Source organism: Oceanimonas pelagia (genome assembly GCF_030849025.1).
GTDB classification, from domain to species: Bacteria; Pseudomonadota; Gammaproteobacteria; order Enterobacterales; family Aeromonadaceae; genus Oceanimonas; species Oceanimonas pelagia.
The window spans coordinates 2,446,795-2,503,894 of sequence record NZ_CP118224.1 but is presented as its reverse complement, the minus strand read 5'-3'; the positions used below and the strand labels follow the sequence as shown (position 1 = coordinate 2,503,894).

The window sequence follows — 57,100 nt, the reverse complement described above, 5'->3', positions numbered from 1 at the left end:
GCGGGTCAGTTGTTCGGCCATGGTGTTAAAGGCCCGGCTGGTAATGGCCAGCTCGCCGTTGCCACTGACCGCGATGGGCGCGGGATCCTCCCCCCGGCTGATGGCTTCGGCGGCCTGAGTGAGCCGGCTCAGGCCCCGGGTGAGGCAGGCGCCCAGCGCCAGGGAGAACAGTGCCACCAGTATCATTCCGCCGGCGGCCAGCAACAGCAGGTGGTGCCGGGCACCGGCAATCACGCCTTCTGCCCGCTCGGTGCGAAGGCCCAGCTCCACCCGGCCGTAGCGCCGGTCATTCACCAGTACATCGGCTCCGGCGTGAACCATAGTCCCGCGCGCGGCGGTATCGCCGGCTTCCACCAGCCATTGCTCGTTGTCCATAATGCGCACATAGGCCATGTCGGAGGCCGCCAGCGCCTGGCTGGCCAGGCTTTCCAGCCGGGCCAGATCGGACGCCAGCACCGCCTCCCGCACCAGTTCTGCAAACAGGCTTGAGGTGGTTTCGGCACGCAGAACGGCCTCCTGGTGGCTGGCGTCCTGCAGATAGCGAAGGCTGCTCCATATCAGCAGCAACAACAGGCTGCCCACGATCAGGGCCACACCGAGCATGGTTTTCAGGCGAAAGGACATGCTGCCCTCCTCTTCCGTGATGCCAGGGGCAAGCCGAATATCGAGCCCGCGCTCGTCGTTCCGGTGTTCCAAGGAGGGAATGTCGGGGCGGGGCCAAACACGAGGCGGGCACCGGCTTCCCGCTCCGGCTGGCTCGGCACCGACGGGCCGGGCAGATACAGTAAAAACAATGTTTTTATGATGACTTTCATGACGATGTCCCTTCATCACGACACTCCAGATATACCACACTGAGTGCCGTTTGTGCCCGCTCTTTTCCCGTGCCTTTCAATTCAGTGCACATAATCGAACAGCACAAAGTCGTCGTGATAAATGGCTTTCACACTGGCGAGGGCCTTTTGGTCGAGCAGCTCGTTGTGTGCCACCGGCAGGGTTTTGCTGTTGGCCCGCTTGTTTTTCAGCACCAGGGCAGCAGGCAGGCGGTGATCGATGGCCGCCAGCTTGTTTACCTGCCGCTCCAGGCTCTCCATTTTGATCAGCACATCGGCATAGCATTTGCCGCGCAGATAAAACATGTCACGCTGGGGAATGCAATGCCGGTAGTCGAAGTCCCAGCCCTTCAGCGCCTGAGCTTCAAGGCCGTAACAAAACTGGTTCAGCCCCTGGCGATAGTCATCCAGCGACAGCCGGCCCTGGCTGAATTTCTGGTAGATGCGCGGGTGGCTTTCGTTGTAGGACGACACCATGCGGGTAACGGGATCCCGCACAAAGCCAAACACCCGGTAGTCAGACAACAGCGCAAAGTCGGACGGCGCGTAGCGTTTCAGCAGCGCCAGCGGCAGGTGGGCCTTGTCGATCTGACGACCGTCAAGCATGTCGAACAGCCAGTAATAATCGTTCCGGGTTTCATATTGCATCAGGCTCTGGCGCACCGTGGTGCCGGCGCACTTGGGGTTGTGAATAAACACCCAGCCGTCGTGATCGTTGATAAGCATGAAGACCTCCTGTCATTCGTGAACATAATGGTTCAGCAGAATGCACAGCAAGCCCCGTGCCAGTGACCGCCATACCGGCGGTGGCGGGGTCTTGGGCAAGATGAGCAGCAAGTGCTCTGGTGAAGTAAAAGCGGCGGTGTGCACTTGCCTGTGCAAAATGCACTGGGGCCGGCAGATTCATCAGCCCGTGTGCATTTTGCAGTGAAAGGGTGGTACGCCTCAGGAAGCGGAGGCGTCGCTGTGCTTTTTCCTGGGCCGGCGCCAGAAAAGCCAGGCCGCCAGCAGTGGCAACAGCCACCACAGCCAGTGTGGCCGTTCATGTTGAGCCGGTGAGGTGGGGGCTTTGCCTTGTGCGCTGGTGCTGCCGGCTTGCTCCCTCGGAGCGCCGGTGCTGCCGGTGTTGGCCGCCAGCAGGGCTGTGGTTTGCTTTCTGGCGGCATCTTCGCCACCGGCATCGCCATTCGTACTCAGGGCAGAGCCTGCGGCGGTGCTGCCACTGCCGGCAGTGCTGCCTGAGCCATCGCCGGCGGAATTGTCGCCCGCCGCATGGCTGCCGACATTATTACTCGTGGTGGTGTTGCCGCCGCCGGAGCCTCCACCGGTGGGATTGTTTGCTGCGGTACTGCTACCACCGCCGCTGCTCGTGCTTCCGCCCGTGGTGGCGCCGCCATTGTTGCCGTTGCTGCCGCCCGTGGTCGTGTCGCCATTGCTGCCGGTGCTGCCGCCTGTGGTAATGCCGCCATTGTTGCCGGTGTTGCCGCCCGTGGTAGCGCCGCCATTGCTGCCGTTGCTGCCGCCCGTGGTCGTGTCGCCATTGTTGCCGGAATTACTGCCTGTGCCGGAGTCACCGCCGCCGTTGCCGGCCGTGGCGGAACCACCGGCATGGCTGCCGGTGTTGTTATCGTTGCCCGGGCCGATTTGCTTCACCGCCTGGGCGAGATCCTGCACCGTGTCGCCCAGGGTATTGCCCAGACCGGCAAAGCTGGCCGCCACCATGCCTCCCACCAGGGCGCCGGCAAGGGCATACTCCACCGTGGTCAGGCCCCGTTGCCTGTTTGCCTTCCTGGCCATGGTCTTGTTTCCTTTTGTTGAAATATTAATCAGTTTAGGGTGGGTGCTGGCTCTTTGCCTCTGCGGTGAGCCCGGTACCGATTACAGCATGGGTTACCGAGCTGCACGCTGGCGGCAGGGTTATGCCTGCCAGCGTACTTCACACACACTCACCGGCAGCCCGTGGGCCCGCATGGCCTCTATCCACAGCCGCTGATGATCCTGCAGCCGGTCACCGGGCCCCTTCACCTCTATCAGCCGGTAGCTGCCGGTTTTTGTATTCAGCGCAATCAGGTCCGGCATGCCCCGGCGGTGATGGCTCAGGTCCAGCAGCAGGTGGCGAAATACCGCCTCCAGATGTGCAGCGGGGATCACCGCCAGCGCCAGCTCCACCAGTTCAAGGGGCAGGCCGGGCCAGTGCACTAAGGCACAGCTGATGCCCTGTTTTTGCCGGTGACGCTCCAGCACAAGCCGGCGGTAGTCGCCATTGGCAAGCGCAGCAAAGCCGGCGTTAATCAACTCACGGCGTGCCTCGGCAAAGCCCGGGCGGTACAAGTCCGCCGGGCCCGCCTGAAAGGGATTAAAAAAGGCACCGCGCACCGGCGCAAACAGGGCGGGCCAGAACAGCAGTGCAAACAGGCCGTTAAACAGCCGGTTCTCCACATGAAACAGTCGGGTATGCGTATTGGCAAGATGCGCCATGACTGCGGCTTCCACTCGAGCGTTTTCGGGCCTGTTCAGCATCAGCCTGGTGGTGGGCACCCGCAGGGCAGGGGCGGCGGGCACCGTTAATCCGGCCTTTCTGGCGCAGCGGCGCAGAATACGGCCAAGGCTAATGCGGGCTTCCGGCTGACTGACCTCTTCAAGGGCCTGCTGCGCCAGGGTGGCTACGCTGGCCGGATCATCGAACTTTTCCCGCAGACGCAGGGCGCGAATGCGCGCCTCCCGGTGCTGGCTTTGTTCATGCAATGTCAGGGCGAGGGCGGCATGACCCTGACGCTCTGCTTCCCGCCCCAGCCGAAACACCAGCTTGTGGCGGCGGTACTCGATCCATTCACAGTTCACCGTCTCGGGCAAGCCGCTAGCCAGCCTGGCCACCGGTTCGGTGGCCAGGCGCTCCTGCAACTTATAAAGCGCCAGCATGGCATTGAGCTCGGCCCGGCGTTGAAACGGACGAGACGCCTCGTTCAGCGGCACCGGTTCAAAACGCTGCAGACCCAGCCCGGTAAGCACAAATTCCGACCAGTCCTGATGCAGGTTGCCAAAAAACATCAGCCGCAGCCGGGTAAACAACTCGCCGCATGCCAGCTCAATCACCGTAAAGGGCGCATTCGGCCACCAGCCGGCCAGAGGCTGCGGGAGTTGCGCCGGGCCGTTTAACAGCGCTTTTTCCAGCTCCTGCTTGCGGGCGGAAGCGGCAATGGTCTGCGCCGGTAACCGATACAGGGCCAGCTGCACACATTCCTCACGCCGGGCCAGGGCACAGACCTCGCTTAAGCCAAGGCTGGGGTTTAGCTCAACAAAGCCGGCACCGGCCAGCTCGGCCAGGGCCTGCTCCAAATCCTGAATCTCGGCATACACCAGCTTGTCGGGCCTAAACAGACAGCCCTTGCGCATTACCAGCCGCACCAGCAGGCCCTGAGCCGGTTCGCTCAGGGCCAGTAACGCCTTCAGCTGCGCACGTTCTTCCGCAAGCCATAAATCGTGATAACGGGCCAGGCAGAACTGCACTACCTGTTGCATATTGCGCAGGTAATAGAAAGGGTCGTCCAGCGGGGTGGGCGTGATGGGCGCTTTGGTCATGGACGTATTGTACGGCAGAAAAACCACTGCAGATAATGCTTGTAGCGATGTTACCCATGAGTTTTGTTGTCTATACCGGCGTTGTTGATCAAATCAGAGCCGAGAGAGCCTGTCTCTATTGGGCTTGATGCCCTTAACTGACCGGCTGGCGAACAGGCATACCTAGTCCTATGACTCTGTTCATGACCTTAACCCCGGCCAGGATTTCACCGACCTGGCCGTTGTAGTTACGCAGACTAAGCTTGGGACTCACCAGCTGTTTGTAACGGGACATTGTAGTGGTCTAATGCTTCTGGACACCATTTAAGGTGGTACAGTCACCACCGTAACAAGAGGTGTTCCATGACCAGAAAACGACGTTCTTTCTCATCCGAATTCAAACTTGAAGCTGCCAGTCTGGTGCTTGACCAAGGTTACTCCATCGCCGAGGCCAGCCGCTCGCTGGATGTCGGTGAGACCATCCTCCGACGCTGGGTCCAGCAGCTTAAGCAAGAGCGCGAAGGCACCACGCCAGCCAGCAAGGCCCTGACACCGGAGCAACAGCGGATACAGGAGCTGGAAGCCCGTATCAACCGGCTGGAGCTAGAGAAAGCCATATTAAAAAAGGCCACCGCTCTCTTGATGCAGGACGAACTCGAACGTACGCGCTGATAGACCAGTTGAGAGGGCAGGAATCGGTTGAACTGGTCTGCTGCGTGTTTGGTGTCGCGCCATCCAGCTTTTATGACTACCTGAAACGCAAACGTATCGTGAATGTGCAACGCCTCAGGGAGCGGTGTGAAGTGAACCGTTTGTTTACGGCCAGCCGGTCGTCTGCGGGCAGTCGCACCTTGATGTTGATGATGCGAGAGCAAGGCCATCAGGTGGGCTGTTACCGGGTGAGAAGTCTGATGAAGGAGCTGGGGTTGATATGCAAGCAACCCGGCTCCCATGCCTATAAAACGGCCACGGTTGAACGGCCAGATATCCCCAACCGGCTGAGTCGTGAGTTCACGCCTGCCGCTTCTAATCAAAGCTGGTGCGGGGATATCACTTATATCTGGGCCGGCAGCCGCTGGTGTTATCTGGCTACCGTCATGGACCTGTACCGTCGTCGCGTGGTCGGCTGGGCGCTCTCTCATCGGCCGGATGCCGAGCTGGCGGCCAAGGCACTAGACATGGCTTACGAGCTGCGGGGACAACCATCAGGACTGCTGTTCCACTCAGACCAGGGCAGCCAATATACCAGCCGCTTGTTCAGGCAACGGACGTGGCGTTACCGCATCACACAGAGCATGAGCCGTCGGGGTAACTGCTGGGACACTTAGTTCACAATGTTATTGAGCGTTGGCCCAATCTGACCCGTGCTGGGATTGGGTGCCAGCAACCGGCTATCCATCTATGGCTGAAGCCAAGAGAGACATCAGCGATTACCTGATGAACTACTACAACCGGCAGCGTCCTCATCAACACAATGACGGATTACCACCGGTTCAGGCCGAGAATCGGTCTAATTTACTGTCCGGGATTAGTTGACCACTACACATCGCCGTTTCTGCCTTGCTGGGCAAGCGGTACTTTACGTTCACGGTCTGGGCGCGTTTGCTGATACTGCTGTAACCAAGCGAGATCAGTGGCACATCCATCAGCTGAAAAATGGAGTTGATGAACCCTTCCAGCGCCCGTAACGGCAAGCCGAAGAAAGCCTTGAGCATCAGTGCCGTTTCAATGGCACTATCACTGTAGTGGAAGCCACGCCCGCGGCGGCCATGGCTGATGGCAATTCCATTGCTTGATGGCTTGCTCATCGATCCAGAAGGTTAGTGAACCGCGATTGACCAAGGCCCGGTTGTACTGCCGCCAGTTGCTGATGTTGTGTCGTGCTTTGCCCATCGGTCTGCCTCCGATTCCGTTCGTCAGATGATCAGATCATGGGTAGGACAGATAGTTCACTGATTTAGGAAACAACGCCGTCTATACCCAACAATCTATGAAAGCAAGTTGGAGCGAAAATTAATATTAAGGTGCATAGCTTGTTTTTCACACACCTTGAGCTGGCCTCTTTTGAGTTCAATGGTTAATATTCTCTAATTGCATGATCGGCAGGATATTCCCATGAGCTCCGTTACCCTCAGAAAGGCCCTTGGGGTCTTGGCGAAATCTTCGCCGTTTTCGGTTAAAACTACGACCGAGCGGCCACGAGATATTTACGATGATCTAAAAGACTACCTCTACATCAAGCCAGACATTGAACTCGATTTTGAGCGCGTACTCAGCTCTTTGCAGCCAGGAGAGTGCGTATTTTTGTGTGGCAGTAGCGGTGATGGGAAGTCCGAAATCCTTTCACGCAGTTATGAGCGCTACAAGCAGCGTTATCATTTCCATCTGGATGCAACTCACAGTTTTGCACCACATCAGTCTGCAATTGAAGCGCTTGATGAGCTGTTTGATAAAAGAGCTGAAGATAACCGGCCCCTGGTGGTTGGCATTAACATTGGGATGTTGGCCAACTACGCCAAGGAAGGGCATGCACGGCATATCGAGCTGAGATCTGTTATCGAGCGCTTCCTAGAAGAAGGTATTCGTTCTGAAGGACAGTACCGCTTTCTGGACTTCGAAGCTTATCCCAAATTTCGTTTTAACGATGAGTCAGAGTGTTACTCCGGCTTTGTGCGGCAGCTTTGTCAACGACTGACAGAGCCTTCAGGTGAAAACCCGTTCCATGAGATTGCCACTAAGGATGAGCTGCGCGAGCAAGACGAGAGGCTAACAGCTAATTTTCGTCTGCTCGGTAATCCAAGGGTGCAAGATGCCATTATCACAACACTGTTCAAGACCCGCCTGATCAAGGATCAGTTTATTACTACCCGGGCTTTACTCGATTTCTTGCATCAGCTATTAACGGGTGAGTTTTTTTTGTACGACAACCTCTTCCTGGGAGGAAGCAATGAACTGTCCCAGAAAATGCTTGAGTTTGATCCTGCACTAATCCACACCCAATCTATTGACCAGTTTATTCTTCGTTACGAGCTGTCATTACCAGATCCTGAACTGGATGAGTTTATGGCTGGGTTGAGTAAGCTGGGTATTCGCTATGACGGCTCCAGGGATGGTCAGGCGGCATCGATGCTGCGCCTCTTTTATCTGCTTAAAAAGTGTGAGGTGGGTAACAATTACCACCATCAGTTTGGAGCTGACTTTGAAGAGCTGCTGCTTGAGCGCTACGCCAGTGTCTGGCTTATGCATGGTGAGTATGACGGTACACCAGAAAAGCAGGCTGCACTCAGAAATTTCTATATGAAGGAGCTGATCCCAGCAATTTTTACCTATGCTAACCGTCATGCAACCGAGCTTGGTAAGCGTGAGCTTTTACTTGGGCAATTTGGTCGCTGCAAGGTGGCGGCGCCACTGGATCTAAAAGTCGACTTCAAGAGTATTCATAACCTTCATGTTGAAAAACATGATAGTTTTAGTGCTTACCTTAAGGTGGGTGAGCAAGCTCTCAGGCCCATGGAGATAGGGCTAAACCTTTTTGAACTCATCACAAAAATCAACAGCGGTTATCGGCCCAACAAATACGACAAGAACGCCATTATTTTACTGGATGAGATGGTCGAGCAAATCCGCACCGTGGCTAAAGATAGTACATCCCTAAAATACTACGAGGGAGCAAAGGTTTATCGTCTTGAGCAAGATGACGGAATGATCACTGTTGAGGGAGCATTCTAAGAATGTATCAATACCCATTACCCGAAGGGCTGACCCCCACTGATAAGAATAAGCTGTCTAATTATTGGCCCATCCGTAACAAGGGAAATGATTTTGACTGGGAAACCATCACTGGCGTTGTGCTGAGCCTGGCACTGCGAAAACAGGTAAAAACCTATGAGCTGACAGACTATCAGGAAGATTGCAAGCAGCGCTTTTTTGCAAAGCTGGATGAGCCGGAGTTCTGGACTGTGCTGGAGCGAAGCTACTTTTCCAGTCAGGCACTTTATAATATTTCGCCGCTTTTCTTGCTGTTCAAGGCCAGAGGTCGCCAAAGCGGACGACTGGATGCCAGTGCCCCGGATCTCAGGTTGTGCAAACTCTTTGCCGGGCTGATGGGGAACTTTTTTCTGCAGGATGCACTCGATGATCATCTCAATTTTGTAGAGCAGGAAATGCTGTCCGTGCTACGGAAAAATTTGCAGCCAGGCACAGCAATAGAGAACGATGAACACCCGTATCTGCCATTTCTTAACAAGGTATTTCGTGAAGATATCGAGTTTTTGGCAAAGCATCCTCAGTATCTGCTACAGGCCCTGCCGAAAACGCTCAGGTTGTATGCCTTCTCCTACTGTGCCCAGCTGGCGTTGAATATTACTGACTGGCAGGAGCCCAAAAGCAGGCCGCTGTACTTTATTCTTGAGACCGAAAAAGCGAGTTCGGAGCGTACCTCGGTAAAGCGCTCAGGTTACAAGTTGTTGGCGGCAGCATGTGAGCGAGTTTTCCCGCTATTGTCCGCACTTGATGCACTGCAACTTCCGGAAAAACCGGCCCGTCCACTGTGGCAGATCTATCAAGAAGCACTCGAGTATTACGATCAACCCAAATTGCTGAATGAGCTTAACACCTATCTGCAAGCCTTTATTGAAAAAAGAGAGCTGGTGCCAAGAGCTGAAGCCCACGATGTATCGGAAGCCTTTGAACAGCTTAAAGAGCTGGCGATTGAACAGTTTCGTGATGCCAGAACCACTCGTGGTGGCGTGAACAAGAAGTACGTTAAGGAGCTGGAGCAGCAACTGCTCAGTGATTTCATTCAGGCCCGTGGTGCTGCGGGTCGCACCTTGGTACTTAACCAGGATCAGGTTTTGTTGCTGACCAACTTGACCATTGGCAAGGCCGACAAGTTGCGCTTGCATGAGCTACGCAAGGGCTTTGAACAACGGGGGTTTTATCTTGATAACCAGACCCTGCAGGCGTTAGTAGATTTTTATGAGCGCATGGGAAATGTTGAGCGAATGAGTGACAGTGGAGACGCCGTGTATGTCCGCAAGACCCTTTGAACAGTTTTTAACTCAAACCTTTATCGAATGGGTCGCCAACGATATTGAGCCTGGCTTCCGCTATCAGTTTAAGTCGCCCAGTGCCGAGAATGGTCTGGCACTGTATCGGGCTTTGCTCGCTCAGAAAGAAGGCAGCCTGCACACCCAGGATGACATTGAGCTCCCTTACGTGCTCTGCAATGGCGTGAGAATATTGCCGGTATTGCATGATGAGGGAGATGAGGGGTTTACCGAAAATTACATTTCCCGCCTGCGTGATTTGGTAGCCAGCCGTAGTGGTGACTTCTCCCAGACCGCACTGCTGGTTATTCATAACAGTATGCTCGACACCCTGATCAACAGTGCTTTTGATTTGGGGGCTGCCGGTGCCGTATGGCATCCGGATGTACTCTCGGAGCAACTTGCTGGCTTGATTGATATCAACAGTCCTCATAAAGCGCTTTCTTACTGTTTGCTAGAAGAGCAGCTTAAGGTCATTAAAGATGAAGATGCCACTGTATTTGGTTTTAAGGCCCTGTTCGATGCTATAGACAAAGACGGTGCCCTCGACTTCGACGAGCTCAATCTGCTGGACGATCCTGCCTTGCTGAACTGGAGCGGTAATAAAGCGCAAATCAGTAACCGACTGCAAAAGAACCGGGAGCTGCGCCGCGATATTGAAGAAGCGGTAGAACACTACGATGTTGACCAGCTTGAGCATGTGCTTAAAGAGTTCAGCTCAAAGTTCATTCGCAAGCACTTTCAGGATGACAGCTGGCGTAGGCTGGAGTTTGAAGCCTTCATTCAGGAAATTGACGCCAACAAAGCACAAAAATTATTGCTGGAAGAAGTTTCTGTAGATGGAAGCCTGGTTCATCAACGGGCCAGGTCTCAGAGCACAGCCGGACAGCGCGAGCTGAGTTTGATTATTGTGCAACCAGCAGGCGCTCAAGAGTGTCAGCTTTCATTGACCTTTACCGGTAACGATCTGGAAGCAAGCCAGCTTCAGGTTAAGCATCATCGCACTCTCACAAAGCAGGCTCAGATTACAGTGAGCCGTGCAGGAGGAAAGCGTTGCCGTGCTGGTGTTACTTTTCCTGTTACTGGCGAACCTGCCTTCTTCAGCCTTGAACTGAAACGGGATAATCGTGCTGAAGAATACAAGTTGCGCTGCCTGGTGGTGGAGGAAGGAGACTTCTACTTTGATGAAGTTCTTCATCGTTTTCGGGTGGAGCCAGGAAAGCGCTGGCTGACCTTGCTGCTTGAAGAAAACCGTTTACGAGTAAACCCACAGCAAGATGCCTGTAGCAGGCTGACTGATGACAACAGTGGAGTAGACTGCACTCAGTTTGGCTGGGTTGACTTTGAAATGTTGGCTGAGCATAGCGAGCAGACACTTTTTACCCTGCAAAACGGAGAGCGCTCGCTGGCGATCAACGTAGAAGGTCCGGCTGCCGATGAAGGAATAACCGTTCCTCTGCTGTTTGATCAAGCACGTTTTGGCAAGTTGCTGAATGATCAGCGTAATGCCGAATATAACCGGGCTAAAGGTAAAATCATCTTTGACAACGCAGAGAGCGCTGCTGTCGGAGTCAGGCAGAAATTGCTCAATCTCGAATCTCAGATGGTAGATGAAGAGCTTCTGTCTGTCAGCAGTGTGGGAGAGCCTATCAAACTGGGCGCAATTACCAGCTCCTATCCGGATCTTCATGCTGCTTACCGTGAACTTTTCTCTTATTTTCAGCGAGCAAAAACCTTGCCCAGCCTAGTGGCCTGGGGGCCTGATTTCTGTAGTTTGGTTCAAGGAGTGCTTGATGCCTATGAGGCAGCCCTGACCTCCATTGAGCCACATGCCGTGCTGACTTATGAACACAAAAAGTTGATGCAAATAGGCCTGTGCAGGCCGGAACATCAGCTGATGTTTTCGCCTTTCCATCCTTTGGTGCTGGCGTATCACCTGCAACTGGTGTCGGCCATTAACGCCGAGAAAAACGAAGAAGGCGTTTGCAGCTTTGGGGAACTTCCCGAGGTAACCCGTGAACGCCTGGTCGCTTCCGGTCTCTTGCCCTTTGTGTACGACAACGACTCTGGTTATGCCCACCTTCAGCCGGTGCGTGAAAACTGCTTTTGGCTGGATGTTGTACCTCAAAAGCAGGAAAGTCATGGCTACATCAAGCGCCTGGTACGTGACAAGCTGGCTGAATTTACCCAGGCCTATGCTCGTCTTTTCAGTGCTGGGACTAAAAGCAGCCTGACCGTGAATGCCATAAATCAGGGAGAAAGTGACGAGCTGTTTCTTGGTCTTATAGAGCACTTCAAGCGGCACAAGGAGCAGGCCATAGCCATTCATGTGAACTGCTACGACGAGCGGCTGCAGTTCAACGAACTTGATCGCTTTGCCGAAACCGAGGCCTATGACGAGCTGAAAGAGTGGCTGGGCCTGAATAGTGGTGCTTTGCGTGCCGAGGCCGACATGTTGATCGATGTGATCAGAAGCCGTTTAACCTACAGCAAGTTTACCCTCCCCAAGGGGCAGGAAACCTTTGCTTACGCCCATCTGGCGTTTTTCCGTAACAAGGAGCCAGTGGAATGCCGGGCCATCAAGACCGATGAGTCTCTGAGTGGTGTGCTGTGCGATGGCCTGATTGCCGGTGAAGCAGCAGAGACTCTGGGCGGGGCCTACTTCACCGCCTTTGGCTTGCGTGGCGTTGATTATGCATCGGTACAGTCATTAAGACTGGCCCGCTTGCTGGGCAACCTGTGGCAGCCTGCCACTCAGAGTAACGCCCAGTATCTGGAAACCAGTATGGGACTGGCGGTAAGTGCCAGTTTCCAGTCGTTGCTGGAGCGTTCTTACGACAGCGCGCTATGGACAACCATTATTGATCCGAAAGTGACCCTCGACTTCTTTACCCGGCAGCAGGATGTAGTGCTGATTCACTACTCGGATCAGTACACCAGTGCTGCTGGCTATGACGCCATTACAGTGACCAAGCAAATCGACTTGTTCAAACGCTTGCTGCAAAAAGACGGTCACGGGCAAGGGGAGGTGTTGCTCTCTGAGTTCAACGCCTTTAATGGAGAGTGGCTGCTGAAGATGCTCACCTCCAACCCTAAAGAGCGTAAAGAGAAAAATGGCATTATCGGTGCCTACAAGTTTGTATCGGCACTGCTGGGCAAGTCGGACATTTGCTGGGTGCCGCTGTCGGTTGCCGAGATGATTCGAGTATCGGGTAACGTGGGCCTCAAAATGAGCGACAGCGAGTTTTCCCGCCAGGTGCAGGGTTATCGTAAGGGGGCCATTTCCGATGATGTGCTGTTTGTGGGCTTTAAGGATAAGCAGCTCTACCTGATGCCCCTTGAGGTTAAAACTGGCGTGCGGCCCGACTATAAGTATGCTGGTCAGCAGGCCCTGGAGCTGAAGCGTTACTTAACAGAAGAAGTGCTGGGCCTTCAAACATTGGCCAGCAGGCTTTATCGCGGGTTGTTTATTCGCCAGGTGCTGATGCAAATCGACAAGCTTTGCCTTTACGGGGTGATGAACCAGCAGCAGTTGCAGCCCCTGTTGGCGGAGCGTGAATGGTGGATGCGTGGTGATTATGAGTTGGCAATGGTACCTGACTATGTGGAAGGCATAGTAGTGGCGCATGTAGAGAACGACAGCTGCTTTGTGCCCAGCTACAAGACCACAGCTGAGGGTATTTTGCAGGTTGAACTGCCTTATTCGCTGTTGCCGGCTCTGATAGAAAGCAAAGCGTGGGAATCACTTAACGATCTGGTGAGTCTGTGCCATGTGCCTGCTGAATATTGCCTGGAAGCGCGTCCGACCAAGGAAAAGCCAGTCAACGCGATCGTTGAGTTGATTGAAGAAACAAAAGAAGGGGCAGGTAAAACAGAGGATTACCCTGAGATAACTCCGTCGATTGAGTCTGGTGCTAAAGAAGAGCGTAAGCCACTGCAAGTGCTCTTTGGCCATGAGGCGATGAAAAAAACACCGCTCTACTGGGAGCCAACCAATACCGCCCGCTTTATGAATACCAATACCGGCATTATTGGCACCATGGGTACTGGCAAGACCCAGTTTACCAAGTCGCTGATCACGCAGCTGATGCGAGAGCAGGGCAATAATGTAAATGCAGCCCCAATCGGCTTGCTGATTTTTGACTACAAGTCGGACTATGTGGATGATGAGTTCAGTAATGTCAACCAGAGCAACAGGTTAAGACTGCACCGGCTGCCTTACAATCCGTTGTCGCTCTATGGTGATATGCCCATGTTGCCAGTGCATACAGCCACAGGGTTTGCTGAAACTCTGGCCAAAGCCTTTGGGCTGGGCCCAAAGCAGCAACTGAAACTGCGTAAGTTGATCCTGGATGCTTATGAACTGGCTGGCATCAGCAAAGCTGATCCCAGCACCTGGCAACGGCCGGCACCAACCCTGGAGCAGGTATGGGACCTTTTCCTTGAGCAGGAAAAGGTGGAAGAAGACTCACTCTATGCGGCACTTGATTCTCTGGTGACCTACGAGATATTTGAAAAAAAGCCAGACGCAGTTACCTCTCTGTATGATCTGCTTGAAGGCGTAACCGTGATTGAACTGGCAGGTTACTCCCCCCAGATCCAGAATCTGGTAGTGGCGTTAACGATCGATCTCTTCTACTCGCAAATGCAAAAACGTGGCAAGCCACAGATTGATGGAGACTATCGGCAAATCACCAAAATGATCCTGGTGGATGAAGCCGACAACTTTATGTCTCAGGACTTTCCCAGCCTGCGAAAGATCCTTAAAGAAGGCCGTGAGTATGGGGTAGGGGTGATCCTCTCCACGCAGGATCTGAGTCATTTCAAAACCGGCGAAAACAATTACGGATCTTATGTTCTAACCTGGGTGGTACATCGTGTCTCCGAGATTAAAAATGCCGATATAAAAGCTATTTTCAATAAAGATGATAAAAATGAACAAGAACAACTGATGGAAACTATAAGAAAGCTGGATAAACACTTTAGTCTTTATATTGATGGTGATAAGAAAGTGTTTATGATGCGTGATAAAGCATTTTGGGAATTGTTTTGAGGTTGTTATGGATGTAAAGCCAAACTATTGTTCGATGGAGTCACTTTTTGCTGACTCAGCTATATATAAAGTGCCTAAATACCAGAGAGCGTACTCCTGGTATGACAAAAATATAGAACAATTTACTTCTGATATCGCGGCTCTTTGGAGTAGCTTTGAAGACGGCGGAGCTGATGATGGTAATGAGTGCACACATTTTTTTGGTGGCATTGTTTGCGTAAAGATTAAAAATAAAGATAGCCTTGATGATAAGGCAGTATATCTGCTAGTAGATGGTCAGCAGCGCTTGTCTACAACGGTTTTGCTTATTTCAAGATTGATTGAATATATCAAAGAGTTAAAGTTAGATGAGCATTACTCTGGTATTAGAGAACGACGTATTGAAAAGTATAGGAATGGATTCATTCACTTCACTACTGAAGAAAATGATAAGTTGATCTCTTATCCTAGAATTAGTCTTTCTAAACGAGATTATGAGTTTTATGATAAGTTGATAACTGGTGGTGAATTTACAATAGCGGAAATAGAATCTCATGATTTATTGATTAAAGCTGCTAAGAAAATAGACGCTTGGCTTAAATCATTGTTTCCGTCATCGTTGTCACCATCAGATAAGTTAACTCAAGCTGATCATTTGTATAAAGTGGTATCTAAGTTTTGTAAGATACTTGTGATAAGAATGTCTGATGTCAATGATGCTTATAAGCTCTTTCAAGTTATTAATGATAGAGGAAGATCATTGACTGCTAGCGACTTACTTAGAGCTTCTTCTCTTGGTGCTATAGACTCAATAGGTGTTGATGATGATACAATTCATGAATTGGAAGCGGTTTGGGATGGAATTACATCTCAAAGCTCAAAATCAACTGATGATAAATTGATTGCATATTATACATCTAAGATTGGGAAATCTTGTAAAAAAACGTCTTTATTTGAAACTTTTAATAACTCTTTCTTCTCGGATCCTGAAAATGTCACGAGTGAAATTAAGTCTCTTCAGATGGGGATTGACGTTTATGATAAATTGAAATCTGGTGTCTGGCCTTATGATAAGAGTAAACTAACTGGTTTTCAAAAAAGGAAACTATATAACCTAGTAGTTACCTTTAAACATACACACTGCATCCCTTTACTAATGGCTGCCACTCAACTTCCTGAGAAAAAGTTTTATCAAATTGTGTTTTTCTTAGAGCGTTTCTTTTTTATTTTTAGAGTCGCTTTGGAGAAAAGGATGACTGGTGTTACGAAACTATATCATTCATCAATATTATCTATAAATAAGCAGCCAAGCACATATCAAGTTAAGTACTTGATATCTGAACTCCAAGCAATCTTTAAACGTAATGTAACAGCATTAGATATAGAGAATTATATTTTAAAGCTGAACTATATCCCAGGTGGAGATAACAGACATATAAAGTACATTCTTTCCTCAATTGAGGAGTCTTGGAAGTACCTTGAATTAAATAAAAGACATGCTGTAACTATGTATAGGCATGCATTTAAAGGTTTGACCGATGACTATTTTGTTTTTACGATTGAGCACATATATCCTCGGAATGCGAAAGTAGAAAATGTCGACCCTAGCTTAGAAGAAGTGAAAAATAGCATATCAAATTTGGCTATTCTTTATGGTCAGGATAACGAGTCATTTACTAACTTATCATTCTCTGAAAAAAGAAAAGAATATGCAAAATCTAGACTTAACTCTACTATAGTATTATCTAAGTTGAATAGTTGGAATGTTGACTGTTTAAATTCAAGGAAAGAGAGATTACTTGATGATATTGTGAATGTATTTGGGTTAGGTGTGGAGCTAGGCAAATTAAATAAAAATAAATCTGGCTCGTTACTAGCTTTGTCAAATAGTGATAAGAGTGTTGTTGAACCAGTGGTTTCATAGTTAGGTATCAACTTCTTTGGTTTAAGTTATGCGTGATTAATTCACGCATAACTAAGTTTTTAATGTAAAGTGATAAATTAAGATCTGACAGTAACAAACGAAAATTCCGGTAACTGTCAGAGTGGGTTTGAATTACTGCAGATAAATTTCATATTCTCAAATAGCTTGAGAAAAATCATGTAGATTTTTATGGTTACGTAGTGCAGCTATACCATCTTCTACATGAAAAGCCCAGGCTTTCATCATTTCTTTTTGATCCAGATCAGGATAAGTAAGTTGCAGTAGTAACTCTGTCACCTGGACGGTATCACCAAGCCAGGTTATTTTATCCAGTACTAAATTACCATCTAGCTTACGCTGATCGCCGGTATAGCGTAGCCCGGACTCTATAGATCGAAAGAAGGCAATACGTGCAGCAACATTAGGTGTGATACCGGTAAAGCTTTTGAGGCGTTTAAGCTGCTCTTCTGTTTGCTGCCTCAGTTGCATACGGTTTGGTAGCATTAGCATGCCTCCTTTTTATTCCAGAAGTAGCCATTTTTGAGGTAAGAAGACTTCATCAGGCTATCAAACTCTATTTGATAGGCATGAGAAATGTCATCTGATAACTGCTCAGCAAAATAACGTTGATTAACTTCTGTATCAGTCGAAAGCAGAACAACCTGATGACTGGCCTCGGGAAAGTAATGTTCAATAAGTTTGTCACGATGATGAGAGTCAAGGCGACCTAAAGGCGTATCAATAATAACAGGTAATTGGCGGCCTGAAGTCTTGGCTAGTGCTTCCAATATGGCTATGGCATATATCTGTTTTTCACCTGCAGAGAGTAACTTGCGATTTATAGTCACCCCATTTTCATCAATCAATTCTACATCAAAGGTTTCAGGGTTGATTCTGGCCTGGATCTGGAGATCTTCTTTTCGTGCCAGTTTGCGGTAGGCCAATGAAAATGCATTCTCCAGCCGGTTTACTCTGGCCAAGGTTAATACCTTGGTATATTCATCCAAGAGTCTGATGGCGTCATAAGCATTTTGGTTTGCACTATTATTATTGAACAGTTCTCGCTCTTTATCATGAAGTTTTTGTATTTCGCGGGCAGCTTGCATTTGTTTATTAAGAGCTTGCTTGGCAGCTTCAAGCGCTAGTTTATATTGGTGAATCTCATTCTGCCTTTTTTTATCAAGATCACGAAGGGTGCTAAAGATATCGATCAGCTGTTCTTCATCTGGCGCTCTGGCTATATTGGCAGCAGCCTGCTCTAAAGAATTCTCAACTTCTTTAAGGCGAGAACGCGCAGATTCAAAGCGCTTTTTAGAATTTTGGCTATCACGCTTAACTAGCTGCTCGATTATGCCTGTTTCGCGCTCTGATATGTCGAGCTTAATATCACCTTGTGGCTTGTTGGCCAGATATTCTGTTAACTTACTTTCAATGGCTTCAGCTGCAATTTTACCTGCTTGAGCAGATTGAAATGACATCTCTGCATGCAAAGTACCTAAAAAACACTCAAGCTCATTAGTGAAATGACGAGTTTGCTTTATACCTGCTTCTTTTACGAGCTGGTTAAGAAGGTTCGATAATGTATTTGGTGCTAATGACAGAGGAAGGGTGGAGTCCATTTCCTGTCTGATCTGCTTTTCCAGCAATTCTTTTTCTTTTATTAGCTCATTAACACGCTGTTGTTCTTGTGTCTTCGTCAGGGCGAAAGCGCCACCTTCAGCTGCAAGCTGAGCTTCATATTTATTGATATCAGTTGTAAGTAGCTCTATACGAGCCTTGTGAATGTCTGCTTCAAATCTAAGATGCTCGGCCTCATTCTTGTAGTGTTCACACTCTTCTTCTAGAGCTTCCAGTTTTTTTTGTTGCTGGCTGCCAAGAGACTTGGCATCTGCTCTTTTTAAATAGATGCTAAGATCACTACGTAACTTGCTTACAAGATCAAGTCCAAGTAAACGCCGTACCGCCGTTTTTAAAACCTTTCCTGACTCATCTTCGGCGAGTTCAGCTATTTTTTCACCGTCAAAGAAGAAGAGATCGGCAATTCCATTTGGTATAAGTTCGTTAAGAAACCCTTGGCACTGTTCATAGCTAAGTTCTTCTTTTTCTTCACCGTCCTGAAAGAGTGCAAGTCGATCTTTTTTTCCACGCTTCCAACTGCGGATGACAGTGAAGTCAGACTCCACACCACTTTTATTGTAGCTAAAGCAAAGTTCAATGCTGGCTTCATCAGGTTGTTGGGCGGAGCTGACACCGTTATGAACCAGTGCAGCCAAGTTATTAATATAATCTTGTTGGCTGTGAACACCTTCAAAGGCGAGGCGACCATAAAGAGCTAGTCTTATAGCTGTAAGAATACTGGTTTTTCCAGCACCATTCAGGCCACCAAACAGCACGATAGGACGGTCATGAAGTTTGCTTCCATCTTTTAATAAAGCAGGACGGGGAGCGAGATCAATTACGTGGCTGCCACGGAAAACACGAAAGTTGTGTAATGAAAGGCTTTTAATTATCATTGTGTTTTACCTCGTCAAGCAGAGTGCTGAGTTGATCTGCAGCGGCCAACTGTGCCTGAACTTTTTTCATCTCTATCTCTATCGATTCAATCGTTTCTTGATGTATATCCCGTTCATTTCGCTTTTGCAATGAGGCTTGTTTTTGCTGAATTTCTTCGAGGGTTCCCCAGTCTTGTTTAAGAATGCTGCCAATTTTTTCAAACACACCTTGGCGCTTACTCAACCCTTCGAGCGATATTTCCAGCTCAATAAGCTTCATCACCATCTCAGGTTTTACGTCGTAATGAAAAGACAATTGAGCAAGTAGTTCAGCATCACTGGCATCAAAGCGAGACTGATCATCAATTACCCAGTTGAGATCCTGACCATACACATCGCGGTAAATCTGTGGGAGGCTGTCATTCCAATCTGGCTCATTGGGATCTTTTAGCCATTGCTGGCGTATGGCATGCAGCTCCTTCTCGGTGATGAGTTTAATCTCATGACCTTTTTCGTTGAGCTCTTTCTCCATGCTCAGCAGCTGCCTCAGCCATTTTTGGCGATATTCTAACCAGTAAGGCCCAGGCACAAACTTACGTTCGTCGGTTATATCCTCGCCTTCTTTGGCATATTGATAGCTGACTTTTCCTGTCCGGCGCTTGAAGTTGCGGTAGGTACTTTTTTGATTGGGATCTGTAGTTTTAGCCAGTTCATCACGAAATTTAAGCAACGGAAGCATCCAGTCTTCACCGTTCTTTATCAGGCTCTCCATGGCTCTGTCTTTGGTAACAACGGTACAGGTCCAGCAGCCAAAACGAGAATTACCACATGAAGGGGTACTGTCATCTATGACCAGAGGGCATTCACCTTGATCTGATGAATCCATATATAGCGTCCATAATGGACGGTTGTTACCAGCCCATGGTGTTTCCCATTCTTCAATATCATCTGGAGCATATTTAAAAGCGCCACGAAGTAGCTTCCATACGTCTTCAACATTCCATGTGTCAATGGGAGTGTAGATAAAGGCGTTGGCAAGGGTGGTATGTCGTGCCAGGCGGGTGCCATCAATTTTATGCTTGGCTATTACCTGAGCGCGCGATGCGCTTTCGCTGCTGCGTGATCCCAGAACAACAATCACTTCTTCATACTGACTGACTTTGTCTTTGATAAAGTCACTGACCGGGTTGATTTTCATTCGCTCAGTACACCAGCGGAAACTGCGGGTGGGAGCAGGGTAGCCTTTACCAAGCAGGTTAACCCAGAATGTTTCATTAGTTTTGGGAATAACCGGATGGCTGGTTATGGGAAGTCCATCACGTTTGGCACCAGCTTCAATTTGATTCATGGTTCTGATGATCAAATCCACAACCACGGGAGTTTCTACCAAAGTATCGGAGGAGACGATAAACACCTGCTTGGTGCGCTGTTCAGGTGGTAGCCCAAGGAGTGCAAGGTACACAAGCGTCACTACTGCCGATGAGTCTTTTCCACCACTGTAGCCAATAACCCAAGGACGCTTATCTGCGCAGTAAGTACGCTGAACCTCGGCTACATAATCAGCAAGAGGTCTACCTGCGAAAGATTCAAGGTTAATAAAGTCTTCGTAATCGTCCAGATCATGGACCATTTGTAAGGTGCTCATTTTTGTACAACCTGGTCTTCGAGCACTTTTTCCTCTGGTGTGAGTGGGAGCGTCAGTGCTTGTTTAAGGGCGTTACAGGTTAGCTGAATAGCCGTTGTAGATTTACTCAGCTTGCCGTGCAACATGGTACGGCGCAGCCACTCTGGGTTACTTTTGCGCCAATCTATACTTTTAAGTTTTTGAAGATCTTGTTGCCATGTATCCGGATGTTCAGATACCAGGCTACGACCTAACATGCCCAGCGCGTGAAGACCTACACCGTGTGCATGAATATATTCCTGTCTGAGCTGGGCGGGTGAAACTTCTTTCTTATTAGCCATCTGCCAGTCAGGCATATTGCGATAAACCGTTTGCCAGTAGTCACATGCCAAAGTAGCCTCTTCATCGGAAAAGCCCTCTTTGGCACCTTTTCCAAGTAATGCACGTGTGGCCTGCTTGATGCTACTCAGGGTAAACAATTTGTTTGACAGGGTGGATATGCTCGATTTTTCCAGCTCGGTTAGGCCGACGAATGGCTCTATGGAAGTGGCCAGGTGGCGAGCTAAACTCGAAGAAGGATCCCTGTGATCGTATAACGTGCCCAAAGAAGGACTTGGCTTAACGGCATATTTGTTGAGATCGGCAAACATCTGCTGGCTGCGTTGTAGTCCTTCATCAACAAAGAACAAAACTGGTATGTTGTCCTGCCCAAGCTCAGGCCGCTCTTCTATTGCTTCTTCAATGGCTTTTCGTCTGTGTTGGCCATCGTTGATCAGAATTTGGGCATCCATGGGAATGCGGAGAATGCCCAGATTGTTGGAATTTTCATGCTCGTCAAACTCTACATCCACAGCAATTGATGCAGTTAATGCAGAGAAAACATAATCCTTCGGATTTTCCAGCAGGTAGCGCACCATCTCTGGGATACGAGCTCTATTGAGAATACGCTGTGCCCTGAGTTCAGGCGGCACTTCTCGCTCATCAAAACTGAAGATTTTGGGAATAATGCGGAGTGGGCAGGTGGCAATATAAAATGGCCTGCCAGCTTGTATACCACGCACTGCCGGAAAGGCGTAGCAATAATGGGAGTCAAATGTACTCATAATGTGGATTCAGCTAGAGCAAGTTACGTTAAAATTTTACGTCATTTTTGACGTAAAAGGCAATGCGGAATGTATTTTTACGTCTTAATAGCGCAAATTCTGAACCCTTGAACTTGCTTCCCAAGACGGTTTAACTGCGTCCTAAGCTCTATTCTGCTCAGGTTGAGGTCTTGCGACAAATCCACCCCCAACAGCTTTCCAAGGCGCAGCTCCAGTGAGCGTTGTTTGGCCGTATTGGGGTGATCCGGTGCCATTAGGTAGCTTTTGTTCAGCAGAGGAGGGCGTTTGGGCTCGTCTACATAGTCAAAGAAGTCTACATCTTGCTCCGCCATTTTGATCTTCACCCGCTCCACCAGGTGTGGAATGGGTTTCTCAAAGTCGTCATACCCCATCAGGCTTACCTTGCCGGAGGTGATATGCACCTTGATAAGGTCTATGTCTTCAAGCTCGCCATACAGCTGGGTTGCAGCCCCCACATATACCCTGAGCAAGGCCGGCAGTTGTTGCAGGTAGTCTTTGTGCAAAATCAGCGAGTGGCCGCGGTGCAGTAGTGAGGCCGGCAGGTTGTTGTGGGCCTCAATGCAGGCTGCCTCAATCTGTTCCTGGTCAGCAATGGCGTAAAGCAGGTCTTTGCTCTGCTCCAGAGCGGAGCGGTAATCACCAAAGAAGGCTTTGATATCGCGCTTTAACTGCGCATTCAGGCGGCTGTAGGGACGGCGTTTTTCAAACAGTGTCAGGGCCAGATAAACACTCAGGTCTTCGGTACGCTCCTTACGAGCCTGCTCAAGTTGCTCTTTTCCTTCCTGAGTTTCAATCAGGCGCAGTGCCTTGGTGGGGGAGCCAATCACCTGCTTGAGCTCTTCCATCTGCTCAAACTCTTCGCTGGCCGGCAGTCGTCCCAGGCTCAGGGTTTGCTGCCAGAAGGCTTCAAACAGTTTGCTGTGCGTCTGAAGCAAGTGCTGCTGTTTGCTTATTCGCTCCAGCGGCGGGCTGCTGAGCTGACGCCAGCCATGGTGACGCCGTTGCCGCTCACTGAGAAAACGCTGCTCTTCTTCCTTGTCTTTAAACACGTAGAAGAGACCGGGACCAACGGCGAGTGGCACTTCGTCCAGAGTGCGCTCAATAAAGCCGCGCAACTCGCTCTGGTTGTAGTACTTCTGAAAGGTATTGCGTGAGGTTACTACACCGTCCCGGTAGGGAGTAAACTGGGCAATAAAGTCATCGTTGGCCAGCATGGCCGACACCACCAGCAGGCTCTGGGCAAGCTCCCAGGCTTTCAGCAATGCCTCTGTTCGTTCGTCCTTGTCTTCAATTACATTAATGACGTAACCCAGGTTAACCAGCTGTGAGGGCATCAACTCGCCGTCCGGCCGAAAGTTGGGATCCCAGCCCAAAGCAGCAATGCCATGAGCCTCCAGCTCACGCAGATCATCACCGCGACCACAGCCGTAGTCAAAGAGGGAATAGTCTCCATTCAGGTAACCGTGTCGGGCCAGCATTTTCATCGGGGCCGAAAGCTGGTAGCGGGTCAGGGCGGTTTTATGGCGGTCAATCTGAGGCTCATCGGCTGCCTCGGGTAAAGCGCTTTGCCGGAACAGCCGGCCATCAACCAGCTGGTAGCCATGGCGGGCAATCAGCCGTAGCCAGGATTGTTTAAACCCAATCATGCGCGACTGCTCATACAGGCCCGCGAGTTCACCTTCTTCTGTTATCTGTCGGCACTGCTCGGCCATGGGATGGTCCGGCACCAGCATGGTTTCTTTCCGGTGCAGAATGGGAGGATTATCGTGCTCTTTATAGCGGGTTACGGTCTGTTTGAGCTTGGCCAGATCTACCGTCACACTCTGTGTCAGGCTGGGGTAAGCCTCTTCAAAAAAGGTAGGATAGCTGAGCAGCGAAAGCCGAAAATCCCGCTTGGAGAGTTTAACCAGGTGCCATTCCTCGTCGGCAAGCTTGAGCGCCTTTGCCACGGCACACACAAACTCGCTCAAGAGCGGGCAGGTTTGCTGCAATGTTTCCCGGTGCAGATATACCGCTTCAGGCAGATCCTTTTTATAGGGAAGGGTTGCAACCAGCTCGCTGAAACGGGTAGGGGTCAACATTAAAGCCATCCTTGCAGGGTTGAAAGCGAAAGCGCACGGGGCAGGCGCCGGCCCTGCTGTTCAATCAAATGAGCCATGGCCCGACTCTGCAAAGGGCCATGGCTTATGTGCACCGGGCGGTCATTACAGTAAAAATAGATGCGGTCAAAGGGGGTATGGCTGGCCAGCCAGTGGGCAATGTGTGCGCTGCTAATGGTGGGGTAGATGAGATCAACGGCTGCGCCCATGCGAGGGCAAACCAGCTGACCGGCACGGTTACGCTCGCTGGCGGCATGCTGATCCAGCCTGGGCGCAATGCCTGGTTTGGGGTGCCGCAGTATGGCCCGGCGCAGGCCATGGCCACAAAAGCCAAAGGTCAGCTCTGGCTGACCAAACTCTTTAACCAAAGGGTCGAGAACTGACTTGGCTAATGCCTGATACGCCAGCCAGCTGCTGCTCTCACTCGGTTCATTATCACATCGCACATGCCGCCAGGTTTCACCACAGTGAAACAGCATCTCGAAGGTAAAATAATCGCTGCAGGCGTCTGTCAGTTGCATGAATGTCTGCTAATCGCTTGGCTCAAGGTTAGTTAATACCCTATTGATACTGATGTCTGGCTGCATAAGATTCAAGAGATGGGAAAGAGCAAGGGTCAATAATCATGGTCAGTCATTGGCATAGAAATGCCGTGACACTTGGCTGGGAAGATAAAAACAACAAGGAGCACGATATAAACAAACTACTCACTGCCGCGGCGGCGCTGCTGGCGTTTACCTTGGCCAGTCCGGTGCTGGCGGTGTCTCAGGCGGGCCTGAACGTGGTGGACAACAAGGTGGCCGGCGTATACCGGTCCGAACACAAGCAAGTCGCCTGATCTGGACCTGTGAAGGGCTGGTGAGAGGGTGTTCAGATAGAGTAAAAGTGATGGACAAAAATGCTGACAGATCGCGCGGTGTATCACGTATAAAGAAAAAGGCGCTAACCAGACTAGATTAACGCCTTAAAAATCAATACTTTGACTGATTGTTATCAGTTCATGCCGTATTTCTTGAGCTTTTTGCGCAGGGTGCCGCGGTTAATGCCCATCATGTTGGCGGCGCGGGTCTGGTTGCCGCGGGTGTACTGCATGATCACGTCCAGCATGGGCGCTTCGACTTCGGAGAGAACCAGTTCATACAGCTCGGTGACTTCCTGGCCGTTGAGTTGAGACAGGTAGTTGCGCAGGGCCTGCTCCACGGAGTTGCGCAGCGGGCGCTGGGTCGGCTGCTCGGAAGTCGGAGATTTGGTGGTGGTTACCAGTGCGTCAGAAGTCGTAGTTTGTTCGAACATATTCAGTCGGCTCTTCTATTGTTCGTTAAGCTATTATTCGCGAAAAACTGCTCCAGGGCGTCGAGCTGTTGCCCGGCATCCTCGATAGCATTGAAATTACGGCGAAAGTCACGGCCCGCCTCACTTTCCTGCAGGTACCATCCCACATGCTTACGGGCAATCCTTGCGCCCATTACCTCGCCATAAAAGTCATGCAGCGCGGTAACGTGCTCCCGAATCATTGCCTGCTCCTGTTCCCTCGGGAGCGGGGCGGGCATGGTGCCATGCTCAAGATAATGGCGGATTTCTCTGAAAATCCACGGTCGTCCCTGGGCAGCCCGGCCAATCATAATGGCATCGGCGCCGGTGTAATCCAGCACAAACCGCGCCTTTTGCGGGCTGGTGATGTCTCCGTTGGCGACAACGGGCATCGAGACGGCCTGTTTGATTGCCCTGATGGTGTCGTATTCCGCTTCACCCCTGTACATGCAGGCGCGGGTGCGGCCATGCACGGCCAGGGCTCGAATACCGCAGTCTTCGGCAATGCGGGCAATGTGCACGCCGTTGCGGTGTTCCGGATCCCAGCCGGTACGAATTTTCAGGGTAACCGGCACCGACACTGCATTGACCACGGCGCTGACGATGTCCTGCACCAGCTCCGGGTATTGCAGCAGGGCGGAGCCTGCCATCTTCTTGTTTACTTTCTTTGCCGGGCAGCCCATGTTGATGTCGATGATCTGCGCGCCCTGATCCACATTGTATCGGGCGGCGTCGGCCATCAACGCCGGGTCGGCGCCGGCAATCTGCACGGAGCGAATGCCGGTTTCTCCTTCATGGTCCATACGCCGGCGTGACTTTTCGGAGTCCCGCAAGCGGGGATTGACCGACATCATTTCCGACACGGCCATGCCGGCCCCCATGCGCATGCACAGGGAGCGGAAGGGTCGGTCGGTTACGCCCGCCATGGGCGCCACCAGCAGGGGGGCGTCCAGTTTGTAAGGACCAATTTCCATGAGGTTAAGGCTGCTTCGGCTCAGGGTCGCGTATCTTACGCATTTTTGACGGTGCTGAAAAGCTCACAAATTGACCGGCGCATAATTTTTTATAAGTCAAGGTTCTGGTGCATTTTTTACGCAACTTTAAGGCCGGCTCAAGGCTTAAAAAGGCCCCGTAAGGAGCCTTCTGGTTGCCGGCAAAGCTTCATTCTGTTTCTGTTCCACTTTCTCTGTTGTTACTCCCGTGCAGGCGGGAGTCCAGTGCAATATTTCATGGACCCCCGCCTTTGCGGGGGTGACATGTATTCGCAGAAGTGGAGAAAAATATCTGGCGTAAAGTGGCAGGCAAACATGGTCAGCGTTTGCTGCCGTTCAGGCGGGCCCACTCTTCCCGGAACTCGGGCTCGGCCATGTCGAACCACTGGTCATAGACCTGGTTCAGGCCCTCGGCCTGGGTTTCCAGAATGCCGGAGAGGGCAAGCAGGCCGCCCGGACGCACCAGGCCGCTGATGATGGGAGACAGCTCCTTCAGCGGGCCGGCCAGAATGTTGGCCACCACCACGTCGGCGGTCAGCTCCTCGGGCTGGTCCTGGGGCAGATACACCCTCAGCCGATCGGCCACGCCGTTGCGCTCGGCGTTGTCGCGGCTGGCCTGCAGCGCCTGGGGATCGATGTCGATGCCAATCACTTCCTTCGCGCCCAGCTTGAGTGCCGCCAGCGCCAGAATGCCGGAGCCGCAGCCAAAGTCGATCACGGTTTTGCCGGTTAAGTCCTGACCGTCCAGCCATTCCAGGCACAGGGCGGTGGTGGGGTGGGTGCCGGTGCCAAAGGCCAGGCCCGGATCCAGCATCACGTTCACTGCATTCGGATCCGGTACGTCACGCCAGCTGGGACAAATCCACAGCCGCTGGCCAAAGCGCATGGGATGAAAGCTGTCCATCCATTCGCGCACCCAGTCCTTGTCTTCCAGCTGCTCTACCTTGTACACCAGATCCTTGCGGTAGAACTTCTTCAGAAAGTCGATGATGGGCGCGGGATCGGTTTCGGCGTCGAACAGGCCTACTACCACGGTGTCGTCCCACAGCAGGGTCTCTCCGGGCAGGGGCTCGAACACCGGCTTGTCTTCGGCGTCCATGTAGGTCACCGCCTGGGCGCCGCGGCCGGTGAGCATGTTGCTGACCTTGTCGGCGGTTTTTTCGGTGGCGTTGATGCGAATTTGTATCCAGGGCATGGCGGTCTTCGTTATGGGCTAAAACCGCAATTCTAACACAGCTGGCCCCGGTGTCCGCTGGCGCGGGCACCGGGAACTGGCTCAGCGGCCAAACAGGGCGCGCACCTCGGGGGAAGGTGGCGGCGTGAGCAGAGATCCCACCACATAGGCCATGCCCGAGAGCGCCAGGCTGGGCACAATGGCGTGCAGCCCCAGGGGCTTGATGCCAAAGTGCAGCAGCAGGCTGTAGCTGATGGCACCGGTGAGCATGGAGGCCAGCGCGCCGGCGCTGTTGCCCCGCCACCAGTACAGACCCAGCACCAGCGGCCAGAAAAAGATCGCCTGCAGGGCGCCAAAGGCCATCAGATTGAGCCAGATGATCATCTCCGGCGGGCTCAGGGCCGCCCACAGCACAATCAGCCCCAGCCCCAGGGTCACCAGCTTGCTGGCGCGCTTGATGGTGGCGGGCGCCGGCTGGGTTTTGCACAGGTGGTTGAGGTAGAGATCCTTCACCAGGGTGGCGGCGGCCTGGATCAGCTGGGAGTCGATGGTGGACATAATGGCGGCCATGGGCCCGGCCAGAAACAGCCCGGCCACCAGCGGCGGCAGCACGGTGAGCATGAGCGTGGGCATCACCTTGTCGGGCACGGTCAGCTCGGGCACCAGCACCCGGCCCAGCGCCCCGGCGAAATGCATGCCAAACATCAGCACGGCGCCCACCAGGGTACCGATAATAATGCCCCTGTGCATGGCGGCGCTGTCCTTATAGGCCAGGCAACGCACCGCCGAGTGGGGCAGGCCGATCACGCCGAAGCACACCAGCACCCAGAACGACAGCATAAAGCTCATGGAGAGAAAGCCGTCGGGGCCCCGGGGCTGCACCAGCCCGGGATCGATGGCTTTCAGCCCGGCAAACATGGTCGCGGCGCCGCCGCCGGCGTGCAGCACGCCCGCCAGCAGCACCACAGTGCCCAGCAGCATCAGAATGCCCTGCACCGCGTCGGTCACCACCACGGCACGAAAACCGCCCACCAGGGTGTAGAGCAGCACGGCGACGGCAAACAGCATTAACCCGCTCTGGTATGACAACCCGGTCACGGTTTCCAGCAGCCGGGCGCCGCCGATAAACTGCACCACCATGATGGCGACAAAGGCGGCCAGCAGGCCCAGGCCCGCCAGCAGTACCACCAGCGGACTCTGATAGCGGGCCTGCAGCATGTCGTTGATGGTGAGAGCATTGACCCGCCGGGCAATATGGGCGAACTGCTTGCCCAGCACCCCCAGGGTCAGCCACACAGTGGGCACCTGGATCATGGCCAGTAACACCCAGCCCAGCCCCATGCGGTAGGCCGCGCCGGGGCCGCCGATAAAGGACGAGGCCGAGGCATAGGTGGCCACCATGGTCATGGCCAGCACAAAGCCGCCCATGGAGCGGCTGCCGAGAAAATAGTCCTGCACAAAGCCGTTTGCCTGCCGGCGGCGGCCCAGCCACAGCCCCAGGCCGATCATCACGGCCAGGTATGCCAGCAGGGGAAGGGTTAAGGCGGCATTCATGACGTGGCTTCCAGGTTAATCGCCCTGAAACACCAGCGCACCATGAGCGCGCACAGCACTATAAACAGCAGCGGGTTGAACAGGCAGCTCAGCAAAAACCACAGCGGCCAGCCGGCCAGGGTCAGCGCCGGCGGCACCAGCCAGGCACAGGCCGCCCAGGCCGCCAGATAGAGCAGGGCCAGCAGCACGCTGAGCAGGGCTTCGCGCCGGGCAATGGATACGATGGAATTCATGTGAAGGCTCCTTCAGGAAGGGGCGAAGCATACCAGTGAGGGCATAAGGGGACAAACATGGGGACGGAAAGTGAGATCGCACTCGCTCCCACGCTCCAGCGTGGGAGTCTATACCGGGCTCAGGTGTCGATATGCATGCCCACGCAGAGCGTGGGAGCGAGGAAAGATACCGGGTCGGCACCCGGTACGGCATTACTTCAGGTATTCCTCGCCGGCGGCGGCGACAAAGGCCATTTCCACCAGGTAAGCGGGGTTGGCCAGCTCGGCTTTCACGCAGGCGCGGCTGGGGGCGGTGCCTTCCGGGAACCACTCGTCCCACACGCCGTTGAAGGCGGGCAGGTTGGCGAAGTCGGTGAGGTAAATGGTCACCGACAGCAGCCGGCCCTTGTCACTGCCGATCTTGGCCAGGGCCTGCTCGGCCTGAGCCATCACCTGCCGGGTCTGAGCTTCAATGCCGAGGGACAGGTCGCCCTCGGGCACTTCCACGAAGTGGGCGATGCCGTTGAAGATGGTAATGTCGGACCAGCGTTTGCAGGGGTTGATGCGATGAATCTTCATGTTCTTTTGTCTCAGTGGGCTGAGGGCATAGTGTAACGGCTGGCGGGGGTGAGAAAAACCGCCGGACTCGCAAAACAAAAACGGCGCCATCCGGCGCCGTTTTATCATTCCGCGTGAGCCTTACAGGCCCAGCTTCTTCTCAAGGTAATGGATGTTGGTTCCGCCATTGCGGAAGTTTTCATCGCTCATGATTTCCTTGTGCAGCGGAACGTTGGTCTTGATGCCTTCGATCACCAGCTCATTGAGGGCGTGCTTCATGCGGGCGATGGCGATATCGCGGTTTTCGCCGTAGCAGATCAGCTTGCCGATCATGGAGTCGTAGTAGGGCGGTACCCGGTAGCCGGCATAAATGTGGGAGTCCCAGCGCACACCCAGACCCCCCGGAGAGTGGAAGCGGGTGATTTCGCCCGGGCTCGGCACAAAGCTGCGCGGGTCTTCGGCGTTGATGCGGCACTCAACGGCATGGCCACGCACCACCACCTGATCCTGAGTGATGGACAGGGGCAGGCCGGCGGCTACGCGCAGCTGTTCCTTGATCAGATCCACACCGGTGATCATTTCGGTGACCGGGTGCTCCACCTGAATACGGGTGTTCATTTCAATGAAGTAGAACTCGCCGTTTTCATAGAGGAACTCAAAGGTGCCGGCGCCGCGGTAGCCGATGTCCACACAGGCCTTGCAGCAGCGTTCACCGATGAACTTGCGCATTTCGGTGGTAATGCCCGGGGCCGGGGCTTCTTCTACTACCTTCTGGTGACGGCGCTGCATGGAGCAGTCGCGCTCGGCCAGGTGAATGGCGTTGCCCTGGCCATCGGCCAGCACCTGAATTTCGATATGGCGCGGGTTTTCCAGGAATTTCTCCATATACACCATGTCGTTGCCAAAGGCGGCACCGGCCTCGGCCTTGGTCATGGCGATGGATTTTTCCAGCTCGGCTTCGGAGCGCACCACGCGCATGCCGCGACCACCACCGCCACCGGCGGCCTTGATGATCACCGGATAGCCGATGCGCTTGGCAATGGCGGCGTTTTTCTTGGCGTCAGAGCCGATGGGGCCGTCGGAGCCCGGCACGCAGGGCACGCCGGCCTTCTTCATGGCCTCGATGGCAGATACCTTGTCACCCATCAGGCGAATGGTGTCGCCCCGCGGGCCGATGAAGATAAAGCCGGACTTTTCCACCTGGTCGGCGAAGTCGGCATTTTCCGCCAGAAAGCCGTAACCGGGGTGAATGGCCACGGCGTCGGTCACTTCGGCGGCGGCGATGATGGACGGCACGTTCAGATAAGACTGGGAGGACTGGTTGCCACCAATACAGATGGACTCGTCGGCCAGCAGCACGTGCTTGAGTTCGCGGTCGGCGGTGGAGTGCACCGCAACCGTCTTGATCCCGAGCTCCTTGCAGGCGCGCAGAATGCGAAGGGCGATTTCACCGCGGTTGGCGATGACTACTTTATCCAGCATGGGAATTCCTTATTCGATGATGAACAGGGGCTCGTCGAATTCAACCGGCTGTGCGTTGTCGACCAGAATGGCCTTGACCACGCCGGACTTGTCGGCCTCGATCTGGTTCATCATCTTCATGGCTTCAACAATGCACAGGGTGTCGCCCACGTTCACGGTCTGGCCCACTTCCACGAAGTTTTTGGCGCCGGGGCTGGAGGCACGGTAGAAGGTACCCACCATGGGAGAACGCATTACGTGACCGCTCATTTCGGGGGCAGCGGCTTCGGCGGCCGGGGCGGCAGCGGGAGCGGCGGCCGGGGCAGCGGCGGGAGCCGGCGCGGCCTGCACCTGATACTGGGGCATCATCGGGGCCGGCGCGGCGGCGCCGTAGCGGCTGATGCGTACGGATTCTTCGCCTTCGGCGATTTCCAGCTCGGCGATGCCGGATTCTTCAACCAGTTCGATCAGTTTCTTGATTTTACGAATATCCATGAGCGTTCTCTTTAGTTTTGTTGATGCTGATATGAATCAGCGACGGGCCAGGTAACGGGCCGCCGCCTCAAGGGCAAATTCGTAACCATCGGCACCCAGGCCGCAGATCACGCCCACCGCCTTGTCCGCCAGATAGGAATGGTGGCGGAACGGCTCGCGGGCGTGCACATTCGACAAATGCACTTCAATGAAGGGAATGTTGGCGCCCAGCAGGGCATCGCGAATGGCCACACTGGTGTGGGTGAAGGCGGCGGGATTGATGATAATGAAATCCTGCCGGCCGTCGGCCTGGTGGATGGCGTCGAGCAGAACGTGTTCCGCATTGGATTGCACATGGCTGAGTTCGATGTCGCGTCCGGCGGCCTGCTCGGTCAGCCGCGCCACGATGTCGTTCAGGCTGTTGTTGCCGTAAATGCCCGGTTCGCGCCGGCCCAGCAGGTTGAGGTTTGGCCCGTTGAGCAGCAGAATTCGGTATTTATCGGCCATTGTGCGGTAATCCTCGTCAATCTTGCGGTGTTCACGTCGAGTTACAGGGAGCCTAGCGTTTTTTGCCGGTCGCTGGCAAATAAAATCACGCATTTTGGCCCGGTGCGCCCAATTATAGTGATTTCATGAAAATTGGCAGCAATTTACTGGTCTAATGACTAATAAATTTTTGACTCGTGCGGCGCTCGACCGCAGAGTGTGAGCAGGTTTAACGGCAAAAGGTTCCGCAAACTGTTGTTGCTGCGACAAAAAGCGACTGAGGCCGGAACGTGGGCATAAAAAAACGCCGCATAAAGCGGCGTTTTTGCGTGGTGATGCACTTCGTCACCTGCAGCTTACCTTGATTACTCCCGCGGCTTTACCTTCGTCACTCCCGCGAAGGCGGGAGTCCAGTGCAGTCTGCCATGGATCCCCGCCTTCGCGGGGATGACAAGGTGGGAGCGGGGATGACAAGAGTCAGCGTCAGGCGACCTTGCTGCGCTCTTCGATCAGGCGATCCACCACGCCCGGATCCGCCAGGGTCGAGGTATCGCCCAGGGAGTCGGTGTCGCCGGTGGCGATCTTGCGCAGAATGCGGCGCATGATCTTGCCGGAGCGGGTTTTGGGCAGGCCTTCGGCCCAGTGGATCACGTCGGGGGTGGCGATGGGGCCGATTTCCTTGCGCACCCAGTCCTTCACTTCCTTGTGCAGCTCGGCAGACGGCACTTCGCCGGCGTTGAGCGTCACATAGGCGTAAATGCCCTGGCCCTTGATGTCGTGGGGCACGCCCACCACCGCGGCCTCGGCGATTTTGGGGTGGGCCACCAGCGCCGATTCGATTTCGGCGGTGCCCATGCGGTGGCCGGAGACGTTGAGTACGTCATCCACCCGGCCGGTGATCCAGTAGTAGCCGTCTTCGTCGCGGCGGGCGCCGTCACCACTGAAGTAGGTGCCGGGGAAGGTGGAGAAGTAGGTTTGCTCAAAGCGATCGTGGTCACCAAATACGGTGCGCATCTGGCCGGGCCAGGAGTCCAGGATCACCAGGTTGCCGTCGGTGGCTCCGTCCAGAATGTTGCCTTCGCCGTCTACCAGTGCCGGTTGCACGCCAAAGAAGGGGCGGGTGGCGGAGCCGGGCTTGAGATCGGTGGCGCCGGGCAGCGGGGTGATCAGAATGCCGCCGGTTTCGGTCTGCCACCAGGTGTCGACGATGGGGCAGCGCTCGTCGCCGATCACCCGGTAGTACCATTCCCAGGCTTCCGGGTTGATGGGCTCGCCCACCGAGCCCAGGATCCGCAGGCTGGCGCGGCTGGTGCCTTCCACCGCTTCGTCGCCCTTGGCCATAAAGGCACGGATGGCGGTGGGGGCGGTATACAGAATGTTGACCTGGTGCTTGTCCACCACCTGCGCCATGCGGTTGGTCTTGGGATAGTTGGGCACACCTTCAAACAGCAGGGTAGTGGCGCCATTGGCCAGCGGGCCGTAGATCAGGTAGGTGTGGCCGGTGATCCAGCCCACGTCGGCGGTGCACCAGTACACATCGCCCGGGTGGTAGTCGAAGATGTACTTGAAGGTCATGGTGGCGTACACCAGGTAACCGCCGGTGGTGTGCAGCACGCCCTTGGGGGTGCCGGTGGAGCCGGAGGTATAGAGAATGAACAGCGGATCCTCGGCGTTCATTTCTTCCGGCGGACAGTCGGCGCTCGCCTGGGCGGTGGCCTCGTGCCACCACAGATCGCGCTGATCGTGCCAGGCGATGTCACCCCCGGTGCGCCGATACACGATCACGCTGGTGATGGTGGTCACGCCGGGGTTGGCGAGGGCTTCGTCGACGTTGGCCTTGAGCGCCACCTTGCGACCGCCGCGCAGACCTTCGTCGGCGGTGATCACTACCTTGGCCTTGGAGTCGATAATACGGCTGGCGAGGGCATCGGGAGAAAAGCCACCAAACACCACCGAGTGCACGGCGCCGATGCGGGTACAGGCCAGCATGGCCACGGCCGCTTCCACCACCATGGGCATGTAAATGCTGACCACGTCGCCTTTTTTCACGCCCTGCGCCTTGAGTACGTTGGCAAAGCGGCAGACCTGCTCGTGCAGCTCGCGGTAGGTCACTTTCTTGTCGTCGTCGGGGCTGTCGCCTTCCCAGATGATGGCGACCTCGTCGGCCCTGGTGGCCAGGTGGCGGTCGATACAGTTGGCAGACAGGTTCAGGGTGCCGTCTTCAAACCACTTGATGCTGATATGACCGGGGTCGTAGGAGGTGTTCTTGACCTTGGTGTAGGGTTTGATCCAGTCAACAATCTTGCCCTGCTCACCCCAGAAGGCTTCGGGGTTGTCGATGGACTGCTGATACATGGCCTGATAGGTGGCGTCGTCCAGCAATGCGGTCTTTGCAATTTCGGGCTTGACCGGATGAACCTTTACTTCACTCATTATTCCGCTCCTTGGTTGTAACCATTGGTTAACAAGGTGACCCAGATGGTCGTTACGCTCAATTAGACTTTCGGCTAGCCGGGGCCGGCCGGGCCGTGCGCATGATGTTTCCTCGTCCAGTATACGGCCTTGGAAGGCGCTTGCCAGCCCGAACGAACCTTGCTTTTAACGATTGGTTAAAGCGTGATCCGGTGCCAGTGCCAGGTACATCAGCGCCGTGGTGAGGGCATCGCCAAAGGCGGTATGGCGGGCCAGCAGGGGCACCCGGAGTTGGCTGGCCATGCGTTCAAAGTCGAGGTCGGGCTCAATGTCGGGGTTTTGCCGCAACTGGCGCCGTCGGTAAAGGTGGGCCAGCTCAATGTGGCGGTTGGGCAGTTCAAAGCCGAACTGTTCCCGGGTCAGCCGGCTGAGAATGGCGATATCGAAGCGCACATGGTAGCCCAGCAGCGGCCGGTTCTGAATAAAGCCCAGCAGCCGGCCCAGGGCCTCGTGGGGGGGCGAGCCCGCCCCCAGATCCTGATGGCGCAAACCATGAATGCGAATGCTGTCGCCGGTGAGCCTGGGGCTGGCGCCCAGGGTCAGCTCCAGCCGCTGGCTGGTGAGCACCCGGCGGCCGCGAATGGGCACGGCGGCAATGGTCAGCACGTCGGCCCGGCGCGGATCCAGCCCGGTGGTTTCGGTGTCGATGGCAATGATGTCATCGCCCCGGTAGGGTTCGAACAGGTGATGCCAGGGGCTGCCGGCAAACTTGCGCGCCAGCCACAGGCGCTTCAGCGGCAGCATTACAAACTCCGGATCTGAAAATGCACTTCCAGCTTTTGCTTGAATTTCTTGACCACGTGCAGGGCGTGGCGCAGCAGATCCCGCTGGTGCCGGGGCAGCCGCGCCGGGTCCAGCCGCTGGCTGAGGCCATCGCCGCCCCGGGCCAGCTGCTGCTCCAGCCGCAATTGCCAGAACAGGGTCAGCGCCGCGCTCAGGTTGTCGGCCTGCTCCGGCTCGAAAATGCGCAGGTCGGTAAGCAGGCGAATGCGCTCCAGGGTGTTGGTTTCGGTCACGCCCTGCTCCAGCGCCAGGGCCCGTACCCCCTGCACCACCGGAAAAATGCCGCCGCGCTTGATGTCGAGGCCCTTGTCGGACTGCTTGATGTCGCCGAAGAAGGTGAGCGGAGTATGAAAGCGCAGCGCCTGGGCGGCGAACTCGCTGAGCAGCAGCTCCCGGCCCTTGACCGCCGCCAGCAGGTGCTTCTGAAACCGCCGCACCAGGGATTCGCGCCCGGCAATAAAGTGCGGGTCGGCGATAATGGCCAGTTGCATGTGGCTGTCCGGGGTGTTGCGGCGCACCCAGCCGGTCAGGCAATGCTGCCAGTCGTCGAGGCGCCTGACCCAGTCGGGGTTGTTGACCATGACCCGGCCCGGGCAGGGCGGGTAGCCGAGTCGCTCCAGGTGGCGGCTGAACTGCTCGGCGTAAGGCCGTACCTCGCCGGGGGCAAGGTCGTTATCCAGCACCAGGGCGTTGTCCTGATCGGTTTTCAGCACCTGCTCGCACCGGCCCTCGCTGCCCAGCACCATCAGCGCCAGCCGGTCGTGCAGCTCGGGCGGAAAGGCGAACTCAAAGGCCTTGCGCATCAGCTGGCCGTTGAGGCTGGCCAGCAGTTTCATGATAAAGGGCAGGCGCACGCCGTTGTTGTGCAGGTTTTCCACCAGCATGCCGAGGGTGGCGGCAGCCTCGGCCAGTTCGTCGATGGTCTCGGCGCGCAGAATGCGCAGCCCCAGCACCTGGGAGTGGGTGGAAAACTGGCTGAGCAACTGGGTCATTTCCAGAATGCCCGCCAGTTGCTCGCCTTCCTTCACCGCCACCCGTTCAATCTTGTGCTGCACCATCAGCATCAGGGCGTTGAACAGAAAGTCGCCCTTTTGCACCGACACCAGGTTGAAGCTGGCCAGCACGTGCACCGGCTCGCCGGCGGGCAGGGCGTCGAGCACGGCGCCATAGAGCAGATCGGTGCCGGTGAGCATGCCAAAGCTGCCGTCGTGGGCCACGATCAGCGACTCCAGGTGATGAGTTTTAAGCAGCCGGGTGGCCTGCAAGATCGAGGTCTGGCCGTCGATCACCATGGCCGGCTGAATGTTGCTGTTGTCGATGCGGGTGAGAATGAATTCCGACAGATTCTTGCGCGGTGCCGTGGTCTGCTGCCGGCCCTTGAGATCCTGCTGAAACCAGGCGGCAAAATCCGGGTTGTCGGTCATCAGGGTGAGAAAGGCCTGGGTGGGCAGCACAAAGCACAGGGTTTCTTCCAGCGCCACATAGCCATGGCGGCACTCACCGTCGAACTGGCCGCGAATGTCGAACAGATCGTCGGTGGTGTACTGGGCAAACACCTCGCCACGCTCTGTGTGGCGCTCTTCCACCACGCCCTTGAGAATGATGTACAGGCAGTCGACGAGCTGGCCCGGCTCAAGGAGGGTTTCGCCCCGGGCGAAGTAGGCGATGTCGGTCTGATCCAGCAGATCCTGGCGCTGCTCCGGGGTCAGGGTGTCAAAGGGCGGGTGAGCGAAGTTGAACTGATCCTGCATAAGGCCTCCTTGCCGTTATCAGCCCAGTATTACAGCGAAAACGGTGTTTGCCAGCCGACTTTGGTCGAAGGCTCTGGTTACAGCAGCAGGGTATCGGCGAACCAGATCACCACGGCGTAGCGCAGGGCCTTGCCGATAAACACCAGCAGGGTAAACAGTGCCAGCGGCACCCGCATGATGCCGGCAATAAAGGTGAGGGCGTCGCCGCCCACCGGCGCCCAGGCCAGCAGCAGCGACCACACGCCAAAGCGCTGAAACCAGCGCTGGGCCCGCTCGAGCTGCTTGTCGTTCACCGGAAACCAGCGCTTGTGGCGGTAGTGCAGCAGGTATTTGCCCAGCCACCAGTTGACCATGGAGCCCAGGGTATTGCCGACGCTGGCCAGGGTCCACAGCAGCAGGGCGGCGTCGGGCTGGCGGGTCAGTACCGCCGCCAGCACCACTTCCGAATAAAAGGGGGCGATGGTGGCGGCCAGCAGGCTGCTGCCAAACACCAGCAGGTAATCAGTCATAGAGGGCCTCGGGCCAGCTTTGCTCGGCGGCGTGCACCAGGTGCCGAAACAGCCGGCGCTGGCAGGAAAGGTAGGGCAGGTACTCCGGGTGCCACTGCACCCCCAGCAGGTAGTGGTCGGTGGTGCTTTCAATGGCCTGCACAAAGCCGTCGAGATCCCGGGCGACCACCGCCAGGCCGCTGCCGAGCCGGTCCACCGCCTGATGATGCAGGCTGTTAATGCGCCAGCGCGGCTGTTGCATGATGCGGTTAAGCCGGCCGTTGCCACAGCCGATGGCGGTTTTACGGGGCAGCGGCGTGCGCCGGTTGGAGGTGTGCAGTCGCTGCGGGCGAATGTCGGCGTGCAGTGAGCCGCCCAGCACCACATTGATCAGCTGGGCGCCCCGGCAGATGCCGAGCAGCGGCAAACTGGTGTCGAGGGCGTGCTCGATCAGCTCGATTTCAAAGGCGTCCCGTTCGGGATCCGCCGGTGCCCGGCCGGTGTCGTGGCCGTAGAGGGCGGCGTCGATGTCGTCGCCGCCGCCGATGATCAGGCCCTGCAACTGCTCCCGCTTGTGCCGGTGCATGTTGGCCGGCGTCAGGTGCCGTCCCCGGCCCCCGGCCAGGTGCAGGGCCAGCCGGGTGGCCCACCAGGCCAGGGGCAGGCGGCTGCTGGGGCCGGTTACGCCGATCAGCGCAGCCATGGGCGCACCTTCAGGCTCCAGGGATCCATAAAGTCGGGGGTCAGTTGTTCCAGGTGGTTAAGGTAGGCCCGGCAGGCCCCGGCCAGGCGCGGCTCGTCGCTGGCCAGCCGCTCCACCTGCAGCCAGCCGGCCCAGGCGTGGCGCAGCGACCATACCGGGTTGTCGATATCGGAGTTGGGCAGCCGGTAGTGCAGGGTGGGGCGTTTGTTGACCTTGTCGTCCTGCACCACCGCCTGCACTTTTTGTTCGTCATGCCAGGCCAGCAGCGGCAACAGATCCATGGCCCGGTTGCGGGTGGGGTTCCAGGCCAGGTAGTCGGCGGTAAAGCCGGCCATGTCGGGCCGGTAGCCGCTATTCAGCACCAGTCGCACATAGTCTTTGGGAAAGGCGCGAATGTAGGGCGACAGCTTGCGGGCGGTGACGATGTCCTCGTGTTGCTCCAGCCAGTCGTGCAGGCACAGGTAGGCGCGAAAGTAGCGCAGCAGGGTCTCCATGTCGGTGTCGGGCAGCTCGGGATTGAGGTGCAGGCCAAAAGCGTAATAGAGGGCGTGACGGGTGCCATGAGCGCCGTATTCCCGCAGCCGTTCAAACAGCCGGTTGAGCAGATCGAGCCGGGACAGCGGCAGCGGCGGACACACCAGCTCCAGGGGCACCAGTTGCCGTGCCAGGCTGCCCAGCAGATCGGTGGCGGCCTGCTCCAGCTCGCCGGGCGGGTGCCGGCGCTGGGCCCGGGCCAGTTGCTTGAGGTAGTCAAAGTCGAGTTCGGCCCGAAAGTCGCCCAGTGACGTGGGAATGTTGAACTCGTATTCCGACACCGGCCGGCTTTCCCCGCCGAGGGTGTCGGCCACCAGGCTCACCAGTTGCGGCAGGGTAATGCCGCTCAGCTCCAGCTCCACGCCCAGCCGGCGTTCCTGGCCTTCCCGGGTGTGTTGTTGCGGTGGCATGGTGAGCGGCATGGCGTCTCCTGATCAGCCGTGGCGGGTCAGCCACAAGTATAGAAGGAAGCCGGCCCAGCTCAGTGCCAGCAGCCCCCAGGGCAACAGCCTGTCAGGCCCGTTGCAGGAAGGCGCCGCGTCCGGCTCATTATCTTCGTGCATTTCGGTATTTTGCTGGCGTTGCTGTTGCCGGCGGGCCTTGTCGGCGGCGCGGGCCCTGGCCTTTTGCTGCTTTTTATATTCCTCTATGCCCTTCTGGATCCCCTGGGCAATCAGCCGGGTTTGCTCCTTGGTCTGGCCCGGACGCTGGGTAGCTCTGGCCACGCGCTCGGCCTCGGCCCGGGTTTCCGGTGAGGCCTCGGCCTTTTTGTGTTTGCTGTAACGCATGGGGCCGCCTATTCCGCCACGTTGTTGAGGTAGTGCAGATCCATGATAAACACCGCCAGCAGCAGTTGGGCGGCGGCGTTATAAAAGCCGCCGGCATCCCGCTCGCCACAGCGTTCGGCAAAGGCCGGCAGCCAGTCGATGAGCTGGCTGTTGGCCAGCTCCCGTTGCTGGTCGAGCAGGTGCAGGCGCTGCTCATCGTTGTCGGTATCGGCGGCGGCCAGGGCCAGGGTGCCCATCATCTCCAGCTGGTTGCACACGTGCAGCGGATCGTCGTCGGCCAGCTCGGTGCCGTGTTGCTTGAGCAGCACCGTCATCAGCAGCAGGGCCTCCTGATCGGGCTCGGTCAGGCTGCTGATGTCGAGCAGCGCCGGGCTCTCCGTCAGGCGCTGGTGGTCCTGTGCCAGGGCAGACTGGGGCGAGGGCCGGGCCAGCGCGCGCTCCGCCTGGCCGCGAAAGGCTTCGGCGGTTTCGGTCAGCGGGTCCAGGGTGGCCAGGCTGTCGAGAAAGCGGTGCATGTCGTAACCGCCGAATTCATTGAGATCCTCTTCGCTCAGGGGAGCGGCAAACAGGGCGGTAAACCAGTGATACAGCTCGGCCCGGCGCTGGGAAGTGACTCTGAACGCTTGCATAATCCCCTTTCACTTTAAATGGTCGGCCCTCGTCGGGCAGTGAATCGAGCCACCATTCTATCGGGTTTGGCGGCCAACTTCATGTCCGGGAGGTGGCAGGGGTGTGTTAATGGGTTTTCAACTTTTTGTGAACTTTTCAACATAAAGGTAAAAAAATAGTGTAAACCCGGCTCGCGGGACTAGGCCGGATTGCCGCTTGGGGGTACACTCTGGCTTTCAGTGACAATCCCCCATGAGTCAGGAGAGACGGATGTTAAAGCGTGAGATGAATATCGCCGACTATGATCCCCAGCTGTGGCAGGCCATCAGCGATGAAACCGTGCGTCAGGAAGAGCACATTGAACTGATCGCTTCCGAGAACTACACCAGCCCGCGGGTGATGCAGGCTCAGGGCTCCCAGCTCACCAACAAGTACGCCGAAGGCTATCCGGCCAAGCGTTTCTACGGTGGCTGTGAATATGTGGACGTGGTGGAAGAGCTGGCCATCGAGCGTGCCAAGCAACTGTTCGGCGCCACCTGGGCCAACGTGCAGCCACACTCCGGCTCTCAGGCCAACTCCGCCGTGTTCCTGGCGCTGGTCAAGCCCGGCGACACCGTCATGGGCATGAACCTGGCCCACGGTGGCCACCTGACTCACGGCTCTCCCGCCAACTTCTCCGGCCGCCTGTACAACATCATTCCCTACGGCATCAACGAGCAGGGTGTGATCGACTACGAAGAAATGGAGCGTCTGGCCGTTGAGCACAAGCCGAAAATGATCATCGGCGGCTTCTCCGCCTTCTCCGGCATCGTAGACTGGGCCCGCATGCGTGAAATCGCCGACAAGGTCGGCGCCTGGTTCATGGTCGACATGGCCCACGTGGCCGGCCTGATCGCCGCCGGTGTGTATCCCAACCCGCTGCCTCACGCCCACGTGGTGACCTCCACCACTCACAAGACCCTGGCCGGTCCCCGTGGCGGCATCATTCTGTCTGCCGCCAACAACGAAGAGCTGGAAAAGAAACTGAATTCCGCCGTGTTCCCCGGTGGTCAGGGTGGCCCGCTGATGCACGTGATCGCCGCCAAGGCCGTGGCCTTCAAGGAAGCCCTGGAGCCCGAGTTCAAGGAATACCAGGCGCAGGTGGTGAAAAACGCCCAGGCCATGGCCGACGAGTTCCAGAAGCGTGGCTTTAAGGTGGTTTCCGGTGGCACTCACAACCACCTGTTCCTGCTGGATCTGATCGACAAGGATATCACCGGTAAGGAAGCCGACGCCGCCCTGGGCCGCGCCTTCATTACCGTCAACAAGAACGCCGTGCCCAACGATCCGCGCTCTCCGTTTGTGACCTCCGGCATTCGTATCGGTACGCCGGCGGTGACCCGTCGTGGCTTCAAGGAAGCCGACGTGCGCCAGCTGGCCGGCTGGATCTGTGATGTGCTCAACAACATCAACGACGAGGCCACCATCGCCAGCGTGAAAGAGCAGGTGCTGGATATCTGCCGTCGCCACCCGGTTTACGCGTAAGGCGCACCGGTAACGGCATCAGAAACGGGGTCTTCGGGCCCCGTTTTTATTTTCTCTTGCTTTCAATCCACAGCCCGCTTCTTTACACTAACAGCCGATTAACAGGCCCCGCGGAGGCTTCATGCACTGCCCCTTTTGTAACGCAACCGAAACCAAGGTAATCGACTCCCGTCTGGTCGGCGATGGCCTGCAGGTGCGCCGGCGGCGGGAGTGCAATGCCTGCCGGGAGCGTTTCACCACCTTTGAAACCGCCGAGCTGGTGATGCCGCGCATCATCAAGACCAGCGGCATTCGCGAGCCCTTTAACGAAGACAAGCTGGAAGCCGGCATGCAGCGGGCGCTGGAAAAGCGCCCGGTCAGCACCGAGGCCATCGAGCAGGCCATCAGCCGCATCAAGTCGCGGCTGCGGGCCACCGGTGAGCGGGAAGTCAAATCCGAACTGGTGGGCAATCTGGTCATGGAAGAGCTCAGGCAGCTCGACAAGGTGGCCTATATTCGCTTTGCCTCGGTGTACCGCTGTTTTGAGGATCTGCGTCAGTTTGGCGAAGAGATAGCCCGCCTGGAGCAATAAGTGTTTACATCCCAAGACGCGCACTGGATGGCCAGGGCGCTTGAGCTGGCCCGCCGCGGCCGTTTTACCACCAGTCCCAACCCGGCGGTGGGGTGTGTGATTGTCAAAGACGGCGAGCGGGTGGGCGAGGGCTTTCACCGGCGCGCCGGCGGCCCCCATGCCGAGGTGTTTGCCCTGCGTGAAGCCGGCGCCGCCGCTCGCGGCGCCACCGCCTACGTCACCCTGGAGCCCTGCTCTCATCACGGCCGCACCCCGCCCTGTGCCCAGGGGCTGATCGACGCCGGTGTGGCCCGGGTCGTGGCCGCCATGGTAGATCCCAACCCGCAGGTGGCCGGTCGCGGGCTGGCCATGCTGCAGGCAGCAGGCATTCAGGCCGAGGCCGGACTGATGACCGAGGCCGCCGAGGCAGTGAATGTGGGCTTTTTGCACCGCATGCGCACCGGCCGTCCCTTTGTGACCTTGAAGCTGGCTTCCAGTCTTGATGGCCGCACCGCGCTCGCCAACGGCGAAAGCCAGTGGATCACCGGCCCCGCCGCCCGGCGCGACGTGCAGCGCCACCGGGCGCAAAGCTGTGCCATTCTCTCCGGCGCCGACACCGTGCTGACCGACAACGCCGCCCTCAACGTGCGCTGGGGGGAGCTGCCGGCCTCGCTGCGCCATGACTATGCCGAGGGCGAGCTGCGTCAGCCCCTGCGCATTATCATCGACACCCAGAACCGGCTGCACGCCGGGCTCAGGCTGTTTGCGCAGCCCGGCCCTGTGCTGCTGCTGCGCGGTTGGGTAACCGGCGGTTTTGGTGATGAAGTGGAGGAATGTGTGCTGCCGCAGGCCGGCAACGGCAAGCTGGATCTTGAGCTGTTGCTGGATGAGCTGGGCCGGCGCCAGCTTAACCACCTGTGGGTGGAGGCGGGGGCCACCCTGGGCGGCGCCCTGTTCGGCGCCGGCCTGGTGAATGAGCTGATTCTGTATCAGGCCCCCATGCTGATGGGCAACCCGGCCCGGGGCCTGCTGGCGCTGCCCGAATTTACCGCCATGAGCCAGCCGCCCCGGCTGGCCTGGCAGGATTGCCGCCGGGTGGGTGGTGATCTCAAACTGACTGCAAGGGTAACCGACTGATGTTTACCGGTATTGTTGAAGCCACCGGCACCCTGGCCGCCATCGAGCGAAAGGGTGCCTCCTCGGTGATCCGCATTCACTGCCCGGCGCTGGACTTGTCCGACGTCGCTCTGGGTGATTCCATTGCCACCAACGGTGTCTGCCTCACCGTGACCGAACTGGGCAAGGACTACTACTGCGCCGATGTCTCGGCGGAAACCATTAATCGCACCGGATTTGCCGATTACCAGCCGGGCCGGGCGGTGAATCTGGAAAAGGCGCTGCTGCCCACCACCCGTCTCGGCGGTCATCTGGTGTCCGGCCATGTGGACGGCGTGGGCCGTATCAGCAAAAAGAGCAAGGTGGGCTTTGCCATCGAGCTGTGGGTCGACGCCCCGGCGGCGCTTTCCCGCTATATTGCCGAAAAGGGCTCCATTACCGTGGACGGCATCAGCCTCACCGTGAACGCGGTGGCGGGCGCGACCTTTAAATTGACGCTGGTGCCCCATACATTGAATAACACCACACTGAATGACTGGCAGGTTGGCCGCAGTGTCAACCTGGAGGTAGATATTATCGCCCGCTACCTGGAGCGGCTGCTGGCCGGTGGCCAGAGTGACGCTTCAAGCGGACTGACCCTGGCGACCCTGGCCGCCAGCGGTTTTGTGAAATAGCGGCTAACCGAATCAACCAAGGGGAACATCATGGCGTTAAGCAGTACCCAGGAAATCATCGACGACATTCGTCAGGGCAAAATGGTCATTCTGATGGATGACGAAGACCGGGAAAACGAAGGCGATCTGATCATGGCCGCCGAGCACGTGCGTCCGGAAGACATCAACTTCATGGCCAAATACGGCCGGGGCCTGATCTGCCTGACCCTGACCGAGGCCCGTTGCCGTCAGCTCGACATTCCCCAGATGGTGAGCCGTAACACCGAGCAGTTCTCCACCGCCTTTACCGTGTCCATCGAGGCCGCCGAGGGGGTGACCACCGGCATTTCCGCCGCCGACCGGGCCCGCACCGTGCAGGCGGCGGTGGCGAAAGACGCCAAGCCGTCGGATCTGGTGCAGCCCGGCCATATCTTTCCGCTCAAGGCCCAGAATGGCGGCGTGCTGACCCGTGCCGGCCACACCGAGGCGGGCTGCGATCTGGCCCGGCTGGCGGGGGTGGAGCCGGCGGCGGTGATCGTGGAAATCCTCAATGAAGACGGCACCATGGCGCGCCGTCCGGATCTGGAAAAGTTCGCCGAGCAGCACGGCCTCAAGCTGGGCACCATTGCCGATCTGATCGAGTACCGCAACCAGAACGAAACCACCATCGAGCAGGTGGCCCGCTGCCAGCTGCCCACCGAGCACGGCGAGTTCGAGCTGGTGACCTTCCGCGACACCATCGACAATCAGGTGCACTTTGCCCTGCGCAAGGGCGAGATCAAGGCCGATCAGCCGGCGCTGGTGCGGGTGCATATTCACGACATGCTCACCGACGTGCTGATGACCGACCGCCACGCCAGCCGCAGCTGGCCGCTGGACAAGTCGATGGCGCGCATTGCCGCCGAAGGCGGCGTGCTGGTGATCCTCGGCAAGGAGGAAACCCCGGATCATTTGCTGTCGGTGGTGCGCATGTTTGAGGCCGCCGACAAGGGCGAGCGCCCGGAAGCGGCCAAGCGCCAGGGCACTTCACGCCGGGTGGGCGTGGGCTCGCAGATTTTGCGTGCCATGGGCGTGGGCAAGATGCGCCTGCTGAGCTCGCCCAAGCGCTACCACGCGCTGTCGGGCTTTGGCCTGGAAGTGGTGGAATACGTGACCGAGTAAGTTGGCTCGTTGCCCTGCCTTCCATTTTGTTACCCCCCGCCTTTGCATTGGTCTCCCTCGCAAAGGCGGGGGGCCTTCTGCCGGCCACGCCGGGTTTTCAATCACGGTACCGGCATGCTCTGCCCCCGAATGCCAGCCGTTGCGGGATTGACGGCCTGCACGGCCCCTCCTGCTTTCCCGTTTTGATACACATTTTAAATATGCCTTCCGAATTGAGTTTGCCCGTAAAAAAGACAACAATACCGGCCTCAAACGTATCAATGGAACGAAGCAGGCGAGCATGGCCATCTGGGGAAAGGGACTTAGGGCAAAATCCATCTGGGCCTTGTTGCTGGCCTGCATCCTGGCCTTTATTCCGGCGGTGGGCATTGGCTGGCAGTTGCTTTCCGGCATTCAGGAACACTTCGGCCGTGCCTACGCCGACAATTTCACCCGTCTTAACCGTCAGCACATACTGGTGCCGCTTACCCGCGAGCTGGCCCTGGCCGAGCGTTTTGCCGGCTCGGTGCTGACCCGCCGCTGGCTGGCCGGTGATGCGGATGCCGCGTTGTTTATTCAGGAGGCAGAAGGCGTTGCCGCCGACTTCAGCAGCCACTCCTGGTTTTTGATCAACGCCGACAGCCGCGATTATTACTATCACGCCCCAGACCAGCCCTTTGATGCCCGGCCCAGCTACCGGCTTGATGCAGACCGCGCCGACGATCAGTGGTTTTTCAATCTGATGCGCGATAACGAACGGCTCAATATCAACGTTAACCACGACAGGCGTCTCGGCACCACCCGAGTGTGGATCAACGTGCGGGTGGAAGAGCGGGGCCGGGTTCTGGGGCTGGCGGGCACCGGCATCGATCTGACCCGCTTTATCAACGACTTTATCGCCATTCAGCGGCAGGGGGTCATGCCCATGATCCTCGACCGGAACGGCCGCTACCAGGCTCATCCCGACGCCAGCCTGATCGCCCTGGGCTCGGCGGCGGGCATGAGCGGTGAGGCGGCCACCCTGCACGAGCGGCTGGGCTCCGTCGAGCAGGGCACCCGCTTCAGCGAGCTGCTGGCGCAGGTGGCGGCCTCGCCCGATGGCATCGCCATGGACTGGTTTACCCTGGATGGCCGGCGCCAGTTGCTGGCCGTGGGGTACATTCCCGAGCTCGACTGGTACCTGACCACGGCGGTGGATCTGGGGCTGGCGCAGGTGCTGGAGCCGAGGCTGGTGCAGGCGGCCCTGTTCGGCCTGGTGCTGATGCTGGCGGTGTTACTGCTGGGGCTGGCCTACGCGGTGGAGCGGGCGGTGCTGCGTCCGCTGCGCCGGCTGCAGGGCTCGGCCACCGCCATTGCCGACGGCAGTTACGAGGTCTCGCTGCCGGCCCCCTCCGGCGACGAGATCGGCGATCTGAGCCGGGCTTTTGGGGTTATGGTGGACAAGGTGCGCAGCCACACCGCGGAGCTGGAGCAAAAGGTACAAAGCCGTACGCGGGAGCTGGAGCAGGCCAACCGCAAAATGCGCCAGGCCCATCAGCAGATCAACGACTCCATCGACTATGCCAGCCTGATCCAGAAGGCCATTCTGCCGGACCGGCAACTTACCCAGGTGCTGGGCGAACATCACTTCGTGCTGTGGCACCCGCGGGATGTGGTGGGCGGCGATTTTTACCTGTTTCAGCCCGGTGAGCAGGGCCGTTTTCTGGTGGGGGTGGTCGACTGCGCCGGTCACGGCGTGGCCGGCGCGCTGATGACCATGCTGGGCCGGGCGGCGCTCGATCACGCGGTACGTGAGCTCGGCATGGCATCGCCGGCAGCCATTCTGCAACTGGCGGATCACACCCTCAGGGGCATGCTGCGGAACTGCGAACTGCCCCGGGGCCTGGCCACCACCATGGACGCCGGCCTGGTGTTTGTGGATCCTCCCGCCGGGCAACTGGTGTTTGCCGGTGCCAAAATGTCGTTGTATTGCAGCGATGCAGAGAGTGTGGAAGAGCACAAGGGCCAGCGGCGCAGCCTGCTGGACCGGCGCCCGGGCCAGTTTGAAGATCAGCGGCTGCCGGTGCACCATGGCCAGGTGTATTATCTGACCACCGACGGCTATCTGGATCAGGCCGGCGGTGCCAAGGGATTTGGCCTGGGCGGCAGCCGGTTCCGCGAACTGCTGCGCACCCATGCCGGATTGCCGCTGGCGGAGCAGGCCGAGGCCCTGAAGCGCGAGCTGGACCAATATCGCGGCGGTCATGCCCAGCGGGACGATATCACCCTGCTGGCGTTTCGCATGGACGCCCACTTACAAGGAGTAACCGATGCAAGGCATAGACCTGCTGTCGATACGCGAGCAGTTTAATCTAAACCGCATTTTGCTGTGCTTCAACGGCCCCATCTCCCGGGGCCTGATCGAAGAGATCGGCAAGGCGCTGCGAAATTATCTGCAGGCCGACAATGCCCAGCCCGGCGCCGCCATGGACGTATTTGGCGTTTATATCGAGCTGACCCAGAACATTCGCCATTACGCCAGCCGCATGAACTACGGCGAGCGGGACGGCTCGGCTACCGTGGTGGTCGCCGGTGGTGAAGACGGCCACTACCAGGTGATGGCCGGCAACCTGGTGGAGCTGGCGGACGGTCAGGCCCTGTGCGACCGCATTGCGACCCTGGCAGCCATGGACAAGCGCGAACTCAGGGCGGCCTACAAGACCCAGTTGCGCCAGCCCCGCAATGAGCAGGGCAGCAGCGGCGCCGGCCTGGGGCTGCTGGACGTGGCGCGTAAGTCGGCCCTGCCCGTGACCGCCCGGCTGGTGGACGTGGGGAACGGGCGCGGTTTTTTAAGCATTCTGGCGGTGGTGTAAGTTATGAATACGGAACTGGCAATGAACACACTGGTAATAACCGGTACCCAGTCGACCCCGGATATCGTCTGCGATCCGGTGCTGGGCACTGTGGTGATGAAAGGGGATTCCTATCCGGAAAACTCCTTTGAATTTTTTCATGAGGTTATTGGCTGGATTGAGCAATACCTGGAGGAGTCCGCCGGAGCCCTGCGGCTGGAGCTGCACCTGATGTACATGAACACCAGCAGCGTCAAGGCCATGATGGACATCTTCGATCTGCTGGAAGCGGCCTTTGAAAAAAACCGGAACGTGGCGGTGCAGTGGTTCTTTGACCCGGATAACGAGCGGGTCGAAGAGCTGGCCGAGGAATTCCGGGAAGACTGCAGCTTCCCCTTTGAGGTTCTGCCCCATGGCTGAACTGCCCTCGGAAGAGGAGCTGGAGCGGCTGCTGGCCGATCCAGCACACCGGCACAATCCGCTGCTGCCGCTGGTGGCGGCCCTGGCGGAGCGCAACCGGGAGCAGCGCATTCGGCTGGAGCGGTTGCTGCGCATTTCCGACAGCAGCTACTGCGTGGCGATTTCCCGCAACCAGGATCTGCTGCAACAATACGATCGCCAGCTAAAGCGGCTGGACAAGATCACCCGTATTTCCGATCGTTACCAGCGCAGCCTGCTGGAGCTGAACGATCAGCTGCGCCAGGCGGCGCTGCGGGATCCGCTCACCGGGCTGGCCAACCGCCGTCAGCTGATGGAGCGGTTGCACGACGAGCAGGCCCGCTGCCGGCGCGGCCAGCCCGCCTTTGCCCTGGCCATGCTGGACGTGGATCATTTCAAGCGCATCAACGACACTTACGGCCACGACACCGGCGATCGGGTGTTGTGCCGGCTGGCGGAAACCCTGGCCGGCCAGCTGCGCACTCAGGATCTGTGTGCCCGCTGGGGCGGTGAAGAATTTGTGCTGCTGCTGCCCCACACCGCCCTGGAGCCGGCCGGCGCCCTGCTGAGACGGATCATGACCGCGGTGCGAGAGCTGGTGGTGGATGAAGTGCCTGCCCTGCGGCTCACGGTCAGTGCTGGCCTGACTACCCACCAGCCCCACGAGACGCTGGACGACACCCTGCGGCGGGCCGATCAGCTGCTGATTGGCGCCAAAAACGCCGGCCGGGATCGGCTGCACCTGGCCGGCGCCTGAGCGACCGGCCCGAACCATTATTGTGAGAGCGGCAACATGGCCACCCTGCTGACATCGGCACATTTTACCGACATGCCCTGGAAAAACGGCGGCGGCACTACCTGCGAGCTGTTGCGGCTTCCGGCCGAGGGCGATTTTGCCGTGCGCCTGTCCACGGCCCGAGTGGGGCAAAATGGCCCCTTTTCATGCTTTCCCGGTATCGACCGGGTGCTGATGCTGCTGGAGGGAGACGGTGTTGAGCTGGCCATGGCCAGCGGCACTCGGGTGCTGAAGCGGCCGTTTGAGCCAATAGCCTTTTCCGGAGACGAGCCCGTTCACTGCCGCTTGCTGAACGGGGAGTGTCTCGATTTCAACCTGATGACCCGGCGGGACTGGGGGCGGGCCACCCTTGAGGTGCTGCCCCTGCGGGCCGGCGATGCCTGTTTCAGCCAGGCGCCTCAGGCCCGGCTGCTGTATCTGCACGGCGGTGAGCCCCGGTTGTGGATAGTGGCGCCGGACGAGGCATTTTCTCTCACCGCCGAGCACGACGGTGTGCTGGTGGACATTACCCTCTACCCTGATGCGGAGTCTGACCATGTTGCCCTGTGTTGAACGAACCCTCGGTGAGCGCCCTGACGCCTGTGTGATCTGGCTGCACGGCCTGGGCGCCGACGGCCACGATTTTGCCCCCATCGTGCCCGAACTGAAGCTGCCGCCGAATGCGGCGGTGCGCTTTGTGTTCCCTCATGCACCGGCCATGCCGGTGACCATCAACGGTGGCCTGGCGATGCCCGCCTGGTACGACATTCTGGCCATGGACATTGACCGCAAGGTGGATGAAACCCAGCTCCGGGCCTCGGCGGCGGCGGTGATTGAGCTGGTTGAACAGCAGATCGCCGCCGGCATCGACAGCCGGCGCATTGTGCTGGCGGGGTTCTCCCAGGGCGGCGCGGTGGCCTATGAAGCGGCCCTGAGCTTTCACAAGCCCCTGGGTGGGCTGATTGCCATGTCCACCTATTTTGCTACCGCCGGCAGCGTGGTGCCGAGCGAGGCCAGCCGCGACCTGCCCATTCTGGTGCTGCACGGCAGCCAGGATCCGGTGGTGAGCGAGCAACTGGGCCTGCGTGCCTGCCGTGCCCTGGAACAACTCGGCCATGTGCCCGAATACCACCGCTATCCCATGGCCCACGCCGTGTGCGCCGAGGAGATAGCCGATATCGCCCGTTTTCTGTGCCGTTGTCTGGCACTGCACTGACGTAATAAGGAAACCCATGAACATTAACCAACTGCAGAAAAAGCTGGCCGAGGCGCCCGAAACCATTGAATTTGCCGAGGTGATGGGGCTTATCGACAGCCTCTACGACTTTACCCCGGTGGCCTTTACCAATGGTGATCAGCACAATGAGGCCGGTCAGAACAACGGCTCCTGCAAGCTGTTTGCCTTTGCCCGGCTGCAGGGCTTTAACGAGCAGGAAACCCTGGCCTGCTTTGGTGCCTTCTACCGTGACGATGTGCTGGGCAACCCGGACGGCGACGATCACCAGAACATTCGCAACTTTATCAAAACCGGCTGGACGGGCATCGAGTTCAGCGGCGACGCGCTGACGCCGAAAGAGTAACGTTGTCCCGCGAAGACGGGGGCCATATGTGGCCCGGTACGGTTGCACAGTCCGGTGCCGGGCTTCCGGACTTTCGCCTGCGTGGGAATGGCGGCCACGCTTCAGCGTACCATTCGCATTGCCCGGCGGTTGCGATACCACTCGTACAGCGGCCGGCTGCGAAAGCTGAGCAGCGCCAGCAAAATCAGCACACAGCCCAGTACCTTCTGGGGCGGCATCGGCTCCTGATACCAGAACAGGCTGATCAGCACGGTCCATACCGGCTCCAGCATCATGATCAGCGCGGCATTGGCCACATGGCTGTATTTCTGCCCGGCGCTCTGGCAGAAAAAGCGCAGTGAGGTGGCCAGCAGGACGCTGGCGGCAAACCAGCCCCAGACATGGCCGGGCACCTGCGCCGGCCATTGTTCAAACAGGGCGGAGTAGATGAGGTGCATGATTCCGGTCACGCCCAGCTGCACACAGGTGAGCGCCATGGGATCCACCCGCCGGGCAAAGCGGCTGTTCAGGCTGAAATACAGCGCCAGCGACAGCGAGGCCAGCAAGAACAGTAACTGCCCGAGGGAGAGCGACAGGCCGTTACCCGAGGTCAGCAAAAACAGCCCGCTCACGGCAATGGGCAGGGCCAGCCAGAACGGACGGCCGGGCCGTTCCCTGAACAGCAGCCAGGTCAGGGGCGGCACCATCAGCATGGCCAGGCTCATGATAAAGGCCCCTTCGCCTATGCCCTCGCTGTGGGCCACGGCCTGAATCCAGAAAATCAGGTTCAGGGTCATCACCAGCCCAATGGCCGCGGTTTTCAGCAGGTTGGCAGGGGAGGTGGCCCGCAGCCGGCGCTGGCAAAAGGGCAGCAGAATGAGCGCAGCCAGCAGAAAGCGCCAGCCCACAAAACCCGCCGGCGGCAGGGCGGTGATGGCCTCCTTGGAAAACAGCCAGCCGGCCGAGGCCAGCAGGGTGGCGGTCAGAATAAGCAGGTCACCGCGCCGTTCCGGCAGCATAAATATCCCTCGATTAACTTGATGTAAAGACGAACTGCGCGGCGGAATCGCCGGAAAGCCGAACAACCGGATGGTTGCCGAACGTCGGCTTACTCTAAGGCATTTGCTGGGGCTTGCCCACCCGCGCTGGCGCTTCTTTATGAGCCTGGGCATGGCTCGGCTGACCTACGCTTTACAGAGAGGAAGAACGGTCAGGCACTGGCAGGGGGAGGGTATGGCGGAGCACGACAAGGCGGCCGGTGGCCAGGAACAATTCCGGCAAATCGACATGGATCCCGGCGTGATCATGGAGCGGCTTGACAGCTGGCTCGACGGCGCCGTGCGGCTGGTACCCAACATGGTGGTGGCCCTGCTGGTTGTGGTGTTGTTTTACGGCCTGGCGACGCTGGCACGGCGGCTGGTGCAGACTCATGCCCGGCGGCGACAGCGGGAAAACCTGGGGGAGGTGCTGGGCGGCTTTGTAAAGTGGGCCATGGTGCTGCTGGGCGTGCTGCTGGCGGCGACCATAGTGATCCCCAGCCTGAAACCCGGGGATCTGATCGCCGGCCTGGGGGTGAGCTCGGTGGCCATCGGCTTTGCCTTCAAGGACATTCTGCAAAACTGGCTGGCCGGGCTGCTGATCCTGTTGCGTCAGCCCTTTAACATTCGCGATCAGATCGAGGTCAGCGGACACCATGGCACGGTGGAGCGGATTGAAACCCGGGCCACCATTATCAAAACCCATGATGGCCGGCGCATCGTGATCCCCAACAGCGACATCTATACCCATGCGGTGCTGGTGAAAACCGCCTATGAGCAGCGGCGCAGTCAGTATGACGTGGGCATTGGCTATGGGGACGATCTCGGACTGGCCTGCGAGCTGCTGGCACAGGCGGTGGCGCAGGTGGAAGGGGTCAGCCGGGAGCCGGGCGTGCAGGCACTGCCCTGGGACTTAGCGGCCAGCTGGGTCACCATTCGTGTACGCTGGTGGACCGACAGCCGGCAGAGTGCGGTCACCCAGACTCACGCCCGAGTGATCGGCACCATCAAGCGGACCCTGGAAAACGCCCATATCGAGATGCCAGGAGAAACCCGGCTGTGCCTGTTGCAACGGCAGGATGATGCCGGCAAGGCAACCACCTACACCAGCGACTAGGTTCGTGGGCCGAGCCACGGGGCGGGCGAGGCTTTTGTCAATCGCCGATTGTGCTAGAATGTGCGCACTTTTCTGCTAACAAGGATTCCCATGAAGGTAATCGAAGGGCTGATGGCCGCACCCGAGGCCAAAGTGGCCATCGTGGTCGCCCGCTTCAACAGCTTTATCAACGACAGCCTGGTGGCCGGTGCCCTGGACGTGCTCAAGCGTCAGGGTCAGGTCAAGGACGACAACATTACCCTGGTACGGGTACCGGGCGCGGTGGAAATCGCCCTGGCCTGTAAAAAGCTGGCCAAAACCGGCAAGTACGACGCCATCGTGGCCCTGGGCTGCGTGATCCGCGGCGGCACCTATCACTTCGATCTGGTGGCCAACGAAAACAGCAAGGGCATGGCCGGCGTGATGATGGAGTACGAAGTGCCCATCGCCTTTGGCGTGCTGACCACCGAAAACATTGAACAAGCCATCGAGCGCGCCGGCACCAAGGCGGGTAACAAGGGCGCGGAAGCGGCCCTGAGCGCGCTGGAAATGATTAACGTCCTGCAGCAGCTGGACTGAGAGGAGTACTGCATTGAAACCGTCTGAACGCCGCAAGGCCCGCCGACTCGCCACCCAGGCCATTTACCAGTGGCAAATGACCAAAGACAACGTGGCCGACATTGCCCAGCAGTTTGCCCTGGAGCAGGACACCAAGGGCGTGGACATGGACTACTTCCGTGACCTGCTGTTTGGTGTGTCGGTGCATGCCAGCGAACTGGATGGCGTCTTTTCCCCTTACCTGTCGCGCCCGCTGGCCGAGCTCGACATGGTAGACAAGGCGGTGCTGAGGTTGGCCTGCTACGAGCTGACCCGGCGTGAAGACGTGCCTTATCGGGTCGTGATTAACGAAGCCATCGAGCTGGCCAAGGCGTTCGCCGCCGAAGACAGTCACAAGTTTGTGAATGGTGTGCTCGACAAGGTCGTCAAGCAGTTGAAAAAATAACGAGATGCATTGGGAAAAAAGCCAGCTGAACGCTGGCTTTTCATTTTCTATGAATGAATTTGAAATAATAAAACAATATTTTACCGGTCACAGTGGTCGCAAGGACGTGATCATGGGCCCGGGTGATGACTGCGCCCTGTTGCAAATGCCGCCCCATACCACCCTGGCGGTGAGCACCGACACCCTGGTGGCGGACGTACATTTCTTTGCCGACATGGACCCCGTGGCCCTTGGTCACCGGGCGCTGGCGGTGAACCTGTCGGATCTGGCGGCCATGGGCGCCGATCCCTGCTGGGTGTCGCTGGCGCTGACCCTGCCGAAGGCCGATGAAGCCTGGATCAGGGGCTTTTGCGAAGGCTTCTTTGAACTGGCGGAATATTACAACGTAGCGCTGGTGGGCGGCGACATGACCAAGGGGCCGCTGTCGATCACCGTGACCGTGCACGGTACCCTGCCGGAGGGCAAGGGCCTGCGTCGCAACGGCGCCCGGGCCGGCGACGGCATTTATGTGACCGGTACCCTGGGGGATGCGGCCCTGGGGCTGCAGCAGCAGCTGGGCAACATTGAAGTGCGCGAGCCGCACCTGGCCTTTGTGCGCAACAAGTTCGAGCATCCGCATCCGCGCATTCTGGCGGGGCAGGCCCTGCGCGACATCGCCTCCAGCGCCCTGGACTTGTCCGATGGCCTGCTCGGCGATCTGGGTCACATTACCAAAGCCTCCGGGGTGCGTGCCCAGCTTGAGCTGGAGCAACTGCCCCTGAGCCAGGCCATGACCGACACTGTCGGTCAGGAGCAGGCTTGGCAACTGGCCCTGACCGGCGGCGACGACTACGAGCTGTGCTTTACCGTGCCCGAGGTACACCGGGGTCAGCTGGAAACCGCCCTGGCCCATTGCGGGGTGAAGTTCACCCGCATCGGACGCATGGTGGCCGGCGAGCCCGGGGTGGAGCTGATGGCCGAGGGCAAGCCCCATGAGCTGAACGCCAGCAGCTGGGATCATTTTCGGGGGGGCGAATGAGAAAGCCCGAGCTGGCGGCGCTGAAGCTGTCCAACCCGTTGCACCTGCTGGCCCTGGGCTTTGGCTCTGGCTTAAGCCCGGTGATGCCGGGCACCATGGGCACCCTGGCGGCGATTCCGTTCTACCTGCTGATGGCCGGCCTGCCGCTGTGGCTCTATGTGGCCCTGCTGGTGGTGGGCTTTGTCGCCGGCATAAAGATCTGCAATGCCGCTACCGCTGCCATTGGCCGGCACGATCACGGCGCCATTGTGTGGGACGAGTTCATCGGCTTTGGTGTCACCATGCTGGCGGCCCCGGCGGGCTGGCAGTGGATCGCCATCGGCTTTGTGCTGTTCCGTTTTTTCGACATGGTCAAACCCTGGCCCATCGGCTGGTTCGATCGCCGGGTACACGGCGGATTCGGCATTATGCTCGACGATCTGATTGCCGGCCTGTTTGCCCTGGCCTGCCTGCAGGGGCTGGCGTTTTACCTCTGATATATCGCATCGCCCCCACGCAGGAACGTCCTTCATCACGGAGTCTCATCATCTCTTTCCCCCGCCAAGAAACGTCATTCATCGCGAAGGCGGGGACGGGGGCTCTGTCCGGCCCGGCAGGGTTTCACAGGCCGGCGCCGGGCTTACGGATGGTTGCCGTGCGGACATTCCCCTTCTTTGCCTGAATCTGGTCTTGCCGTTTGTCTGTTCCGACAAAACCAGGCCGGCAAGGCGCCGGTTCGTGATTTGGCGTTTTACTCTCTGCTTCTCACTGTGTGTCATCACCTGTATGTCAATGATACGTTAGTCATAAACGCTGCATTTAATTTGCTGCCTTGAAAACATGTGCTGTAAAAGCGCCATCAAACCAACACATCAATCTTTACCTTTACCTTGAGAGCAGATTAGAATGCACCGAAATGTTATTTTTTTGTTGCATTTTGCGTCGGTGGAATGTTGTCGATTGGGGCTATAGTAAAGGGCACTTCAGCCCCGGCCGCTCCGGCGCAGCAACGGGAGCCAGTCCCGTTTAAGGATGAGCATGTCGTTACTGGAAGTGAAAAACCTGCGGATTGAATATCCGTCCCGCCACGGGGTGATGGCCGCCGTGGACGATCTCTCCTTTACCATTGAAAAGGGGGAAATTCTCGGCGTGGTGGGAGAGTCCGGCGCCGGCAAGTCGACCATTGGCAACGCCGTGATCGACCTGCTCAGCCCGCCCGGGCGCATCGCCCGCGGTGATGTCTACCTGGATGGCGAACACATCTCCGGTCTGCCGCCCGCCGCCATGAGCACGGTGCGGGGCAAACGCATCGGCTTTATTTTTCAGGATCCCATGACCTCCCTGAACCCGCTGTTTACAGTGGAGTTTCAGATGGTCGAAACCCTGCTGGCCAACACCAGCCTCAGTCGCGAGCAGGCCCGCAAAAAGGCCATTTCTCTGCTCGATGCCGTGGGTATTCCCCAGCCGGAACTGCGCATTCAGCAGTACCCGCATCAGTTTTCCGGCGGCATGCGCCAGCGGGTGGTGATCGCCATCGCGCTGTCCTGCGATCCCGAGCTGATCATTGCCGACGAGCCCACCACGGCGCTGGATGTGTCGATTCAGGATCAGATCCTTAACCTGATCCGCGGCCTGTGCAAGGAGCGCAACGTGGGCTGCATGCTGGTCACCCACGACATGGGGGTGGTGTCGAACGTCACCGATAGGGTGGCGGTGATGTACCGGGGCAAACTGATGGAGATTGGCCCCACCGAACGAGTGCTGGGCAGGCCCGAACATGCCTATACCCGCAGTCTTATTTCCGCCGTGCCCCGCTCCGACATCAAGCTGCGTCGCTTTCCGCTGGTGTCCTACATTGAAGACGCCAAGGAAAAAGCCAGTCTGGATCTCAAAACACACTGGCTGGGCCAGAGCCAGGATCAGCGCGACTATGAAGGCGCCCTGTTAAGAGTTGAGCACTGCAACCTGCGCTTTGTGACCAAGGATTCGATTTTTCCGTCGCGCCGGCAATATCTGCAGGCCACCAACGACGTCAGCTTTGAGATCCACGAGGGCGAAACCTTCGGCCTGGTGGGGGAGTCCGGCTCCGGCAAGTCCACCATCGCCCGGGCCATCACCGGCCTGTATCCGCCCGACAGCGGCAGCATCTGGTTCGAGGGCATCGAACTCACCGCCATCAGAACCGAGCAGGAGCGCCGCCCGCTGCGCCGGCAGATGCAGATGGTGTTTCAGAATCCCTATTCGTCCCTCAATCCGCGTATGCGGGTGGCAGACATTATCGCCGAGCCCATTCGCTT

General features: G+C 57.2%; 51 protein-coding genes and 3 pseudogenes (2 of these 54 running past the window's edge). 24 read left to right on the top strand and 30 right to left on the bottom strand.

Annotated elements, in window-relative coordinates; genetic code table 11:
- From PU634_RS11965 to PU634_RS11945, 5 genes and pseudogenes are all read right to left on the bottom strand, one after another.
- On the bottom strand, nt 1-624 hold the 5' end (the start) of the coding sequence (locus PU634_RS11965; protein ID WP_306761045.1) for a hybrid sensor histidine kinase/response regulator. It extends 2,403 nt beyond the left edge of the window; only the first 624 of its 3,027 coding nucleotides appear in the window; its start codon is at nt 622-624; the stop codon falls past the left edge of the window.
- A 272-nt stretch (nt 625-896) separates the two neighbouring features.
- The gene (locus PU634_RS11960; RefSeq protein WP_306761044.1) at nt 897-1,559 is read right to left on the bottom strand and encodes a sulfotransferase family 2 domain-containing protein; all 663 of its coding nucleotides are present in this window, start codon (nt 1,557-1,559) and stop codon (nt 897-899) included.
- A 219-nt stretch (nt 1,560-1,778) separates the two neighbouring features.
- Complete coding sequence (locus PU634_RS11955) at nt 1,779-2,630, bottom strand: Flp family type IVb pilin (RefSeq protein WP_306761043.1); 852 nt, start codon at nt 2,628-2,630, stop codon at nt 1,779-1,781.
- A gap of 120 nt (nt 2,631-2,750) precedes the next feature.
- Entirely contained in the window at nt 2,751-4,412 is a 1,662-nt protein-coding gene (locus PU634_RS11950; RefSeq protein WP_306761042.1) for a VRR-NUC domain-containing protein, read from the bottom strand.
- 133 nt (nt 4,413-4,545) lie between these two features.
- Nucleotides 4,546-4,692, bottom strand: a pseudogene (locus PU634_RS11945) (IS5/IS1182 family transposase); the annotation flags it as partial.
- Between the two features lie 62 nt (nt 4,693-4,754).
- Between PU634_RS11945 and PU634_RS11940 the strand changes: the two are divergent.
- Nucleotides 4,755-5,927, top strand: a pseudogene (locus PU634_RS11940) (IS3 family transposase).
- 11 nt (nt 5,928-5,938) lie between these two features.
- On the opposite strand, the pseudogene PU634_RS11935 reads toward PU634_RS11940, so the two are convergent.
- A pseudogene (locus PU634_RS11935) lies at nt 5,939-6,284 on the bottom strand (transposase); the annotation flags it as partial.
- A gap of 222 nt (nt 6,285-6,506) precedes the next feature.
- Between PU634_RS11935 and dptF the strand changes: the two are divergent.
- The 4 genes from dptF to PU634_RS11915 are packed head-to-tail and all read left to right on the top strand — an operon-like array spanning nt 6,507 to nt 16,395.
- Nucleotides 6,507-8,120: a DNA phosphorothioation-dependent restriction protein DptF gene (gene dptF / locus PU634_RS11930; protein WP_306761041.1), complete on the top strand. Its 1,614-nt coding sequence runs from the start codon at nt 6,507-6,509 to the stop codon at nt 8,118-8,120.
- Between the two features lie 2 nt (nt 8,121-8,122).
- Nucleotides 8,123-9,439: a DNA phosphorothioation-dependent restriction protein DptG gene (gene dptG / locus PU634_RS11925; protein ID WP_306761040.1), complete on the top strand. Its 1,317-nt coding sequence runs from the start codon at nt 8,123-8,125 to the stop codon at nt 9,437-9,439.
- The gene (dptH, locus tag PU634_RS11920; RefSeq protein WP_306761039.1) at nt 9,420-14,492 is read left to right on the top strand and encodes a DNA phosphorothioation-dependent restriction protein DptH; all 5,073 of its coding nucleotides are present in this window, start codon (nt 9,420-9,422) and stop codon (nt 14,490-14,492) included. Before dptG ends, dptH begins: the two co-directional genes overlap by 20 nt.
- Before the next feature lie 7 nt (nt 14,493-14,499).
- On the top strand, nt 14,500-16,395 hold the full coding sequence (locus PU634_RS11915; protein ID WP_306761038.1) for a DUF262 domain-containing protein: 1,896 nt from the start codon (nt 14,500-14,502) through the stop codon (nt 16,393-16,395).
- Between the two features lie 156 nt (nt 16,396-16,551).
- Here PU634_RS11915 and dndE read toward each other — a convergent pair whose 3' ends face one another.
- From dndE to PU634_RS11885, 6 genes are all read right to left on the bottom strand, one after another.
- Nucleotides 16,552-16,899, bottom strand: a complete 348-nt coding sequence (gene dndE, locus PU634_RS11910) for a DNA sulfur modification protein DndE (RefSeq protein WP_306761037.1) — start codon at nt 16,897-16,899, stop codon at nt 16,552-16,554.
- Complete coding sequence (dndD, locus tag PU634_RS11905) at nt 16,899-18,908, bottom strand: DNA sulfur modification protein DndD (RefSeq protein ID WP_306761036.1); 2,010 nt, start codon at nt 18,906-18,908, stop codon at nt 16,899-16,901. Before dndD ends, dndE begins: the two co-directional genes overlap by 1 nt.
- Complete coding sequence (gene dndC, locus PU634_RS11900; protein WP_306761035.1) at nt 18,898-20,532, bottom strand: DNA phosphorothioation system sulfurtransferase DndC; 1,635 nt, start codon at nt 20,530-20,532, stop codon at nt 18,898-18,900. The genes dndD and dndC overlap by 11 nt, the downstream gene beginning before the upstream one ends.
- Nucleotides 20,529-21,614, bottom strand: coding sequence for a DNA sulfur modification protein DndB (dndB, locus tag PU634_RS11895; RefSeq protein WP_306761034.1), 1,086 nt, complete (start codon nt 21,612-21,614; stop codon nt 20,529-20,531). Before dndB ends, dndC begins: the two co-directional genes overlap by 4 nt.
- A gap of 77 nt (nt 21,615-21,691) precedes the next feature.
- Nucleotides 21,692-23,716 (bottom strand): DNA phosphorothioation-associated putative methyltransferase, encoded by a 2,025-nt coding sequence (locus PU634_RS11890; protein WP_306761033.1) that lies wholly within the window; start codon nt 23,714-23,716, stop codon nt 21,692-21,694.
- Complete coding sequence (locus PU634_RS11885; RefSeq protein ID WP_306761032.1) at nt 23,716-24,255, bottom strand: hypothetical protein; 540 nt, start codon at nt 24,253-24,255, stop codon at nt 23,716-23,718. Before PU634_RS11885 ends, PU634_RS11890 begins: the two co-directional genes overlap by 1 nt.
- Before the next feature lie 131 nt (nt 24,256-24,386).
- Here PU634_RS11885 and PU634_RS11880 point away from each other — a divergent pair, with 131 nt between their 5' ends.
- Nucleotides 24,387-24,572 carry a hypothetical protein gene (locus PU634_RS11880; RefSeq protein WP_306761031.1) on the top strand — a complete coding sequence of 62 codons (186 nt, stop codon included), beginning with the start codon at nt 24,387-24,389 and terminating at the stop codon, nt 24,570-24,572.
- A gap of 155 nt (nt 24,573-24,727) precedes the next feature.
- Here the strand turns inward: PU634_RS11880 and fis are convergent, their stop codons facing one another.
- The 17 genes from fis to PU634_RS11795 form a co-directional block, all read right to left on the bottom strand.
- A complete protein-coding gene (fis, locus tag PU634_RS11875; protein WP_014291613.1) occupies nt 24,728-25,027 on the bottom strand; it encodes a DNA-binding transcriptional regulator Fis in 300 nt (99 codons plus the stop codon).
- A gap of 2 nt (nt 25,028-25,029) precedes the next feature.
- Nucleotides 25,030-26,019, bottom strand: coding sequence for a tRNA dihydrouridine synthase DusB (gene dusB, locus PU634_RS11870; protein WP_306761030.1), 990 nt, complete (start codon nt 26,017-26,019; stop codon nt 25,030-25,032).
- A gap of 337 nt (nt 26,020-26,356) precedes the next feature.
- Entirely contained in the window at nt 26,357-27,232 is an 876-nt protein-coding gene (gene prmA / locus PU634_RS11865) for a 50S ribosomal protein L11 methyltransferase (RefSeq protein WP_306761029.1), read from the bottom strand.
- Nucleotides 27,233-27,313: 81 nt separating this feature from the next.
- The gene (gene panF, locus PU634_RS11860) at nt 27,314-28,765 is read right to left on the bottom strand and encodes a sodium/pantothenate symporter (protein ID WP_306761028.1); all 1,452 of its coding nucleotides are present in this window, start codon (nt 28,763-28,765) and stop codon (nt 27,314-27,316) included.
- Entirely contained in the window at nt 28,762-28,998 is a 237-nt protein-coding gene (locus PU634_RS11855; RefSeq protein ID WP_306761027.1) for a DUF997 family protein, read from the bottom strand. The genes panF and PU634_RS11855 overlap by 4 nt, the downstream gene beginning before the upstream one ends.
- Nucleotides 28,999-29,190: 192 nt before the next feature.
- On the bottom strand, nt 29,191-29,556 hold the full coding sequence (locus PU634_RS11850) for a RidA family protein (RefSeq protein WP_306761026.1): 366 nt from the start codon (nt 29,554-29,556) through the stop codon (nt 29,191-29,193).
- Nucleotides 29,557-29,676: 120 nt separating this feature from the next.
- Nucleotides 29,677-31,017 carry an acetyl-CoA carboxylase biotin carboxylase subunit gene (gene accC, locus PU634_RS11845; RefSeq protein WP_306761025.1) on the bottom strand — a complete coding sequence of 447 codons (1,341 nt, stop codon included), beginning with the start codon at nt 31,015-31,017 and terminating at the stop codon, nt 29,677-29,679.
- Between the two features lie 9 nt (nt 31,018-31,026).
- A complete protein-coding gene (gene accB, locus PU634_RS11840; protein ID WP_306761024.1) occupies nt 31,027-31,491 on the bottom strand; it encodes an acetyl-CoA carboxylase biotin carboxyl carrier protein in 465 nt (154 codons plus the stop codon).
- A 36-nt stretch (nt 31,492-31,527) separates the two neighbouring features.
- Entirely contained in the window at nt 31,528-31,977 is a 450-nt protein-coding gene (gene aroQ / locus PU634_RS11835) for a type II 3-dehydroquinate dehydratase (RefSeq protein WP_306761023.1), read from the bottom strand.
- Nucleotides 31,978-32,439: 462 nt separating this feature from the next.
- A complete protein-coding gene (gene acs, locus PU634_RS11830; protein ID WP_306761022.1) occupies nt 32,440-34,389 on the bottom strand; it encodes an acetate--CoA ligase in 1,950 nt (649 codons plus the stop codon).
- 165 nt (nt 34,390-34,554) lie between these two features.
- The gene (locus PU634_RS11825) at nt 34,555-35,172 is read right to left on the bottom strand and encodes a 3'-5' exonuclease (RefSeq protein WP_306761021.1); all 618 of its coding nucleotides are present in this window, start codon (nt 35,170-35,172) and stop codon (nt 34,555-34,557) included.
- On the bottom strand, nt 35,172-36,962 hold the full coding sequence (locus PU634_RS11820) for a putative nucleotidyltransferase substrate binding domain-containing protein (RefSeq protein ID WP_306761020.1): 1,791 nt from the start codon (nt 36,960-36,962) through the stop codon (nt 35,172-35,174). Before PU634_RS11820 ends, PU634_RS11825 begins: the two co-directional genes overlap by 1 nt.
- Nucleotides 36,963-37,039: 77 nt before the next feature.
- Nucleotides 37,040-37,471: a YqaA family protein gene (locus PU634_RS11815; protein WP_306761019.1), complete on the bottom strand. Its 432-nt coding sequence runs from the start codon at nt 37,469-37,471 to the stop codon at nt 37,040-37,042.
- Nucleotides 37,464-38,153, bottom strand: a complete 690-nt coding sequence (locus tag PU634_RS11810; RefSeq protein ID WP_306761018.1) for a gamma-glutamyl-gamma-aminobutyrate hydrolase family protein — start codon at nt 38,151-38,153, stop codon at nt 37,464-37,466. Before PU634_RS11810 ends, PU634_RS11815 begins: the two co-directional genes overlap by 8 nt.
- Nucleotides 38,141-39,109 carry an amidoligase family protein gene (locus PU634_RS11805; RefSeq protein WP_306761017.1) on the bottom strand — a complete coding sequence of 323 codons (969 nt, stop codon included), beginning with the start codon at nt 39,107-39,109 and terminating at the stop codon, nt 38,141-38,143. Before PU634_RS11805 ends, PU634_RS11810 begins: the two co-directional genes overlap by 13 nt.
- Nucleotides 39,110-39,121: 12 nt before the next feature.
- Nucleotides 39,122-39,475, bottom strand: coding sequence for a DUF2956 domain-containing protein (locus PU634_RS11800; protein ID WP_306761016.1), 354 nt, complete (start codon nt 39,473-39,475; stop codon nt 39,122-39,124).
- A gap of 8 nt (nt 39,476-39,483) precedes the next feature.
- Entirely contained in the window at nt 39,484-40,104 is a 621-nt protein-coding gene (locus tag PU634_RS11795) for a molecular chaperone TorD family protein (RefSeq protein ID WP_306761015.1), read from the bottom strand.
- Between the two features lie 250 nt (nt 40,105-40,354).
- Between PU634_RS11795 and glyA the strand changes: the two genes are divergently transcribed.
- The 12 genes from glyA (at nt 40,355) to PU634_RS11735 (ending at nt 50,691) form a co-directional block, all read left to right on the top strand.
- Entirely contained in the window at nt 40,355-41,608 is a 1,254-nt protein-coding gene (glyA, locus tag PU634_RS11790; RefSeq protein WP_306761014.1) for a serine hydroxymethyltransferase, read from the top strand.
- Nucleotides 41,609-41,729: 121 nt separating this feature from the next.
- On the top strand, nt 41,730-42,179 hold the full coding sequence (gene nrdR / locus PU634_RS11785; protein WP_306761013.1) for a transcriptional regulator NrdR: 450 nt from the start codon (nt 41,730-41,732) through the stop codon (nt 42,177-42,179).
- Nucleotides 42,180-43,295 carry a bifunctional diaminohydroxyphosphoribosylaminopyrimidine deaminase/5-amino-6-(5-phosphoribosylamino)uracil reductase RibD gene (gene ribD / locus PU634_RS11780; protein WP_306761012.1) on the top strand — a complete coding sequence of 372 codons (1,116 nt, stop codon included), beginning with the start codon at nt 42,180-42,182 and terminating at the stop codon, nt 43,293-43,295.
- Nucleotides 43,295-43,948: a riboflavin synthase gene (locus PU634_RS11775; protein ID WP_306761011.1), complete on the top strand. Its 654-nt coding sequence runs from the start codon at nt 43,295-43,297 to the stop codon at nt 43,946-43,948. The genes ribD and PU634_RS11775 overlap by 1 nt, the downstream gene beginning before the upstream one ends.
- Before the next feature lie 30 nt (nt 43,949-43,978).
- Nucleotides 43,979-45,088, top strand: a complete 1,110-nt coding sequence (gene ribBA / locus PU634_RS11770) for a bifunctional 3,4-dihydroxy-2-butanone-4-phosphate synthase/GTP cyclohydrolase II (protein ID WP_306761010.1) — start codon at nt 43,979-43,981, stop codon at nt 45,086-45,088.
- Between the two features lie 280 nt (nt 45,089-45,368).
- Nucleotides 45,369-47,417 carry a biofilm regulation protein phosphatase SiaA gene (gene siaA, locus PU634_RS11765; protein WP_306761009.1) on the top strand — a complete coding sequence of 683 codons (2,049 nt, stop codon included), beginning with the start codon at nt 45,369-45,371 and terminating at the stop codon, nt 47,415-47,417.
- Nucleotides 47,377-47,919, top strand: coding sequence for a biofilm regulation protein kinase SiaB (gene siaB, locus PU634_RS11760; RefSeq protein ID WP_306761008.1), 543 nt, complete (start codon nt 47,377-47,379; stop codon nt 47,917-47,919). The genes siaA and siaB overlap by 41 nt, the downstream gene beginning before the upstream one ends.
- A 21-nt stretch (nt 47,920-47,940) precedes the next feature.
- A complete protein-coding gene (siaC, locus tag PU634_RS11755) occupies nt 47,941-48,318 on the top strand; it encodes a biofilm regulation phosphoprotein SiaC (protein ID WP_306761007.1) in 378 nt (125 codons plus the stop codon).
- Nucleotides 48,311-49,093, top strand: a complete 783-nt coding sequence (gene siaD, locus PU634_RS11750) for a biofilm regulation diguanylate cyclase SiaD (protein ID WP_306761006.1) — start codon at nt 48,311-48,313, stop codon at nt 49,091-49,093. Before siaC ends, siaD begins: the two co-directional genes overlap by 8 nt.
- Nucleotides 49,094-49,129: 36 nt before the next feature.
- Nucleotides 49,130-49,684 carry a HutD/Ves family protein gene (locus PU634_RS11745; RefSeq protein WP_306761005.1) on the top strand — a complete coding sequence of 185 codons (555 nt, stop codon included), beginning with the start codon at nt 49,130-49,132 and terminating at the stop codon, nt 49,682-49,684.
- A complete protein-coding gene (locus PU634_RS11740) occupies nt 49,668-50,327 on the top strand; it encodes an alpha/beta hydrolase (RefSeq protein ID WP_306761004.1) in 660 nt (219 codons plus the stop codon). The genes PU634_RS11745 and PU634_RS11740 overlap by 17 nt, the downstream gene beginning before the upstream one ends.
- A 16-nt stretch (nt 50,328-50,343) precedes the next feature.
- Nucleotides 50,344-50,691: a HopJ type III effector protein gene (locus PU634_RS11735; RefSeq protein ID WP_306761003.1), complete on the top strand. Its 348-nt coding sequence runs from the start codon at nt 50,344-50,346 to the stop codon at nt 50,689-50,691.
- Nucleotides 50,692-50,792: 101 nt separating this feature from the next.
- On the opposite strand, the gene PU634_RS11730 is transcribed toward PU634_RS11735, so the two are convergent.
- Nucleotides 50,793-51,689 (bottom strand): DMT family transporter, encoded by an 897-nt coding sequence (locus PU634_RS11730; protein ID WP_306761002.1) that lies wholly within the window; start codon nt 51,687-51,689, stop codon nt 50,793-50,795.
- Nucleotides 51,690-51,759: 70 nt separating this feature from the next.
- On the opposite strand from PU634_RS11730, the gene PU634_RS11725 reads away from it, so the two are divergent.
- The 6 genes from PU634_RS11725 to PU634_RS11700 all read left to right on the top strand — a co-directional run.
- Nucleotides 51,760-52,824: a mechanosensitive ion channel family protein gene (locus tag PU634_RS11725; protein ID WP_306761001.1), complete on the top strand. Its 1,065-nt coding sequence runs from the start codon at nt 51,760-51,762 to the stop codon at nt 52,822-52,824.
- Between the two features lie 90 nt (nt 52,825-52,914).
- Nucleotides 52,915-53,382: a 6,7-dimethyl-8-ribityllumazine synthase gene (gene ribH / locus PU634_RS11720; protein WP_306761000.1), complete on the top strand. Its 468-nt coding sequence runs from the start codon at nt 52,915-52,917 to the stop codon at nt 53,380-53,382.
- Between the two features lie 13 nt (nt 53,383-53,395).
- The gene (gene nusB / locus PU634_RS11715) at nt 53,396-53,806 is read left to right on the top strand and encodes a transcription antitermination factor NusB (RefSeq protein WP_306760999.1); all 411 of its coding nucleotides are present in this window, start codon (nt 53,396-53,398) and stop codon (nt 53,804-53,806) included.
- A 49-nt stretch (nt 53,807-53,855) separates the two neighbouring features.
- A complete protein-coding gene (thiL, locus tag PU634_RS11710; protein WP_306760998.1) occupies nt 53,856-54,824 on the top strand; it encodes a thiamine-phosphate kinase in 969 nt (322 codons plus the stop codon).
- Nucleotides 54,821-55,300 (top strand): phosphatidylglycerophosphatase A, encoded by a 480-nt coding sequence (locus PU634_RS11705; RefSeq protein WP_306760997.1) that lies wholly within the window; start codon nt 54,821-54,823, stop codon nt 55,298-55,300. The genes thiL and PU634_RS11705 overlap by 4 nt, the downstream gene beginning before the upstream one ends.
- Before the next feature lie 541 nt (nt 55,301-55,841).
- Nucleotides 55,842-57,100, top strand: the 5' portion of a protein-coding gene (locus PU634_RS11700) for a dipeptide ABC transporter ATP-binding protein (RefSeq protein ID WP_306760996.1). The gene runs 481 nt beyond the window's last position; the window shows 1,259 of its 1,740 coding nt (coding positions 1-1,259); it begins with the start codon at nt 55,842-55,844; its stop codon lies beyond the right edge, outside the window.

What these genes read in the sequence shown, in the direction of transcription:
- siaD (WP_306761006.1), top strand. Translation starts at nt 48,311, where the DNA reads ATGGCTGAACTGCCCTCGGAAGAGGAGCTGGAGCGGCTGCTGGCCGAT.
- siaB (WP_306761008.1), top strand. Translation starts at nt 47,377, where the DNA reads ATGCAAGGCATAGACCTGCTGTCGATACGCGAGCAGTTTAATCTAAAC.
- ribBA (WP_306761010.1), top strand. Translation starts at nt 43,979, where the DNA reads ATGGCGTTAAGCAGTACCCAGGAAATCATCGACGACATTCGTCAGGGC.
- PU634_RS11705 (WP_306760997.1), top strand. Translation starts at nt 54,821, where the DNA reads ATGAGAAAGCCCGAGCTGGCGGCGCTGAAGCTGTCCAACCCGTTGCAC.
- PU634_RS11960 (WP_306761044.1), bottom strand. Translation starts at nt 1,559, where the DNA reads ATGCTTATCAACGATCACGACGGCTGGGTGTTTATTCACAACCCCAAG.
- aroQ (WP_306761023.1), bottom strand. Translation starts at nt 31,977, where the DNA reads ATGGCCGATAAATACCGAATTCTGCTGCTCAACGGGCCAAACCTCAAC.
- siaA (WP_306761009.1), top strand. Translation starts at nt 45,369, where the DNA reads ATGGCCATCTGGGGAAAGGGACTTAGGGCAAAATCCATCTGGGCCTTG.
- dndE (WP_306761037.1), bottom strand. Translation starts at nt 16,899, where the DNA reads ATGCTACCAAACCGTATGCAACTGAGGCAGCAAACAGAAGAGCAGCTT.
- PU634_RS11885 (WP_306761032.1), bottom strand. Translation starts at nt 24,255, where the DNA reads ATGCAACTGACAGACGCCTGCAGCGATTATTTTACCTTCGAGATGCTG.
- accB (WP_306761024.1), bottom strand. Translation starts at nt 31,491, where the DNA reads ATGGATATTCGTAAAATCAAGAAACTGATCGAACTGGTTGAAGAATCC.
- PU634_RS11805 (WP_306761017.1), bottom strand. Translation starts at nt 39,109, where the DNA reads ATGCCGCTCACCATGCCACCGCAACAACACACCCGGGAAGGCCAGGAA.
- PU634_RS11745 (WP_306761005.1), top strand. Translation starts at nt 49,130, where the DNA reads ATGGCCACCCTGCTGACATCGGCACATTTTACCGACATGCCCTGGAAA.
- siaC (WP_306761007.1), top strand. Translation starts at nt 47,941, where the DNA reads ATGAACACACTGGTAATAACCGGTACCCAGTCGACCCCGGATATCGTC.
- fis (WP_014291613.1), bottom strand. Translation starts at nt 25,027, where the DNA reads ATGTTCGAACAAACTACGACTTCTGACGCACTGGTAACCACCACCAAA.
- PU634_RS11825 (WP_306761021.1), bottom strand. Translation starts at nt 35,172, where the DNA reads ATGCTGCCGCTGAAGCGCCTGTGGCTGGCGCGCAAGTTTGCCGGCAGC.
- dptH (WP_306761039.1), top strand. Translation starts at nt 9,420, where the DNA reads ATGTCCGCAAGACCCTTTGAACAGTTTTTAACTCAAACCTTTATCGAA.
- ribH (WP_306761000.1), top strand. Translation starts at nt 52,915, where the DNA reads ATGAAGGTAATCGAAGGGCTGATGGCCGCACCCGAGGCCAAAGTGGCC.
- dndD (WP_306761036.1), bottom strand. Translation starts at nt 18,908, where the DNA reads ATGATAATTAAAAGCCTTTCATTACACAACTTTCGTGTTTTCCGTGGC.
- PU634_RS11735 (WP_306761003.1), top strand. Translation starts at nt 50,344, where the DNA reads ATGAACATTAACCAACTGCAGAAAAAGCTGGCCGAGGCGCCCGAAACC.
- PU634_RS11810 (WP_306761018.1), bottom strand. Translation starts at nt 38,153, where the DNA reads ATGGCTGCGCTGATCGGCGTAACCGGCCCCAGCAGCCGCCTGCCCCTG.
- PU634_RS11915 (WP_306761038.1), top strand. Translation starts at nt 14,500, where the DNA reads ATGGATGTAAAGCCAAACTATTGTTCGATGGAGTCACTTTTTGCTGAC.
- PU634_RS11950 (WP_306761042.1), bottom strand. Translation starts at nt 4,412, where the DNA reads ATGACCAAAGCGCCCATCACGCCCACCCCGCTGGACGACCCTTTCTAT.
- panF (WP_306761028.1), bottom strand. Translation starts at nt 28,765, where the DNA reads ATGAATGCCGCCTTAACCCTTCCCCTGCTGGCATACCTGGCCGTGATG.
- PU634_RS11850 (WP_306761026.1), bottom strand. Translation starts at nt 29,556, where the DNA reads ATGAAGATTCATCGCATCAACCCCTGCAAACGCTGGTCCGACATTACC.
- PU634_RS11890 (WP_306761033.1), bottom strand. Translation starts at nt 23,716, where the DNA reads ATGTTGACCCCTACCCGTTTCAGCGAGCTGGTTGCAACCCTTCCCTAT.
- dusB (WP_306761030.1), bottom strand. Translation starts at nt 26,019, where the DNA reads ATGGAAATTGGTCCTTACAAACTGGACGCCCCCCTGCTGGTGGCGCCC.
- dndC (WP_306761035.1), bottom strand. Translation starts at nt 20,532, where the DNA reads ATGAGCACCTTACAAATGGTCCATGATCTGGACGATTACGAAGACTTT.
- PU634_RS11800 (WP_306761016.1), bottom strand. Translation starts at nt 39,475, where the DNA reads ATGCGTTACAGCAAACACAAAAAGGCCGAGGCCTCACCGGAAACCCGG.
- dptF (WP_306761041.1), top strand. Translation starts at nt 6,507, where the DNA reads ATGAGCTCCGTTACCCTCAGAAAGGCCCTTGGGGTCTTGGCGAAATCT.
- PU634_RS11775 (WP_306761011.1), top strand. Translation starts at nt 43,295, where the DNA reads ATGTTTACCGGTATTGTTGAAGCCACCGGCACCCTGGCCGCCATCGAG.
- PU634_RS11955 (WP_306761043.1), bottom strand. Translation starts at nt 2,630, where the DNA reads ATGGCCAGGAAGGCAAACAGGCAACGGGGCCTGACCACGGTGGAGTAT.
- dptG (WP_306761040.1), top strand. Translation starts at nt 8,123, where the DNA reads ATGTATCAATACCCATTACCCGAAGGGCTGACCCCCACTGATAAGAAT.
- acs (WP_306761022.1), bottom strand. Translation starts at nt 34,389, where the DNA reads ATGAGTGAAGTAAAGGTTCATCCGGTCAAGCCCGAAATTGCAAAGACC.
- PU634_RS11730 (WP_306761002.1), bottom strand. Translation starts at nt 51,689, where the DNA reads ATGCTGCCGGAACGGCGCGGTGACCTGCTTATTCTGACCGCCACCCTG.
- glyA (WP_306761014.1), top strand. Translation starts at nt 40,355, where the DNA reads ATGTTAAAGCGTGAGATGAATATCGCCGACTATGATCCCCAGCTGTGG.
- PU634_RS11740 (WP_306761004.1), top strand. Translation starts at nt 49,668, where the DNA reads ATGTTGCCCTGTGTTGAACGAACCCTCGGTGAGCGCCCTGACGCCTGT.
- PU634_RS11725 (WP_306761001.1), top strand. Translation starts at nt 51,760, where the DNA reads ATGGTTGCCGAACGTCGGCTTACTCTAAGGCATTTGCTGGGGCTTGCC.
- nrdR (WP_306761013.1), top strand. Translation starts at nt 41,730, where the DNA reads ATGCACTGCCCCTTTTGTAACGCAACCGAAACCAAGGTAATCGACTCC.
- thiL (WP_306760998.1), top strand. Translation starts at nt 53,856, where the DNA reads ATGAATGAATTTGAAATAATAAAACAATATTTTACCGGTCACAGTGGT.
- PU634_RS11855 (WP_306761027.1), bottom strand. Translation starts at nt 28,998, where the DNA reads ATGAATTCCATCGTATCCATTGCCCGGCGCGAAGCCCTGCTCAGCGTG.
- PU634_RS11815 (WP_306761019.1), bottom strand. Translation starts at nt 37,471, where the DNA reads ATGACTGATTACCTGCTGGTGTTTGGCAGCAGCCTGCTGGCCGCCACC.
- dndB (WP_306761034.1), bottom strand. Translation starts at nt 21,614, where the DNA reads ATGAGTACATTTGACTCCCATTATTGCTACGCCTTTCCGGCAGTGCGT.
- PU634_RS11795 (WP_306761015.1), bottom strand. Translation starts at nt 40,104, where the DNA reads ATGCAAGCGTTCAGAGTCACTTCCCAGCGCCGGGCCGAGCTGTATCAC.
- accC (WP_306761025.1), bottom strand. Translation starts at nt 31,017, where the DNA reads ATGCTGGATAAAGTAGTCATCGCCAACCGCGGTGAAATCGCCCTTCGC.
- PU634_RS11820 (WP_306761020.1), bottom strand. Translation starts at nt 36,962, where the DNA reads ATGCAGGATCAGTTCAACTTCGCTCACCCGCCCTTTGACACCCTGACC.
- prmA (WP_306761029.1), bottom strand. Translation starts at nt 27,232, where the DNA reads ATGCCCTGGATACAAATTCGCATCAACGCCACCGAAAAAACCGCCGAC.